Raw genomic sequence first — 57,671 nt, forward strand, 5'->3', positions numbered from 1 at the left:
TTTGAGTTCTCACTCATTTCTGTCACTGACAGATTTATTGTTTTTTCATTGTTCAGTACTACAACAATTGTTGTAGTGCCCTGCACATTGGTTCGTCTTGTTCAGTTTTCAAAGGTCTTTGTCACTTGCTTCTCTCAAGCGACAACTATATTAGTATATCACAGTCGCTTTCGCTTGTCAACACTTTTTTGAAACTTTTTTTATTTTTTTCAATCAGTATTTCTTCTGCAACATACCATAGTCCGTACGGGATTCGAACCCGTGTTACCGCCGTGAAAAGGCGGTGTCTTAACCCCTTGACCAACGGACCTGAGTTGTTTTCAACTCTTACTATTATACAGACTTTTTAAACTTTGTCAACACCTTTTTTAATCTTTTTTCAAGTTAAGTAAAAAGCGTTAAGTAAAAAGAGCCAGAATTATACTGACTCTTCTATTGATTATTAAACTTAGAAGCACGTTCTTCTCCCCACCAATAGGGCATTAGTTCTGCGATTTTCACTGTCTTTCTTCTATCGTAGTCCATCATGAATTCTGCATCCTTATTTTCAGCGTTCAACTCTAAGAGGAACTCTCTGCAAGCTCCACAGGGCATTCCTGAACTTCCACCATAAGGTGATTTGTCTCGAAAGGCTAATACTTTTTTAACCTTAGTTTGTCCTGAGAATTGATACATATTAAAGAGAGCTGCCCGTTCTGCACAGAGGTGGAAAACACCACAGGTTCCCTCCATACAGAAACCTGTAAATATTTGCCCATCTTCTGCTTCTACTGCGGCTACAACATGATTGGCATAAACAAAAGCGGATACTTCATGTGGATTGTATAGTTTCTGTGCTTCTTCGTACATCTTTTCCCAGATGTCCATTGTTGCATCCTTCTTATTTAGAGATTTCTTTTAGCATGTTTTCGATATGCTGAATTGATTTTTCACGTCCAAGCAAGAAAATTGTATCTGGCAATTCTGGTCCATGCATTTCACCTGAAACCGCGATACGAATAGGCATGAAAAGATTTTTCCCTTTAATACCTGTTTCTTTTTGAACAGCTTTTATTTGCGGGAAGATATTTTCTGTCACAAATTCATCATCTGTCATCGCTTCAAGTTTTGCTTTAAAGACTTCAAGAACTGTTGGGACTGTTTCACCCACCATGACTTCGCGCTCCGCTTCGGTCAATTCTGGGAAGTCTGAGAAGAAAAGATCTGTCAATGGAACGATTTCGTCAACTGATTTCATTTGTGGTTTATAGAGCTCAACTAGTTTTTCAGCCTTGTCTGTCAAACGGCCTGCTTTTTCAAGGAATGGTTTTGCCATTTCAAAGATAGTTTCTAGGTCTGCATTCTTGATATAATCATTGCTCATCCAGTCTAGTTTTTTCTGGTCAAAGGCTGCTGGAGACTTGCTGAGGCGGTTTTCATCGAAAAGTTTAATGAGTTCTTCACGAGAGAAAATTTCATCTTCGCCACCTGGGTTCCAACCAAGAAGAGCAATAAAGTTAAAGACTGCTTCCGGTAAATACCCTTTTTTACGGTAGTCTTCGATAAACTGAAGGGTGTTGGTGTCACGTTTAGACAATTTTTTTCCAGTTTCAGAGTTGATAATCAAGGTCATGTGACCAAACTCTGGAGCTTCCCAACCAAGTGCTTCATAAACCATAAGCTGTTTTGGTGTATTAGCAATGTGGTCGTCTCCACGGATTACGTGAGAGATTTGCATATCGTGGTCATCGATAACAACGGCAAAGTTGTATGTTGGGTAACCATCTTTCTTTTGGATAACCCAGTCACCGCCGATATTGCCACCTTCAAATTCGATATCACCTTTGACCATATCATGCCACTTGTAGATACCTGACTCATGGACAGCCAAACGAACAGTTGGGATGATCCCTGCTGCTTCACGTTCTGCGATGTAAGTTGCTTTTTCTTCTTCACTCATACCAAGGTATTCATTGATGTAGCGAGGCGTTTCACCAGCTGCTTCTTGGCGTTCGCGTTCAGCTGCCAACTCTTCTTCTGTAACGTAAGATTTGTAGGCTTTTCCTTCAGCTAATAGTTGATCGATGTATTTTTGATACAAGTCCAAACGTTCAGACTGGCGGTAGTTTTCATGTGTTTCTGGACTTTCATCCCAATCCATTCCTAACCAACGAAGGTTTTCAAGCTGTGAACGTTCACCATCTTCGACATGTCGTTTACGGTCAGTATCTTCAATACGAATGATAAAAGTTCCACCGTGATGACGGGCGTAAAGGTAGTTGAACAATGCTGTACGAGCATTTCCGATGTGTAGTAGTCCTGTTGGACTTGGTGCGTAACGTACGCGGATATCTTTTGACATAGTTTCTCCTATAAAGTCTTTATACTCAATGAAAATCAAAGAGCAAACTAGGAAACTAGTCGCAGGCTGTACTTGAGTACGGCAAGACGACGTTGACGCGGTTTGAATTTGATTTTCGAAGAGTATTAGGCGTCTGCCTTTTTTGCTCTCTATATTATATCACAAGTCTTGGCTGAGTCCAATTTCTATGGATAAAGAGAGTAAAAAGAGTGGACAAACCACTCTTTTCTTCTATTATTATAGACGTGCGTTAAGTTCTTTGCTCAATTCTTCAAATCCTGGTTTTCCAAGAAGGGCAAACATGTTACGTTTGTAAGCTTCAACACCTGGTTGGTCAAATGGGTTGATGGCATTCAAGTAACCTGAAAGGGCAATTGCCAATTCGAAGAAGTAGATAGTGTAACCAAGAGTGAAAGCATCTTGCTCTGGAAGGGTCACGTACATGTTTGGTACATCACCATCTGTGTGGGCAAGAAGAACACCGTCAGTTGCTTTTTTGTTTACAAAGTCAACGTCTTTTCCTTGAAGGTAACCAAGTCCATCAAGGTCTTCTTCCAAGCTAGGGATAATCACGTTTTTACGAGGTTTATCAACACGGACAACTGTTTCAAACATGATACGAGTTCCTTCTTGGATAAATTGACCAAGTGAGTGCAAGTCAGTTGAGAAATTGGCTGAAGTTGGGTAGATACCTTTTTGGTCTTTTCCTTCTGATTCACCAGCCAATTGTTTCCACCACTCTGAGAAGTATTGAAGTGATGGCTCATAGTTTACCAAGATTTCAGTTGCATAGCCTTTACGGTAAAGGATGTTACGAACTGCTGCGTATTGGTAAGCTTCGTTTTCAGAGATTTTATCTGAAGTGTAGTCTTTGCGAGCTGCATTCGCACCTTCCATAAGGGCTTTGATGTCAGCTCCTGATGCTGCGATTGGAAGCAAACCAACGGCTGTCAATACTGAGAAGCGTCCACCGATATCATCTGGAACAACAAATGTTTCCCAATCGTTAGCGTCTGCTTCAACCTTAACAGCACCTTTTTGGCGGTCAGTTGTTGCATAGATACGTTTGTTGGCTTCTTCTTGACCGTATTTCTTAACCAAGAGTTCTTTGAAGACACGGAAAGCGATAGCTGGTTCAGTTGTTGTACCTGATTTAGAAATTACATTTACTGAGAAGTCTTTATCAGCTACGTACTCTACCAAGTCAGCAAGATAAGTAGATGAGATTGAGTTTCCTGCGTAAAGGATTTGTGGAGCTTTGCGCTCTTCTTTTGTTTGCAAGTTTGCAAAGTGATGGTTCAAGAAGTCGATTGCTGCTTTAGCACCAAGGTAAGATCCACCGATACCGATAACAACCAAAACATCGCTGTCTGACTTGATTTGCTCAGCAGCTTTCAAGATGCGGTCAAATTCTTCGCGGTCGTAGTTTTCAGGAAGGTCCAACCATCCCAAGAAGTCGCTACCAGCACCAGTTCCTTTACGGATCAATTCATCTGCTGCTGTTACTTGTGATTGCATGTACTCCACTTCATGCGGTGCAACAAATTTGTCTAAAACTTTTGAATAATCAAATTTAATATGTGACATGTTATTCCTCCAATATTTCTTCTTTTCTATCATAACGCTTACCTTCGTTTTTTTCAAGTTTTTTTGTTGAATTTCTCCAATTTTTATCAGAATTCAAACGTTTGCGTAAAAATTCCACATTCCAAAAATTTTGAAATAATAAAAGAAAGAACGACTAGATGTTCCAGTCGTTACAGTTCATTCAATAAATACTCAAATAATTCTAAATTGCCATCTTCTTCATTGACCAGAAACTCTGGATGCCACTGCAAACCGATAATGCGGTGCTCATCGATAGACTCAATCGCTTCAATGGTCTGGTCTCTTGGATCAATAGCAGTTACACGGAAATTAGGTGCCAAATCTTTAATACTTTGACGATGGACGGAGTTGACCTGACTTTCTTTTCCAAATAGCTTGGCCACCATGCTTCCTTCTACTGTCTCAATAGAGTGAGATGTTCCGAAAGGTAGTCCTTGCCAATGACCTTCGATTTCTTGATTGAGGGTTCCTCCAAAGGCAACATTAACAAGTTGAACACCGCGACAGATTGCCATAATTGGTTTATTCTGACGGAGCGCTTCTTTCAATAGAGCTAGTTCAAACTCATCACGAACCAGATTATAATCATCGCTCTCGATGCTCTTTTTCTCTCCATAAAACTGAGGGTGGACATTTTGTCCTCCTGTCAAGATGAGTTTATCAATCATTTCTACATAATCGCGCACGACTGACTCATCACCAACAGGAATGACTAAAGGGAGACCTCCGACTTGACGAATGCTCTCTGCGAATCTACAAGATACAGATGAATGAATGTTTTTGCCTTCTGCATCTACGGGACACAGATTTGCAGCAACTCCTACAACCGTTCTAGGCATGATGTCTCTCCTTTCGAATGTTAATACTCTTCGAAAATCTCTTCAAACCACGTCAGCGTCGCCTTACCGTATATATGTTACTGACTTCGTCAGTTCTATCTACAACCTCAAAGCAGTGCTTTGAGCAACCTACGGTTAGCTTCCTAGTTTGCTCTTTGATTTTCATTGAGTATAACGATAGTCCTATCATATCACTCAAAACAACTTTCGTCTAATATGTTTTTTTAAAGGCCGTGATAAATATTTTTTATGGACAAGAAAAAGCTGCCCACATAGGACAACTTTTTTCTTATTCGAAGACAAATTGATTGTGATAGAGTTCTGAGTAGAATCCACCTAGTTTCAAGAGTTCATGATGGTTACCACGTTCAATGACTTCTCCATCTTTAAGGACAATAATCTGGTCTGCATTGAGAATGGTTTTCAAGCGATGGGCAATGACAAAACTGGTTCTGCCTGCTACAACCGCCTCCATGGCATGCTGAATCTTGCTTTCTGTCACCGTATCTACGTTTGAAGTTGCTTCATCGAGAATGAGAACTTCTGGATCTGTCATCAGAGTTCGAGCGATAGAAATCAATTGTTTTTGTCCTGTCGAGAAGATGCTCTGGTCATCATCGATAAGGGTATCATATTTATCAGGCAAACTTTCGATATAGTCGTGAATGTGGGTTGCCTTGGCTGCTGCCTCAACCATTTCCTGACTGGCATCTGGCACACCAAAACGGATATTGTCTCGAATCGTTCCGCTAAATAAAACCGAATCTTGCAAGACAATTCCCACCTTGCTTCTGAGACTATCTAAATCATAGTCACGAATGTCTTTGCCGTCAAAATAAATACCACCAGCATCAACATCATAAAAGCGATTGATAAGGTTCATAATAGTCGTTTTCCCTGACCCTGTCGGACCAACAACTGCTGTCATCTGACCTTTAGGGGCAGAAATGCTAACATCTTTCAAAATAGGTTTATCAGGCAAGTATGAAAAATCAATGTGACTGATTTCAACACCTTCTTGCAACTGAGTGAAGGTCGGAGCGTTTTCAGGTCGGATTTCTTCCTCTGCATCGAACATTTCCTGAATCCGTTCAGCCCCTGTAAAGGCCAACTGAAGACTTCCCCAACTAGCTGCAACTTGGATAATAGGCTGGTAGTACTGCTGGGAAAATTGGGCAAACATAACAATCAAACCTAGGGCTGTACTTGTTTCAATAGATTTATCATTCAATAGAAAAGCTGAACCCGCAAAGATGACGATAGCTGTGTTAACCAAACTCATCCCATTCATGACAGGGAACAGAATTCCTGAGAACATCCTTCCTTTAAAGGTTGCCTTGCGCACGCGCTCATTTTGTTCAAGAAAGCCTGTCATCATATCCTCTTGAATTCCCTGCACAATCACGGCTTTTTGACCTGAGATACTCTCATCCATATAGGCATTGAGCTTCCCGACCTCTTTTTGTTGGAGGTTGGTGTATTTGCGTGCCATTTTCACGATGAAAATCAGCATGAGGAAGGCCACTGGTGTGCTGGCAATGGTGATGAGGGCCAGCGTCACATTTCTCGAAAACATGACAAGAATCAGACCAAGGTATAAAACAATATTGCTCATGACCTGAACCAAGCTTTCGTTAAAGGCTTGGAGGATATTATCCAAATCACTAGTAAAACGAGATAGGATATCGCCATCTTGTCGGCGGTCAAAGAAAGAAACCGTCAAACGAGCAAGCTTACCAAAGAGGCCTTTGCGCATCTCATTGGTCGATTCTGCAATTACGCGCGTCATGAGACACATGTATATGACACTGGAGATAAAGAGAACCAAAACCAGCAGGCCAAGATTGACCATGATTCCTGTTAGGCTTTGCCAAACAAGTTCTGGATTGCCATCTTGATAAGCTTGAACTAAATTAGCTAGCTGCGTCACCGCTTGTCCAGAAAAGACCGGAAAGAGAGCTTGGGCAAGAGTCGCCAGAACAATCATCAGGATGACGACTACAAATGATAGCTTATAGACTTTAAAATAATTCCAAAAAAATTGAACAGTCTTCATTTTACTCCTCCTTTCCTTTCTGTGTTTCATAGATTTCACGGTAAACGGCATTGTTGGCAACCAAGTCTGCATGCGTGCCTTGACCAATCAATCGCCCTTGATCTAGAACCAAGATTTTATCTGCATGAACAACCGAGCTAATCTTTTGCGCGATGATAATGGTTGTCGTCCCCTTCAAGTCCTTATTCAAGGCTTCTTGGGCCAGGCGCTCTGACTTAGCATCCAAGGCTGAGGTCGAATCGTCAAAAATCAAGATACGGGGATTGCTGACAATCCCACGCGCAATCGACATCCTTTGCTTTTGTCCACCTGAGAAATTGGTTCCCCGTTCCTCAACTGGACTTTCAAAGGTTTTCTCCATACGATGAATGAATTCACTAGCCTGGGCAATATTAGCTGCGCGTTCCATTTCAAATAGAGTAGCATCTCCTTTACCCTGTCTCAAGTTATCTGCAATCGTTCCACTAAAGAGAATGGCACGTTGGAGAACGATAGAGACAGCTTTACGCAGGGTTCCTTCACTCACTTCTCGAATATCCTTGCCTCCAATTTTGATGGTCCCTTCCTGCGGGTCAAAGAGACGTGGAATCAATTGAGCCAAGGTTGATTTTCCTGCGCCAGTCGCTCCTACTACACCAACCATTTGACCAGGTTCAATAGTAAAGCTCACATCTTTCAGCATCGGTTCCTTGTCCATTGGATAGGTAAAGGTCACATTTTCAAAGCTAAGACTTCCGACCAACTCTTCATCTGGGACATCCTTGAAGGTCATGGCTGGCTCTGCGTCAAGAATTTCTCGAATACGACGCAGAGAAATCATGGCACGACTGACAGAATTTCCCAAAAATCCAACCATGACAATGGTAAAGATAATCTGGCTTAGGTAATTGACAAAGGAAGCAATGGAGCCAACAACCGAAGGATCCGACTGAACCATCCCAGCAACCAGCCAAATAGAAAGGAAGACCGCCCCGTAACCGACCAACATCATGAAAGGTTCCACTACTGAAAAGGCATAACCAATGTAAAGGTTTTGACCGAGAAGTTCGTCTGAAACCTCCGTAAACTTAGCAGACTGCTCTTTTTCTTGGACAAAGGACTTGACCACACGAACACCGCGCAGATTTTCCTTGGCAATGGCATTGATGCGCTCAAGTAGGGTTTGAAACTTGGCAAAACGAGGTCCCATCATTCCCATCATGACGGCAGTCAATCCAAAAATCAAGACTACCATGAGAACAATTACCCACCACAGAGAAGGTAGGGTTTGAACCGCCAGGATAAAGGAACCGATGAACAAGAGGGGAAGTCTGAAAAGAATTTGGAAGGTCATCATGACCACGTTCTGAATCTGGTTGATATCATTTGTCATGCGAACGACTAGATTTCCCGCATTAAATTGTTCAATATTGGCATAAGAAAAGGTTTGAATTTTACGGAAGGCATCCTCTCGAAGGTCGGATGAAACTCCTTGGGCAATATAGGCTGCAAGGACAACATTGAGCCCACCAGCAACCAGACCGACCAAGGCCACACCAATCAACCAGGCCCCGATACTATAAATGGCTTCATATTTCCCAGCAAGGAGGGCGTCTAACACTTCCTGCAGATAACGCGGTTGCAAAAGTGAACTAGCAACCATCAAGCCTGTCATCAGGAGCGAAGCCAAGGTCTGCCACTTGTAGGTTTTTATTTTCTGAATCAGCATACTTTCTCCTTAAAAAATAGACAAAAGGGAGCGACAATGTGTCAGCTCCTTTTCATTCTGTTTGTGTGATGTTATTCTAGCAAAAAAGTGGGGGATTGTCAAAGAAGTCTCCTTGATATAGCTAGAATGACAAGTAATTCATTCTTTATAATTTTTGTTTTAACTCGACCAAGACATTCATAGCCTGCATAGGTGTCATATTGTAAACATCCAGCTTAGACAATTCTGCTAGGATAGGATGCTCTTCTGCTGTATCAAAGAGTGAAATCTGTTCAGTGACGGCACTTGTTTGTCTCATGGGTGCAGGACTTTCTGTCCCTTGATTCTCTAACTGAGTCAAAATCTTATCCGCTCTTGCTAGGAGAGCTGCTGGCAAACCAGCAATCTTGGCAACATGGATACCGTAGGATTTGTCAGCTGGTCCTGGTTCAATCTTGTGAAGGAAGGTGACCTGCCCATCCTGCTCCAAAGTTGCCACGTGGACATTGACCAAATGTTGTAAACTAGACTCCAGACTAGTCAACTCATGGTAGTGGGTCGCAAAGAGGGTCTTGGCTCCGATATGCTCATGGATGTATTCGATGATAGACTGAGCAAGAGCCATACCGTCATAAGTTGCAGTTCCACGACCTAACTCATCAAAGAGAATCAAAGAATTCTTAGTCGCATGCGAAATGGCATTGTTGGCCTCCATCATCTCTACCATAAAGGTTGATTGACCTGAAACCAAGTCATCTGCTGCTCCAATACGAGTAAAGATAGCATCAAAAATCGGCAAATGGGCACTTTCTGCTGGCACATAAGAACCCAACTGGGCCATAACCGACGTCATGGCTAACTGACGCATATAGGTTGACTTTCCGCTCATGTTGGGCCCTGTAATCAGTTGAATACTGGTATCTTCTGCCATCTGAATCGTATTTGGAATATAGGTCTGAGCCCCCATAACCTTTTCAACGACAGCATGGCGCCCTTTCTGGATATCAATTCGCGAATCATCTCCGAATTCAGGTCGAATCAAATGCTGGGTTTCAGCCACAACTGCTAGACTCTGTAAGACATCAACTGTCGCAATGCCTTGAGCTAAAGCCTGCAAACGCTGGATATACTTGCTGACTTCCTCACGAATACGCATAAAAATTTCGTATTCGAGATTGGCTGACTTCTCACGCGCCTCAAGCATATCTCCCTCGATACGGGCCAATTCTTCGGTTCCAAAACGTTCTGAATTTTTCAGCGTCGCCTTGCGGAAAAAGTGAGCAGGCACATTTCCCAGTTGCGAATTGGTCACATGAAAATAGTAGCCATCCTTTTTATTGTAGTCAATCTTAAGCGTGCTGATACCAGAGTTTTCTCGCTCCTTAGCCTCAATCTCAGCAATCCAGCTAGTCCCTTCTCTGAGCACTCGGCGGTATTTATCCAAAGTCTCATCAAACCCCGTCCGGATAATACCCCCATCTGTAATCACATGAGGAGCTTCAGGAGCAATCGCTGCGCTAATCAAACTCTCCAACTCAGGGATTCCATCCAGTTGTGCGATAAGATAGGCTAGAGCAGGTTGCTCCATCCCCTCTAAAATCGCACGGATCCGTGGCACACTGGACAAGGTAGTCGCCAATTGCAAGAGATCCTTAGGATTGGTTTTGCCAAAAGAAACCCGACTAGCCAAGCGTTCGATATCATAAACACCCTTGAGACTGTCTGTCAAATCACTACGCTCAAAGAAGTGGTCAAGAAAGACCTGCACCACCTCTTGACGTTGGACGATTCGTTCCTTATCAATCAAGGGACGATGAATCCAAGAACGCAAGAGACGCATGCCCATAGCCGTCTTGGTTTCATCCAAAAGCCAGAAAAGACTGCCCTGCTTCTTGCCTGAACGGGCATTTTCAACCAAATCCAGACTAGCCTTGGTCGCATAATCCATCTGCAAGAAATCCTTGATTTCATATCGGATAACAGGTTTGAGGTGGTTCAATTCCCTCATCTGGGTTCGATGAACATACTGGAGCAACTTACTAGATGCCGCTTGCTCCACAGCTGCTAATCGTGAATTCAGTAAATGAAGGTCTTCAAAGCCTTTTTTTTCATAGGAAAGTACCAGATTCATCTGACGACTAAGGATTTGTTCCTCTTCCTCAGACAAGTCATAGCCCAGCACCACTTCTCGAGCCTTGAGATTGCGGATTTCCCCACAAACCAGCGTGAAATCCAAAAGACCTGTCACATAAAAATCACCCGTCACTAGGTCCATATAAGCTAGGCCAAATTGATTTCCATCACGATCTATAGCAACCAAGAAGTTGTTCTGACTGTCCGGCTTACTGCTATCGACCACTGTCCCTGGTGTAATGACCTGAACAACCTCTCGTTTCACAACCCCAACTGCTTGTTTAGGATCTTCCATCTGCTCTGCAATAGCTACTTTATAGCCCTGCTCAATCAAGACATCGATATACTGTTGGGCAGAATGATAGGGAACACCCGCCATAGGAATCGGATTGTCGGCATTCTTGTTGCGACTCGTTAAGGAAATTTCCAGAATCTGCGCAGCATTGACCGCATCCTCATAAAATAATTCATAAAAATCACCCATACGAAAGAGCAAAAAAGCATCTGGATATTGCTTTTTAATATCCACATACTGTTGCATGCCAGGTGATAGCTTTTCTGTCGCCATTGTCCGTCTCTCCTTGTCAAAAATAAGTCTTGAGAGCAACTCCCAAGACCTTACTTATCTTTCATCAAATCTAGCAAACGATCTTCCATGAGTTTGGCAACGTGCTGGTCTCGACAAATGACCAATAAGGTATTGGCACCAGCAACTGTTCCTAAAATCCATTCATCCTTGTTTGCATCTACAATATTTGCCAAAACAGAGGCTTCTCCCAATTTGGTATGAAGTACCAAGGTAAACTCTGCTCTTGCAACACCTTCTAAATGATGAGACAAAAATTCAACCAAATCAATCTTTTCCGTCTCATTTGCTAGTACATAATACACCATATCATTTTTCTTGACCTTGGTCAAGCCGATTTCGCGCAAATCACGAGACAGAGTTGTCTGCGTCACAAAGACATTGTGCGCCTCCAACCGATCTTGAATTTCTTTTTGTGTACTTAATTTCTCCTCAGTAATCATTTTTTTTATTAACTGATGACGATCTCTTTTTCTCATAAAATCCTCTTATGTGAATATTTATAACTATTTTTATAACTATATTATACCAAAAAAATAGGAGATTTCAAAAAATTTTTCTTCTTTCTTTAAAATTGTGATAAAATAGTAGAAAAGTCCAAAAAGGAGCTCTTAATGAATACAAAAGAATTGATTGCTAGCGAATTGGCTAGCGTCATTGATAGCCTGGACCAAGAGGCTATTTTAAATTTACTGGAAACCCCTAAAAACTCAGAAATGGGAGACATCGCTTTCCCTGCTTTTTCTCTTGCAAAGGTCGAACGTAAAGCACCTCAACTGATTGCGGCTGAACTGGCTGAAAAGATTAACAGCCAAGCCTTTGAAAAGGTTGTTGCAACGGGACCTTACGTTAACTTTTTCCTTGATAAATCTGCCATTTCTGCTCAAGTATTGCAAGCTGTTATCACTGAAAAAGAACACTATGCTGACCAACATATTGGCAAACAAGAAAATGTTGTGATCGACATGTCTAGTCCCAATATCGCTAAACCATTTTCTATTGGTCACCTGCGCTCAACTGTTATCGGAGATAGCTTATCACATATTTTCCAAAAAATCGGTTATCAAACAGTCAAGGTCAATCATTTGGGAGACTGGGGTAAACAGTTTGGGATGCTGATTGTTGCCTACAAAAAATGGGGTGACGAAGAAGCTGTAAAAGCTCATCCAATCGATGAACTCCTTAAACTCTATGTCCGCATCAACGCTGAAGCTGAAAATGACCCTAGCTTGGATGAAGAAGCACGCGAATGGTTCCGTAAACTTGAAAATGGCGACGAGGAAGCTCTCGCTCTTTGGCAATGGTTCCGTGATGAAAGTTTGGTGGAATTTAACCGCCTGTACAATGAATTACAAGTCGAATTTGACAGCTACAACGGAGAAGCCTTCTACAACGATAAGATGGATGCAGTTGTAGACATTCTTTCTGAAAAAGGCCTTCTTGTTGAATCAGAAGGTGCCCAAGTTGTGAATCTTGAGAAATATGGAATTGAACATCCAGCCCTTATCAAGAAGTCTGATGGAGCAACTCTCTATATCACACGTGACTTGGCTGCAGCCCTTTACCGTAAAAAGGAATACCAATTTGCCAAATCTATCTACGTCGTTGGTCAAGAACAATCTGCCCACTTTAAACAGCTCAAAGCCGTCTTGCAAGAGATGGGCTACGACTGGAGTGACGACATTACTCACGTTCCTTTTGGTTTGGTTACAAAAGAAGGGAAAAAACTCTCTACTCGTAAAGGGAATGTCATCTTGCTAGAGCCTACTGTTGCAGAAGCTGTTAGCCGTGCCAAGGCTCAAATCGAGGCTAAAAATCCTGCACTTGAAAACAAAGACCAAGTAGCACATGCTGTTGGGGTTGGTGCCATTAAATTCTATGACCTCAAAACCGACCGTACAAATGGATATGACTTCGACCTAGAGGCTATGGTGTCCTTCGAGGGGGAAACTGGACCTTACGTTCAATACGCCTACGCTCGTATCCAATCTATCTTACGCAAAGCAAACTTCAAACCAGAAACAGCTGGTAACTATAGCTTGAATGATGCTGAAAGTTGGGAAATCATTAAACTCATCCAAGATTTTCCACGTATTATCAACCGTGCGGCAGATAACTTTGAACCTTCTATCATTGCTAAATTTGCAATCAGCCTGGCTCAAGCCTTCAACAAATATTATGCACATACACGCATCTTAGATGAAAGTCCAGAACGCGACAGCCGTCTAGCCCTCAGCTACGCAACCGCAGTCGTTCTCAAAGAAGCCCTTCGCTTGCTTGGAGTAGAAGCGCCAGAGAAGATGTAAATCGTTACAAGAGACTGGAACTAAAGTTCCTAGCCTCTTGACGGCAATCGCTATATAGCGAATTGCCTAAACGCTTCACTAACTCACCAAACCAAATAATATCAATTTGGTTTGGTTCATGTCGTAATATTTTAAATTACTTGATTGCAAAACAATCTAAGTAACTAACGCCAAATCCTATCAGAGATTTGGCTAGGCGCTTCACTAGTTCTGGGACATAAATATGATTGATTTATGTCTTAAAACGTCGTAATCTTAAAGTTATTGGAACTAAAGTTCCTAATTGTTGGACGCTAGTCGCTTATATGCGGACTAGCTAACTGCTTCACTAGTATTGTAATAGAAATAATATCGATTTCTATTACAATACGTCGTAACTAGGGAGACTTGCCTAAACGCTTTACTAATTCACCTAACCAAATAGTATCGATTTGATTTAGAGGGCTATCAAAAATCTTATCAAGTTTTGCTAACTTGCTCTGCTACTTTGAATTGAATAATTCAATCTACTCACTACTACTTCTTTATCATACAGGGAGATTTCCTATGAGCCAATATGCTTATATCCTCGTTGTAATTAGCTTGGTGTTTCTTTTTCTGCTTAATAAGTACGAGAAGGAGAGACTGCAAAAACTCTACCAAGAACAACTTTTAAAGGATGAAACATTTAGGACTGATATCAAAGAGAAAATTCAAACGACTGAAAACATCAATGATGTCATTGCATATATCAATAAAACTTACCATCTGGGAATGTTGCTATCAAAAGACATTACAGATCAATTGAAATAAACCTAGCTATTCTTTAAGGAATATCAAAACCGAGACTGAGAGTTTAATACTTAGGCTCGGTTTTTATATATTTTTGAAATAACAAATCCTCCACTACCCCAGTAATGCAAGTGCAAAATCCTCTAGAATATGATAGAATAATGAAAAGGACTCTATTAAGGAGGAAAGCATGAAAAAACAAACCGTCGCCGTCTTAGGGCCTGGTTCTTGGGGAACTGCCCTTTCACAAGTCTTAAATGACAATGGACACGAGGTACGTATTTGGGGAAATATTCCCGAACAAATCAATGAAATTAATACACACCATACTAATACACACTACTTTAAAGATGTCTTTCTAGATGACAAAATCATTGCCTACACTGACTTAGCAGAGACACTGAAAGATGTGGATGCGATTTTGTTTGTTGTCCCAACAAAAGTGACACGACTTGTTGCCCAACAAGTTGCAAAAACCTTGGAACATAAGGCTATTATCATGCACGCATCAAAAGGATTAGAACCTGATAGCCATAAACGATTATCAACCATCCTTGAAGAAGAAATTCCTGAACAGCTCCGCAGTGATATTGTCGTTGTCTCAGGACCTAGCCATGCAGAAGAGACCATTGTGCGTGACCTGACTTTAATCACTGCTGCTTCTAAAGATTTACAAACAGCTCAATACGTGCAAGAACTCTTTAGCAATCACTACTTCCGACTTTATACCAATACGGATGTTATTGGAGTCGAAACTGCCGGTGCTCTCAAAAATATTATTGCTGTCGGTGCTGGAGCTTTACACGGTTTGGGATTTGGTGACAATGCCAAGGCAGCCATCATCGCTCGAGGCTTGGCAGAAATTACCCGCTTAGGAGTAGCACTCGGTGCCAGTCCATTGACCTATAGTGGCTTATCTGGTGTGGGAGATTTGATCGTAACGGGAACCTCCGTCCACTCTCGTAACTGGAGAGCTGGAGATGCTCTTGGTCGGGGAGAATCCCTAGCTGATATCGAAGCCAATATGGGCATGGTGATTGAAGGAATTTCAACGACTCGAGCAGCCTATGAACTAGCGCAAGAACTTGGAGTCTATATGCCAATTACACAGGCTATTTACCAAGTTATCTATCACGGAACTAATATTAAAGATGCCATTTATGACATCATGAACAATGAATTTAAAGCAGAAAATGAGTGGTCTTAACCCTCTAGAGAAAGGATTCTTATGACATCAAAAGTTAGAAAAGCAGTCATCCCTGCTGCTGGACTCGGGACTCGATTTTTACCAGCAACCAAGGCCCTTGCCAAAGAAATGTTGCCAATTGTAGACAAACCAACTATCCAGTTTATCGTAGAAGAAGCTCTTAAATCAGGTATTGAAGATATTCTGGTTGTCACTGGTAAGTCAAAACGTTCTATTGAGGACCACTTTGACTCAAACTTTGAGCTTGAATACAATCTTAAGGAAAAAGGCAAAACAGATTTGTTAAAATTGGTAGATGAAGCAACTGGTATGCGCCTCCATTTCATTCGCCAAACTCACCCTCGCGGTCTTGGAGACGCTGTCCTACAAGCCAAAGCTTTTGTAGGGAATGAGCCCTTCGTTGTTATGCTGGGTGATGACCTTATGGACATCACAAATGAGAATGCCGTTCCTTTGACAAAACAACTGATGAATGATTACGAAAAGACACACGCATCAACCATTGCTGTCATGCCTGTACCACACGAAGACGTTTCATCATACGGGGTTATCGCTCCTCAGGGTGAAGGAAGTAATGGACTCTATAGCGTTGAAACTTTCGTAGAAAAACCAGCTCCCGAAGATGCACCAAGTGATTTGGCAATCATCGGTCGCTATCTACTCACACCTGAGATTTTTGATATCTTAGAAAATCAAACTCCTGGTGCTGGAAATGAAATCCAACTTACTGATGCTATTGATACGCTCAATAAAACTCAACGTGTTTTCGCCCGCGAATTTACAGGATCTCGTTACGACGTTGGGGATAAGTTTGGCTTTATGAAAACATCTATTGACTATGCCCTCAAACACCCACAAGTCAAAGATGACTTGAAAGATTACATCATCCAACTGGGGAAAGAATTGGGTGAGGGAGAATAATCCATCTTGCATATGTAAAAAAGCATCTCTAAAATTTGTTCTCTAGAGATGCTTTTACTTTAAAATTGCATGCGGTTTAAAATTACTGAGGTGTCTCTGTCAATCTCCCATCGCAATCTTGGTACTTTGTCACTGACTACAGAATTTCAAACACAAATCTGATTGATGTTTTGATGATCCGAGCCGTTTCTCTAGCATCTAACTGATCTGTAAACAGCAAGTGATTTTTTTTGATATTTTTAGCTAGGAACTCATTTCTTGACTGGATTGATAAATCGCCTGTTCTCTCAATTTCTTTCCTTAAGGAATCTCGTTTTTTCAAGGTTTCTTCTTCAGCCAGCAGGACACAGTATTTTAAACTGATTTGTTTTTCTTTTAAGAAGGTTGCAATTTTCTTTAGTTGCTCTTCAAAAATGACATATTCTATCACAACGGTAATGCCTCGGTCGATGAAATTATTGATCAGACTGATGATATTATCCCAAAATAAATCCATGTAATAACCATCATCTTCCCAAGGAGCCACGAGTCCTCCTTTAATCATTAAATAAATCATGTCGCCTTCAATTACTGCACTTTTCTTAAAAGAATAGGCCAACTCCTTACTGACTGTGCTTTTCCCAACACCAGGAGGGCCTGAAATGATGTAAACACAATTTTCCAACTTTATACCTCTTTTATTCTAATAATTCTTCAATCAATTTCTAATATTATAACATTTTCTATTTTTAAAATACATATAATAAGACTAATACAACACTATATTCTAAAAACTTAATACAAAAGAAATAAAAAAGCACACCATTCTCAATTTTCTGCAAAAAACCTTATTTACAAATGACTTCTTCACGATAGAATGGGCGCTCACTTTCTCAAATCATCTACACACAACGACTTATTTTTAGAGCTGTGTTGTTTCGAATGGTTCCAAAACACATTAAAAGCTACTCATTTTTTAAGTAGCTTTTTTCTTATTCAAGTTTACATATTAGTCGTCACAATCCCATTCCCTTGTAGAAAAGCAAGACTGCAAGTCCTACAAACAACACTACCGCTCCTAACCTCTGGATGGTACTATACATCCGTCTTTCACCTCGAACTGGAAAGATAACTGCTAGAAATGCTCCGCCAACTGCACCACCGATATGACCTGCTAGGCTGATTCCTGGAATCAGAACACTTCCAATAATGTTAACCACAAAAAGTGTCAGATAAGACTGTCCTAGCTGTTGGATATAGGGGTTGCGAGTAGCATAGCGAAGAACAATAATTGCAGCAAATAGCCCATAGAGAGAGGTAGAGGCTCCTGCTGCTAAGGATTTGGGACTAAATACAAAAACAAAGAGATTACCCATCATTCCTGATAAAAGATAGAGAAAGAAAAACTTCTTGGATCCGAAAATTTCCTCTACCTGCCTACCAAGATAATAGAGCGAAAGCATATTGACAATGAAATGCTCCCACCCAATATGAACAAATATGGCAGAGAAGAGACGCCAAGTCTGCTCAGGAAAGAGGCGAATAGCAGGGCCATACATGGCTCCAAATCGAAATAGGGTGTCTGCCTTGTCGAAGTTTCCGCCTGTAGTGACCAACATTAGTAGAAACACCAAGGCCGTCACTAAGAGGAAGAAACTCGTCACAGGATAACGTCTATCAAAGATTTCCTTCATCAATTAAAACCTCCTGAACAGGAATATCATGCTTTTCAGGGATAAAGTCCTTAATTTGACAAGGATATATCGTACTCAAAGTATGACCAGAAAAATGTTTCAGATAGCGGTCATAATAACCTCCACCGTATCCAATCCGATATCCTTCCGTCGTAAAAGCCAGACCAGGAACATGAATCAAATCAATCTGAGAGGCATCCACAACTTCCAAATTTCCCTGTGGTTCCAGTAAGCCAAAGGAAGTTTTGACCAGTTGTTGCGGATTATAGACTACAAAATCCATGCGCCCCTTGGGATAGGTTTTGGGTATCAGAACCTTCTTGCCGTCCTTCAGCGCCTGCTCAATCAGTTCCTGCGTTTGAAATTCGTGAGGAAAAGAGAGATAGGTTGCGATAATTTTAGCTTCTTGGTAAAAGGGGTGTTGTAACAATCGCTCGGTTAAAGCTTGGTCTATAGCCTGTTTTTGTTCTTGAGGTAAAGACTTCATTTCTTGCAAGACTTGCTTGCGTAATTCTGCTTTCATAGACAATTCCTCTACTCTGCTGCCTTCTTTTTCAGGAAACTAGAAACCGCATCCAATCCAATGGCTAAGGCTTCTTCCTTAGGACTCATCTGAGGGTGATGAAGGGCGTAGGGACTATCGATACCTAGCCAAAACATCACGCCATCAACCTTTGAAAGGAGATAACCGAAGTCCTCACCTGTCATAGCAGGTTCTATATCAATCAGATTGATTCCGTCTTTTTCTTCAAAGAAGTTCATCAGTTCACGCGCCAAGGCTGGATTGTTCTCAACAGGCAGGTAACCACCTTGTTTGAGTTCCACTTCAACTTCCATATCAAAGGCTGCTGCAACTCCTTCTGCAACTGTTTTGACCCGCTTTTGCACCAAGAGACTCATATCCTGAGTCAAGGCCCGAATAGTTCCATGCAAAAAAGCTGTGTCTGTGATGACATTGTTGGTTGTTCCAGCTTGAAAAACGCCAAAGGTCACCACTGCTCCCTCGATTGGGTTAACATTGCGGCTGACAACTGACTGCACCTGGGTCACAAAGTAACTAGCAGCCACCAAGGCATCATTAGCTTCATGTGGAAAGGCTGCGTGTCCCCCTTTGCCTTTGAAACGAATCTTCACCTCGCAAGTCCCTGCAAAGAGTGTATGAGTATTAGTCGCAATCTGACCAACCTTCAAATCTGGTCGAACATGAAGGCCATAAAATTGATCTGGTAGCCAGTCTCCAAAAGCGCCATCTTCATACATGAGCATCCCACCAGCTTCATTTTCTTCAGCGGGCTGAAATAGGAAAAGCAAATTATTTTTCGGTTGCTCCTCAAGGGCGCGCTCAAGACAGCCCAAAGCAATAGTCATATGGAAATCATGTCCACAAGCATGCATGCGACCTTGGTGTTGAGAGGCGAAAGGAAGTCCTGTTTGTTCAACGATAGGCAGACCATCAATATCTGTCCGCCAACCAATGGTACGCTCTGGCTGACTTCCCTGCAAGTAGACCAAAATACCTGTCCGCCAAGTACGAACTTGAACAAAATCCTTGCCCGCAGTCAATTTCTCAATCACATCCAATAAATAAGACTGAGTCTTGAACTCCTCCAAGCCAATCTCTGGAATCTGGTGCAAATCTCGTCTAGTCTGAATCAAATCTAACATCTGTCTGTCCTCCTATATAGCAGAAAGAGGCTGGAAGAAGGGTTCCGCCTCTATTTTTCTTTTACCATTACAAGGTACGAAGCGCATCTTCTAGCGCTGTTTTTTGTTGGGTTTGGGCATCAATCTCTTTGATGATACGAGCTGGAACACCTGCTACTACTACGTTTTCTGGGACATCTTGAGTAACGATAGCTCCTGCTGCGACAACTGAACCACTACCGATTTGAACTCCTTCGATAACCACTGCGTTGGCCCCGATAAGAACATTGTCTCCAACACGGACTGGTTCAGCGCTCGCTGGCTCAATCACACCTGCAAGAACCGCTCCTGCACCAACGTGACTGTTTTTCCCAACTATAGCACGACCACCAAGGATAGCCCCCATGTCAATCATAGTTCCTGCACCAATTTCAGCACCGATATTGATAACAGCTCCCATCATGATAACAGCATTGTCTCCAATTTCAACCTGGTCACGGATAATCGCACCTGGCTCGATACGAGCATTGATAGCACGTTTATCTAGCAAGGGAACTGCAGAATTACGAGCATCTTGCTCAACAACATAGTCTTGATTTTCTACCAAACCATCGAGAAGCGGAGCCACGTCCTTCCAGTCTCCAAATAGGACATTCCCTAGCTTAACAACAGAGCTTGGTACAGCAGTTGCGAGTTGTCCTTCAAAGGTTACTTTAACACTGGTTTTCTTTTCAGCATTGGCGATAAATTGGATAATTTCTTGAGCGTTCATTTTTGTAGCAGTCATAGGCGCCTCCTAGTTCATTTTAATGATACCTATTCTACCAAAAAAGGCCTCAAATTTGAAGCCTTTTTGTTTGTTTTTAGGTATGATTTTTAGGGATGTGAGATAAAAGGTGCTGTCGGTAAAAGTAAGCCCCTACCGATACAACCTAAAAACACTCTTCACAACTATCTCCCCGTGTTTTATTGACTATTCTAGTATAGCACACTTTTAGAATTAAGAAAAGACTTTTTATTTACTTTCTTTCGCTTCTTCTATCGATAGGAAAATCATGGGTAAAATAATCAGGGCCATAGCTAGAAGAAGGGACCAATCCACTACCAAGCCTAAAAATAAAACACTCAGCAGAGCCGAAGAGAGGGGTTCGCTGGCACTGATAACGGAAACCACCAAAGGAGAAACCAAGGACACAGCCTTCATGGAAATAAAAAAAGCAAAAGCCGTCCCAAAGAAAGCGATAATGAGACAAATCAAAATACTCCAAATATCAGGAGTAAAGGAAATCTGATAAACCGGCGAGAGAACATTGCTAAATAAACCAGCCAAAATCATCCCCCACCCAACCGTGGGAACAAAACCATAGCGCTTAGCAAAAGGCTGAGGTAGGATAACGTTAAACATAACACCCATGGCACTCAGCAGACCTGTTATAAGGGCTAGTGGCGTCATGGATAACTGAGAGAGATCTCCCTTTGTCGCCATCAAGCAAACACCCAACATGGCAATCAAAACATAGAAAATAGCGCTTTTTGACGCTCGTTTTTGATAAACCAAGCGATTGTAAAAGAGGATAAAGACTGGACTGATAAACTGTAAAATAGTTGCTGTCGCTGCATTTGAGTATTCTACGCAGAGATAGAAAAAATACTGAACTGAAAAAATCCCCAAAATAGCATAGGCTAAAAAGGGTAGATAATTTTTCTTGTCTCGCCAAATATCTAGCACTTGCGATTTTAATTGCATTGCTGACCAAATGAGTACAAGACTCCCTGCCAGTGTCAAACGCATAGAGGTAATCCAGCCCGACGACACCTGATAATGAGTAAAGAAATACTCTCCTAGAATCCCACAGATTCCCCAGATTAAGCCAGATAAGAGCGAATAAATAGTTCCTTTAACAATCTTTTTCTGATACTGATTCATACCTTTATTGTAACACGAAAGGACAAAAGAAAAAAGTGGTAATCAATACCACTTTCTTATCTTCTACTATTTGATTGTGTAGGTGATGATGAACTTGATGTACTGCTAGAGCTAGCACTTGAACTACTACTTGAACTGTTATTCGAACTAGTGCTTGAGCTGGAAGGAGTTGGTAGTGTGCTAACGATACTTGACCAAGCATTTTGATAATCTGCTTCACTTCCTCCAATAGCAAAATGATAGCTGGTCGTAGGAGCTCCCACCTTGTTAGCCCAATAGCTCGTTACAGTAGAACCTGAAAGATCCACCGTTTTTCCATTAACGGTTACTTTGCCTGGCTTCTGCCCTGTAGATCTGAGGACCTGAGATTGAGTCACACTAGAATCAAGATTAAAGCGTTCATTGCCCCAAACACCAGGCTCAGCCTGTTGGATAGCATTGACCAAGTAAGCCATATATTTGGCATTTCGATAATGCCCAGCCCCTTTAGCCATTGGGCGGTTGTCATCATGCCCTAGCCAACCACCTAGAGTCAATCTTGGTGTTGAAAGCATGAGCCACATATTCTCATCTTCATTGGTCGTACCAGTCTTACCAATCCAGTCTGCACGAGCTAAGTTTGAGTTAATAGAAGCCAAGTCCGTTTGGAAACTTGAAGTGATTCGAGATGAAATCACTTCACGAAGCAAACTCTGCATAATCGTTGCTGTTGCCTTCGAGTAAACTTGAACTGGTTTATCTTGGAACTCGTAGATTACTCTACCATCAGATGATTCAATCTTAGAAATCACATGTTTCTGATGGTAGATACCGTTATTGGCAATTGTTTGATAACCATTGGTATGCTGAGCAACTGTGACTTCAATACCACCGCCCATAGGTAGACTTTCGATACCGTACTCTGGAATCTCATAACCCATTTTCTCCATGTATCCCTTGACATCCACGCCCTTCTCACGAAGCATACGATAGGTCCAATAGGCTGGGATATTCCACGAATAGTTCAAGGCTTCCCCCAGGGTCATCATGCCTGTACCTGGACTGTTTACATACATGATAGGATTTCCATTAGAGAATTTTGTCGGATAATTGGACAAGATACTGGCGCTTCCCATCAAACCTTGGTCAATGGCAATACCGTAGGCCAATAAAGGCTTAGTTGTAGAGGCTGGTGAACGCTTGGTATCAAAGGCGTGATTGTTTTGATTTGTCTGGTAATTACGACCACCGACGAAACCTAGAACTGCTCCTGTTTTATTGTCCATCAAAACATTCCCTACTTCAGGCTGCCCAGTCGAATCATCTACCAAACGACCGTAGTTAGCAACTGCATTTTGCATGGCATTATGGATTTTTTTATTGATCGTTGTAGTAATTTTGTAGCCACCTTTACTTAGTTCCTGCTCAGCTCGCTCATGATAAGCTTTTTGAATCGACTCGTTTTTCAACTCTTGGCTAGAAACATTGTCCTGTTGAACTAAATAATCATACATCCGATCTGTTGCTTCAGCCATAGCCGTAAAGTAAAGGTAATCTCTTGAAACAGCATTGATAGTTCCTGATGGCAAGAAATCTTGTTTGAGATTATAATCCTTGTACTGGTCGTATTCTTCCTGAGTCAGAGCACCCGTACGGTACATGTTGTAGAGAACATCCTTGGCCCGCTTCAAACCAAGCTCTAAGTCTTCATCACTCTTTAACTCTCCAGTATTTTCATAAGGGGAATAAGTAATCGGACTCTGTGGCAAACCTGCTAAGAAAGCGGCTTGAGGAATACTCAACTTGTTCGCATCGATACCGAAAATCCCTTCAGCAGCTTGCTGGGCACCTGCAATATTCTGCCCTTTATGATTTCGACCAAAGGGAGCAACATTGAGATAGGTGGTCAAGATTTCATCCTTGCTCATGCTACGTTCCAAGGCAAGGGCATCGACAATTTCTGTAGCCTTACGAGCCAAAGTCGGAGCATCTCCAACCACTTGTTGTTTGATTAACTGTTGGGTCAAGGTCGAGCCTCCGCTAGATGAGCCCAAACCTGCAAAGGTTCCCAAAGTCGCCCGAATCACAGCTTTGGGCACAACCCCATTATGTTCAAGAAAATGTTCATCCTCAGTTGCAACGATAGCCTTTTTGAGATTGTCCGATATTTCCTCAGATGAAACAGAAGTTCGCAGTAGGTCACTCTCAATAGATGCAATGACACTCCCATCTGCATAAACAATTTCTGAGATGGAAGAAATATTTTTAACCTGTTTGACCAAGTCCTCCGCTTGGGGAACCTTAGCCTTGTCAAACAAAGCAACTCCATAACCAAGAGCTACACCAGCACCAAAAAGCCCACCGATAAAGCCTAGAATAAAGAGAGTATTCAAAATTCCCTTGATAGCAACTAAAATGCTACCTAGGATAGCCAGAACTTTCCCACCTGTCCCATCCGACTGCTTCTCTTCTGAGACTTTCTCTGATTTTTTATGATTTATTTTTGATGTTACTAGCTGGAAAAATTCCAGCATTTTTCGTTTTAATTCATTTAATTGATTTTGCATGGATTTCCTCACTCTATTTATTATACCACAAAAGGGAAACTTTCAATAAAATAGCCACTTTCTTCCCTATTCTACTAGGCTATTGCCCAAGTTTGTGATACAATAGTTAGAAACAATAATTTTAAAAAGGAGAAAAGACACATGCACATTTTTGATGAGCTAAAAGAGCGTGGTTTGATTTTTCAAACGACTGATGAAGAAGCTTTGCGTAAAGCCCTAGAAGAAGGTCAAGTTTCTTATTATACTGGCTACGATCCAACTGCTGACAGCCTTCACCTAGGCCATCTTGTCGCAATCTTGACAAGTCGTCGCTTGCAGCTAGCAGGTCACAAACCTTATGCGCTCGTTGGCGGTGCTACAGGTCTCATCGGAGATCCGTCCTTCAAAGATGCTGAACGTAGTCTCCAAACAAAAGACACAGTAGATGGCTGGGTCAAGTCTATCCAAGGACAACTTTCTCGTTTTCTTGACTTTGAAAGTGGTGAAAATAAAGCTGTCATGGTCAACAACTACGACTGGTTTGGCAGCATCAGCTTCATTGACTTCCTCCGTGATATCGGAAAATACTTTACTGTCAACTACATGATGAGTAAGGAGTCTGTGAAAAAACGGATTGAAACAGGAATTTCATACACTGAGTTTGCCTACCAAATCATGCAAGGTTACGACTTCTTCGTTCTTAACCAAGACCACAACGTAACGCTTCAAATCGGTGGTTCTGACCAGTGGGGAAATATGACAGCTGGTACCGAATTGCTTCGTCGTAAGGCTGACAAAACTGGTCACGTTATCACTGTTCCATTGATTACAGATGCAACTGGTAAGAAATTTGGTAAATCAGAAGGAAATGCCGTCTGGCTCAATCCTGAAAAGACTTCTCCATACGAAATGTACCAATTTTGGATGAACGTTATGGACGCTGACGCTGTTCGCTTCTTGAAGATCTTTACTTTCTTGTCACTTGATGAGATTGAAGACATCCGTAAACAATTTGAAGCGGCTCCACATGAACGCTTGGCACAAAAAATCTTGGCTCGTGAAGTTGTTACACTTGTTCACGGCGAAGAAGCCTACAAAGAAGCCCTCAACATCACTGAACAACTCTTTGCAGGAAACATCAAAAATCTTTCTGTTAAAGAGCTCAAACAAGGACTTCGTGGTGTACCAAACTACCAAGTACAAGCAGACGAAAACCACAATATTGTGGAACTCCTCGTCTCATCTAGTGTAGTTAACTCAAAACGCCAAGCCCGTGAAGACGTCCAAAACGGTGCTATCTACGTAAACGGTGACCGCATCCAAGACCTTGAATATGTCTTGAGTGACGCTGATAAGTTAGAGAACGAACTGACTGTTATCCGTCGTGGAAAGAAAAAATATTTTGTGTTGACCTACTAAACTGTTCAACATTTACCTATAAAAAAAGGAGTTAACCTCGAGAAAGGTAACTCCTTTTTGCTGTGAATAGTCCCCACCTATCCCTTAATAGACAGGCTACGCAGGACTATACGTAAAGTTGTTAGATTATGTAAGATAGAGAGATTTGAAGGACTGAGCCAATTAAACAAGCCAAAGCCAATCAAACTACTATTTACGACAACGGTATCTTGAATATTCTTCTTGATAAGTGTTTGCAAAGATGATGATAGCCAATCCAACTCTTGGAAGAAATCCAAGCGATTATCTAACAATAAGATATCGCTCATCTGCTTAGAAATATCTGCACTCTCATTCATCACCACACCGATATCTGATAGGGTTAGAGCAGCTGAGTCATTCAACCCATCCCCAACCATCAAAATAGTGTGACCTGCTTTCTGCAGTTCCTCTACTAACTCAAATTTCCCATCAGGTTTCAAGTCTGTATAGACCTGATCAAAGGGCAAATCTTTGACTAATTCCTCTGTTCTAACCAGGGTATCCCCTGTTGCCAGAATCAATTTTTTCCCTTGTGCCTTAAGTTTCTCCAAGGCTACTTTTGCTTCTTTTCTCAAAGGAGTATGAATACAGAACATTCCAATCAATTCATTCTGATAAGCCAAGAATAAGAGATTGTAGTGACTCTTGTGCTCTTCAATTAAAGCATTTTGTTCCGAACTGATATGAATCTGCTCATCCTGCATCAAGACATAATTCCCAATCAGAACTGGTTGACCATCTATATGAGATTTGATCCCCTTGCTTGCGATATATTGGAGTTTCCCATGCATTTCCTCATGTTCAATCCCCTCTATCTCAGCTTGCTTGACGATGGCATTAGCAATAGGATGATAAATGTGTTCCTCAAGACAGGCACTGATTCTGAGAATATCTTCCTCACTATAGTCTCCAAAAGGTAACACCTTTTCAACTATAGGATAACTAGTTGTAATTGTTCCCGTCTTATCAAACAAGAAAGTATCTACTTCCAGATATTTCTCCAGAACATCCCCATCCTTAATCACCATTTCACGATTCAACCCCTCCTTGATAGCCGTTAAATAAGCTACAGGAGTAGAGATTTTCAAAGCACAGGAGAAATCGACCAATAAGAAAGAAATAGCCTTAGAAAAAGAACCTGTTAATAGGTAAGTCAGCCCAGCCCCCAAGAAATTATATTTGACGACCTTATCCGCCATCTTGATGAAATAGCGTTGTTTCGTTTTCTTGTTTTCTTCAGATTTCTTCATTAACTCAATCAGTTGTAAAATCCGGCTGTTCATCTGATTATCGGTTACACGAATGCGTAACTCTCCAGTTTCTAATACTGTATTTGCACAAACCAAATCAGACTCTCTTTTTTCAACTGGAAAACTCTCTCCCGTCAAGGAACTTTCGTTGACCATACCTAAACCTGAAACTACTTGTCCATCAAACAGAATTTCATTTCCTTGAGATAAGACCAGAACATCTCCTATTTGAACATCGGAACTCTTGATACTAACGACCATATCCCCCTGTACTAAGAATACATCGCTCTCTTTTGCAAGAAGGCTTTGTTCTAAATCTGTTGCAGTTTTTTTCAAGGACCACTGATCTAAATGATTCCCCAAATCAAGCATAAACATGATATTACTTGCCGTCTTGGATTGGTTCATAAACAAGGACAATAAAATCGCCGAACAGTCCAAGACCTCCATCGTTAGTTCCTTACGCGCTAGGGTCTGATAGGCTTCTCTAATATAGCCAAAAGCCTGATAACAAGTCCATATATAGCGAATAGGATACGGTACAAAACTACGAAAAAGTATACGCTTAATCGCTGCACCTGAAACAATAGAATAAGCACTCTCTTCTCTACGAATGGGAAGAGTCATCAACTCAGAAACTTTCCCTTTATCAATTCTTTTTAAAAAGGCTTCTGCATTATCTAATACAGAAAAGCCTTCTTTTATGCGTAGAGTAAAGTGCTGTTGATCCATGTAAAACTGGATAGACTCAATCCCCTTTTCATCTCTCGCCAAGGAACGAAGATAGTCTTGAATATCCAAGGTGAGTGAAAAAGAAGATGATAGTCGGATATGTTGGTATCCTCTATGTAGCACTTTAAAAGACATACTATTCCCCTATAAGGCTATCTAATTGCTCTTCTTTTTTCTCTTGCTCGTACAAATATTTGGCATCTTGCAAGACATCATCTCCATGTTGCTTCACAACAGAAACAGATGCATCTAGCTCGTCTTTTAACTTATAAGCCTTAGCCAAGGCTTTAGAATAACCTTTTTTAGCTTCCTTACTTGCTAAGATTTTCAAACCAAGGGTACCAAATGCAACACCACCTAAAAAGAGTGATGATTTTTTCGCAACTTTTGCGACAGTCAATACTTCTTTTAACATACTTATTTCCTCCTAGCTATTATTATATATTAATTTGTATATAAAAGCAATTTTATTCTATAAATTGGAGAATGGGTTTTATTTCTACTGAATCTCCCATCTACTTATTCCTAAAGTTGCTTTCATTTGCCTCTTTTGATACACTTAAACTATGAATACAAATCTCAAACCCAAACTTCAGCGTTTTGCTTCTGCGACTGCCTTTGCCTGTCCTATCTGCCAAGAAAAGCTGACTCTGGTTGAGAGCAGTCTCAAATGTAGCAATCGCCATTCTTTTGATTTGGCGAAATTTGGCTATGTCAATCTAGCTCCCCAAATCAAGCAATCCGCCAACTACGACAAGGAAAATTTTCAAAACCGTCAACAAATCCTAGAAGCCGGCTTTTATCAGGCTACCTTAGAGGCTGTATCTGACTTGCTAGCCAGTTCAGAAACTAGCACCACAGTCTTAGATATCGGTTGTGGCGAGGGCTTCTACTCTCGGAAACTCCAAGAAACCCACTCCGACAAAACCTTCTATGCCTTTGATATTTCCAAAGATTCCGTCCAAATCGCCGCCAAGAGCGAACCCAACTGGGCAGTCAATTGGTTCGTTGGCGACTTAGCTCGTCTCCCCATAAAAGACGACAGCATGGATATCTTACTTGATATCTTCTCACCTGCCAACTATGGAGAATTTCGTCGCGTTTTATCCAAAGACGGTATCTTGATAAAGGTTATTCCAACTAAAAATCACCTCAAGGAAATCCGTCAGAAGGTACAAGACCAGCTGACAAAGAAGGATTATTCTAATCAAGATATCAAGGAGCATTTTCAGGAACACTTTACCATCCTATCTAACCAAACGGCCTCTCTGACTAAGACTATCACAGCAGATCAGCTCCAAGCCCTACTCAGTATGACTCCTCTCCTATTTCACATCGACCAGAGCAAGATTGACTGGAGCCAACTGACAGAGATTACCATCGAAGCAGAGATTTTGGTTGGGAAAGCATTGTAAACTAGACTTCGCAAAAGTAGAAAACTTACTGAGAATCTTCAATATTACGAAAACGCATAAGAATAGGTACTCAAAAACCTTAATCTTATGCGTTTTGTTATGCAAAAATCGCTGGAGTTTCTATACACATTAAGTGGAAATATTGGAAACTAGTTCTTTTAATAACCATTGAATACCATATATTACATTTGCCCCAAATATGATATAGGCCGTATAAATCAAGTATTTCGATTTTTCTCGCCTCAAAGAATAGATCTTGTACAAGATAAACAAATTTAAAATAATAAATAATAGAGACAAAATCTTCCTCCAAAATAAATCCTAAAAGTACACAGTTAAGCATAGTTCTAATCTTTATTTTCGATTCGAAATAACAAACTTATCAATAAATAGCAAGTGAAATAAGGCAAGTGTAATTCCCGATAAGCACCCATGATAAGAGATTTCTTGATGAGTAAGCGGAAAAAGAGTATTATTACCCATCAAGAGGCATGTCAAAATAACAAATAGTATCCAAAATAAATCAGTCCATTTATATTTTGAAAAATATTTTTTAACATAATAGCACATTTTTCTTGACTACAATAACATTATATGATAAAATGTAAGCGAATACAAATAAAAAGAAATTGCCTTATTCAATTAATATTCCTATAAGAAAGCAGATGATTCCAATGTACAAACTATAATTATCAACCCTTAATATCCAACTTAGTTATGAAAGAATGGTAGGTGATCATTATCATGAAAAAAATACTAATTACTCTATTATTTAGTTGTTTAGCATTGTTTTATTTGCCTATTTCTGTAAACGCCGATACCACTAATGACCTTGTTATAAAATTCAACGAACTGCAATTTACTGTTGAGGATTACAATATCCCTAATCCAGAAGTAGTATATTCGAAATCAGGATTCAACGAAGTTGCAACTGTTATTGATAGTGATACTGGAAAGGTTGTTGAAACTATTGAATTTATTCCAGATCTCTCTCGATCTACAGTTACTTCACACACATTAAAAAGAAGTGCAACATTTGCTAGAACTACAGTTCAATTAAGTGTAAACATTGAATTATATAATGAGGGTTCTTTCCGTCAGATTAACTCAGTTCAAGGTTATTACTTAGGAATAACAAATTCTATTACAAACACATATATTGAAGGACAAAACGTTGATGTTTGGTCTCCACAAGGATACCCCACAACAAGTATAAAGTATGCTTATAATGGTACTTTAACAGCAGCTATAAACAGTAGTGGTTCAGCTCAAGTTAAAGCAGAGTTGTTAGGAGCTGGATTTACATTTGGAGGTACTATTGGAGGTACATCATATTATAGAGTTCCATTTAATCAAAACGGAACTATTAGTCTATACAACTATTAGTCTATACTAACTTAGGAGGTAGTCGATATTATGAATGAAAAAAAACGTACATATTTTATTTGTGCAAGTATTATTATTTCATCTATAATTTTAGGACTCTTTATTTATAACGGACTTGACGTTTTGGGTCAATTTATAAACGATGGCCTCAGGGTAATTAATAGTAATAGGTAGTTAATAGAATTTAAATAAAAAAACGGTAATTTAGTGAATGAACTGCACCCCAAAAGTTAGACAGAGAAAATCTAACTTTTGGGGTGTTTTATTATGAAATTAACTTATGATGATAAAGTTCAGATCTATGAACTTAGAAAACAAGGATATAGCTTAGAGAAGCTTTCAAATAAATTTGGGATAAATAATTCTAATATTAGGTACATGATTAAATTGATTGATCGTTACGGAATAGAGTTCGTCAAAAAAGGAAAAAATCGTTACTATTCTCCTGATTTAAAACGAGAAATGATTCATAAAGTCTTACATGAAGGCTGAACTAAAGATAGAGTTTCTCTTGAATACGGTCTCCCAAGTCGTACGATACTTCTTAATTGGCTAGCACAATACAAGAAAAACAGGTATACTATTGTTGAGAAAATAAGAGGGAGAGTACCTAAAATGGGACGTAAGCCAAAAAAGAGACCTGAAGAGAGAACAGAATTAGAACGTCTTCAAGCAGAAAATGAGTACCTGAGAGCGGAGAATGCCATCCTAAAAAAGTTAAGAGAACTCCGATTGAAGGAGGAAAAAGAGAAAGAAGAAAGACAGAAATTGTTCAAGAATTAATGACTGAGTTTTCGTTAGATATTCTTCTAAAAGCTATTAAACTAGCTCGTTCGACCTACTACTATCACTTGAAACAGCTAGACAAACCAGATAAGGATCAAGAGCTTAAAGCTGAAATTCAATCCATTTTTATCGAACACAAGGGAAATTATGGTTATCGTCGGGTTCATTTAGAACTAAGAAATCGTGGTTATCTGGTAAATCATAAAAGAGTTCAACGCTTGATGAAAGTACTCAATGTACAAGCTAAAATGCGACAGAAACGAAAATATTCTTCTCATAAAGGAGACGTTGGCAAAAAGGCAGAGAATCTCATTCAACGTCAATTTGAAGGCTCTAAAACAATGGAAAAGTGTTACACAGATGTGACAGAATTTGCTATTCCAGCAAGCGCTCAAAAGCTTTACTTATCACCAGTTTTAGATGGCTTTAATAGCGAAATTATCGCCTATAATCTTTCAACTTCACCCAACTTAGAACAAGTAAAAACAATGTTGGAACAGGCATTCACAGAGAAACGCTACGAGAATACGATTCTCCATAGTGACCAAGGCTGGCAATATCAACACGATTCTTATCATCAGTTTCTTGAGGGTAAGGGAATTCAAGCATCCATGTCACGTAAGGGTAACAGCCCAGACAATGGTATGATGGAGTCCTTCTTTGGGATTCTGAAATCGGAAATGTTTTACGGTTATGAGAAGTCGTTTCAGTCGCTTAAGCAATTGGAACAAGCTATTGTAGACTATATTGACTACTACAACAATAAACGAATTAAGGTAAAACTAAAAGGACTTAGTCCTGTGCAGTACAGAACTAAATCCTTAATCTTATGCGTTTGTTATGCAAAAATCGCTGGAGTTTCTATACACATTAAGTGGAAATCTTTGAAACTAGTTCTTTTAATAACCATTGAATACCATATAGTACATTTACCCCAAATATGATATAGGCCGTATAAATCAAGTATTTCGATTTCTCCCGCCTCAAAGAATAGATCTTGTACAAGATAAACAAATTTAAAATAATAAATAACAGAGACAAAATCTTCCTCCAAAATCAATCATAAAAGTAGGCAGTCAAGCATAGTTCTAATCTTTATTTTCGATTCGAAATAACAAACTTATCAATAAATAGCAAGTGAAATAATGCAAGTGTAATTCCCGATAAGCACCCATGATAAGAGATTTCTTGATGGGTAAGGGGGTAAAGATTACTATTACCCGCCAAGAGGCATGTTAAAATAACAAATAGAATCCAAAATAAATCCGTCCATTTATATTTTGAAAAATATTTTTTCCACATAAGAACACCTTCTTTCCTATAATCATATTATAATACTTTATGTAAGCGAATACAAGAAATATGAGGTAATCAACTAAGAAGAAATATAAGGCTGAAGACAGTAAAAACCAGCATTTCTAAACCTTCACTGTATCTAGGATTTATCTGTTTATAGACAAGATTGACCCAAATCCACGGCATTCAAATAAACAGTAAGTGATATAAGGCCAGTACCGAACCCCAGAAACTACCACGAAGAGAGAGTTCTTGATGATTGAGAGGAAACAAATCGTGGTTACCTATATAGAGGCAGGTCAAAATTATAAATAAAATCCAAAATAAACCCTACATTCTTAAAATAACTTAGTACATAAATGACAATGCTGCCACCGCCGTCAATATTGCAAGAACTATTTTCCAAATTTTTTTATTTTTTCCAAAAATCTTATCAGGTAACAAGCTTATTACAAGAAAGGTAATAAACAACACCAATTTTGTATATATCATAAAAACACCTTCTTTCTTATAATTATATTATAACACTTTATGTAAGCGAATACAATAAATATGAGGTGTTCAACTACGAAGAAACATAAGGATGAAAGACAGTAAAAACCAGCATTTTAAGCATTCACTGTATCTAGGATTTCCCTATTTTTAGACAAGATTGACCCAAATCCACAGCATTCAAAAAAAGCGAATTTCAATCGAAATTCGCTTTTTTACAAGATATATTAGTATAAATTTGTACCTTAGTTCAAGTGCCAGATATCTTCGTTATACTGAGCGATTGTACGGTCAGATGAGAAGAATCCTGCTTTAGAAATGTTAACGATGACTTTATCCAACCATGCATCACGGTCTTCGTAGTCAGCAAGCATTTGTTCTTTAACCTTGATGTAGTCTTCTAAGTCAAGAAGAGTCATAAACCAGTCTTTGTTGATCAATTCATTGTAAAGACGTTCCAAGCGCTCTTTGTTTCCAGCTGCAAGAACTGCATCGCTAACGATGAAGTCAACCAATGGTTTGATAGCTTCACGAGCGTAGAATTCGCTTGATTTGTAAGCTGCTTTTTCGTAAAGGTCGATAACAGTTTCTGAATCTTCACCAAAGATGTAGATATTTTCGTCGCCAACCAACTCAGCGATTTCCACGTTAGCACCATCCATAGTACCAAGAGTCAAAGCTCCGTTCAACATGAATTTCATGTTACCAGTACCTGAAGCCTCTTTAGAAGCAAGTGAGATTTGTTCTGAGATATCACATGCTGGGATAAGGAAGCTTGCTGCAGTAACGTTGTAGTTTTCAACCATAACTACTTGCAAGTGTGGAGCTACTGCTGGATCGTTAGCAATCACTTCTGACATGCAAAGGATCAAGTGGATGATGTCTTGAGCGATTGTGTAGGCTGGAGCTGCTTTACCACCAAAGAAGATTGTGATTGGGCGAGCAGGGATGTTACCAGCTTTGATGTCAAGGTATTTGTGGATCACGTACAAAGCGTTCATTTGTTGGCGTTTGTACTCGTGAAGACGTTTGATTTGAATATCAAAGATAGAGTTTGGATTGATTTCCACACCTTGGTGTTCTTTCAAGTGACGAGCCAATTTACGTTTGTTGTGAGCCTTGATGCTTTCCAATTTTTCTTTGACAGCTGCTTTGTCTTCGTAAGACAAGAGTTTTTCAAGCTCATCAGCTTCATGGTGCCAACCTTCTCCAAGAATCTCGTCCAAGTAGTGAGACAATCTTGGGTTAGCATGCATGAGCCAACGACGGAAAGTAATACCGTTTGTTTTGTTGTTGAATTTTTCTGGGTAAAGGTCGTAGAAAGCTTTTAACTCAGAATTTTTCAAGATTTCAGTGTGAAGTGCTGCTACCCCGTTAACGCTGTATCCGTAATGAATATCCATGTGAGCCATGTGAACACGTCCGCTCTCGTCGATAATTTGAACAGCTGGATCTTTCACTTCTGCTTTCACGCGACGGTCCAATTCTTCGATGATTGGTACCAAGTGAGGAACCACTTCTTGCAAGAATTCAAGAGGCCATTTTTCAAGGGCTTCAGCAAGGATTGTGTGGTTAGTGTAGGCAGTCATGCTACGAACGATTGAAATTGCTTCGTCAAGCTCGATACCACGTGCAGTCAAAAGACGGATCAACTCAGGAATAACCATTGATGGGTGAGTATCGTTGATTTGGACAACTGCGTAGTCAGCAAGGTCATGCAAGTTGCTTCCTTTTTCGATTGCTTCTTCGATGATCAATTGCGCACCGTTTGAAACCATGAAGTATTGTTGGAAAATACGGAGCAATTCACCTTGACGGTCACTATCATCTGGGTAAAGGAAAAGAGTCAAGTTGCGAGCGATGTCTGTTTTATCAAAGTTGATACCATCTTTAATGATTGAAGAATCAACTGAATCCAAGTCAAACAAACGCAAGCGGTTTTTAGTTGCTGTCTCATAACCAGTAACATCAATATCATAAAGAGTTGATGTCAAAGTAAAGTCTGCAAATGGTACTTGGTAGCTACGGCTTGAGCGAACCAACCAGTTTTGCTCTGTCAACCATGCATTTGGAATTGTTTCTTGTTGGTTGTTTTTAAGAACTTGTTGGAAAAGACCAAAGTGGTAGTTAAGACCAACACCGTCACCGTTCAAACCAAGAGTAGCAATTGAGTCGATAAAGCAGGCAGCCAAACGTCCCAAACCACCATTACCAAGAGATGGTTCCAATTCAACTTCTTCAACTTCAATCAAGTCTTTACCTGCAGCTGCAAGTTCTTTTTTAACATCGTCGTAAAGACCAAGGTTGATCAAGTTGTTTGACAAAAGTTTACCAATCAAGAACTCAGCTGAGATGTAGTAAACTTTTTTCTTACCAGTGTTAACTGGTTTTTTGCTACTTGCAAGCTTGCTGTAGTTAAGAAGAGCAAGGTAAAGCTCTTCATTACTACATTCTGCAATGGTTTTATTGTAACGATTTTGTACAAATTCTTGTAGTGATAACATGTTTAAGGTGTCTCCTGATATTGTATTATTTCTTTAATTCTACCAAATTTTCATTGATTCGGCGATAGATTGTTGTCAAGTCAAGCAAGCCTTTCTCGACAGCTGGTGTCAATTGTTCCTCAGTCATACGCCAAGACCAGTTTCCACCAAGGGTAGATGGGAAGTTCATACGAGCTACCTCATCCAATTCTAGCAAATCTTGCATGGTTGCAATTGCCATGAAGCTGACTGATGAAAAGACTGTACGAAGCATAGCGTGTGGCACGGTTTCGTATTCTTTACGGTTCGTGTAGCGAGCCATGTACTCACGAGTTGCATCATCGATCTCGTTACGGTACCAACCAAGGACCGTATTGTTATCGTGAGTTCCTGTGTACATAACTGAGTTAGCAGGTGCCAAGTGTGGGCTATCGATACTTTCGTCTTCTGGGTTGAAGGCAAATTGAAGAATCTTCATTCCTGGGAAGCCAGTACGTTCACGCAACTCGATAACTTCGTCTGTCATGAAGCCAAGGTCTTCAGCAATGATGTTTAGCTCACCAAGTTCTTCCTTAACGGCTGCAAAGAGCTTGTAGCCAGGACCTTTCACCCACTCACCAGGTGCTGCTGTATCGGAACCAGCAGGGATTTCCCAGTAAGATTCGAAACCACGGAAGTGGTCGATACGAACGATATCGTAGATTTTGAAGCTTTCACGCAAGCGTTCAATCCACCATTTGTAGCCGTCTTTGTCCATTGCTTCCCAGTCATAGATTGGGTTACCCCAAAGCTGACCAGTTGCAGAAAACTCATCTGGTGGGCATCCTGCGATGCAAGTCGCCTTACCGTTGACATCTGTCTTGAAAAGGTGTGGATTTGCCCACATATCGCTTGAATCTTCCGCTACGTAGATTGGCATGTCCCCAACGATTTCGATGTGGTTGTCGTTAGCGTATGCTTTCAATTTCAACCATTGTTGGAAGAAGAAGTATTGAGTCACACGGTGGTAAATCAACTTGTCTGCTAATTGCTCACGGTAGCTTTCAAGTGCTGAAGCTTTACGAGCACGAGCATCAGCATCTGGCCATTCAGTCCAAGCAAGATTGTCAAAATGCTCCTTGATAGCCATATACTCTGCAAAGAGCTCGAGCCATGATTGGTTGTCTTGAGCAAATTTCTCAAAATCTTTAACATCTCCTACTTCCAAGAAACGTTTTACCGCTTTTTCTAAAAGAGGACGACGTGCATAGTAGATTTTAGCATAGTCAACTTCAGACGCATCGCTACCAAAGTCAACTCCTTCAAGGTCACTTGTTTCCAACAAACCTTGCTCCACCAAGATATCTAAATCGATAAAATGAGTGTTCCCTGCGAAGGCTGAGAAAGATTGGTAAGGAGAATCTCCGTAACTAGTTGTTCCTAATGGAAGGATTTGCCAGTAACGTTGTTTTGTGCGAACCAAGAAATCAACGAAGTCGTAAGCACTTTGACCAAATGATCCGATTCCGTAGGCTCCTGGGAGAGAAGAGATGTGCATCAACACACCACTTTGACGTTTTTTCATAATAAGCACCTCATGTGTTTATAGTTAGATATTACATTTTTACGAACGCAAACGTTTGCGCTAATATCAGTATATCGCATTTTCTTGATAAATGCAAGCGGTTTTAAATAACTTTTTTGATTATTTTTTAAAAAGTTTTTCTTCTTACCCGTATATATATTCTTTCAGAAAGTTAACAAAATAAGAATAAGGGTTTCACTTATCTTATGAACTGGAAATAAAGTAACAAATCTCTTTAGTTTCCATTTGTAAATTAGGCAATCGTTTTCTCAACTTTTTTAAAAATTTAAAATAAAAGCAATTTTTGGATTTTCTTCTATTATAAACAAATAAAACGCTTCCCATTTTCGTGAATTTTTTTAAAGTTTTTACAAAAAATACTTGCAACCGTTTTCTGTTTGTGATATACTAGTCCCATAAAGGAAAACGTTTGCGTTTCCTCATTATAAAATTTGTTATTCTTTAGGAGGAATACACTATGTCATCTAAATTCATGAAAAGCGCTGCTGTGCTTGGAACTGCTACACTTGCTAGCTTGCTTTTGGTAGCTTGCGGAAGCAAACCTGCTGAAAAAGCTGCTGATGCTGGTTCATCTGCAGGGAAAGAAATCACTCTTTACGTTGAAGACCAATACAAAGCTTTCGCTGAAACAGTTGCTAAAGCTTACGAAAAAGAGTCAGGAACAAAAGTTAACATCAAATCTGGTGACCAACTTGGTGGCCTTGACAAACTTTCTCTTGATAACCAATCAGGTCAAGCTGCTGACGTTATGATGGCTCCATACGACCGTGTAGGTAGCCTTGGTACTGACGGACAACTTTCAGAAGTGAAATTGAGCGACGGCGCTAAAACAGATGATAAAACTAAATCTCTTGTAACAGCTGCTGACGGTAAAGTTTACGGTGCTCCTGCCGTTATCGAGTCACTTGTTATGTACTACAACAAAGACTTGGTAAAAGAAGCTCCAAAAACTTTTGCTGACTTAGAAAACCTTGCTAAAGATAGCAAATACGCATTCGCTGGAGAAGATGGAAAAACTTCTGCTTTCCTAGCTGACTGGACAAACTTCTACTATGCATACGGACTTCTTGCTGGTAACGGAGCTTATGTATTTGGCGATAACGGTAAAAATCCTAAAGACATCGGTCTTGCAAACGACGGTTCTATTGCAGGTATCAACTACGCTAAATCTTGGTATGAAAAATGGCCTAAAGGTATGCAAGATGGTACAGCTGCTGGAAACTTAATCCAAACTCAATTCCAAGAAGGTAAAACAGCTGCTATCATTGATGGACCTTGGAAAGCTCAAGCATTCAAAGATGCTAAAGTAAACTACGGTGTTGCGACTATCCCAACTCTTCCAAACGGAAAAGACTACGCAGCATTCGGTGGTGGTAAAGCTTGGATTATCCCATCAAGCACTAAGAACCTTGAAGGAGCACAAAAATTTGTAGACTTCCTTGTTTCAACTGAACAACAAAAAGCCTTCTACGATGCAACTAACGAAATCCCAGCTAACACTGAAGCTCGTTCATACGCTGAAGGTAAAAACGATGAGTTGACAACAGCTGTTATCAAACAGTTCAAGAACGCTCAACCAATGCCAAACATCTCTCAAATGTCTGCAGTTTGGGAACCAGCTGCTAACATGCTCTTTGACTCTGTAAGCGGTAAGAAAGATGCTAAAACAGCTGCTAACGATGCTGTAACATTGATCAAAGAAACAATCAAACAAAAATTTGGTGAATAAAAAATTTGTTCAAGGGGGGTGGAATTCAAATCCCCCTTTGAATTTATCAATAGAAACATAAATAGTTTAGGTTTTATCTAAAAACCAGTATTCTATGAAAGGAGTTATTATGGAAAAGCAACAACCTAGTAAAGCAGCCCTGCTGTCTATCATTCCTGGGTTAGGACAGATTTACAATAAACAAAAAGCCAAAGGTTTTATCTTCCTTGGTGTAACCCTTGTATTCGTCCTTTACTTCCTAGCACTTGCAGCCCCTGAATTGAGCAATCTCATCACTCTTGGTGACAAGCCAGGTCGTGATAATTCCCTATTCATGCTGATTCGTGGTGCCTTCCATTTAATCTTTGTAGTCGTTTATGTACTCTTTTATTTCTCAAATATTAAAGATGCACATACTATCGCAAAACGTATTAACAATGGAATCCCAGTTCCACATACCCTCAAAGATATGATCAAAGGGATTTATGAAAATGGCTTCCCTTACCTCTTGATCATTCCATCTTATGTTGCCATGACCTTCGCGATTATCTTCCCAGTTATCGTAACCTTGATGATTGCCTTTACTAACTATGACTTCCAACACTTACCACCAAACAAATTGTTGGACTGGGTTGGTTTGACAAACTTTACGAACATCTGGAGCTTGAGTACCTTCCGTTCTGCCTTCGGTGCCGTTCTTTCTTGGACTATCATCTGGGCTTTGGCTGCCTCAACTTTACAGATCGTCATCGGTATCTTCACAGCTATCATTGCTAACCAACCATTTATCAAAGGAAAACGTATCTTTGGTGTTATTTTCCTTCTTCCTTGGGCTGTCCCAGCCTTCATCACTATCTTGACATTCTCAAACATGTTTAACGATAGTGTCGGAGCTATTAACACTCAAGTATTGCCAATCTTGGCTAAATTCCTTCCTTTCCTTGATGGTGCTCTTATTCCTTGGAAAACAGACCCAACTTGGACTAAGATTGCCTTGATTATGATGCAAGGTTGGCTTGGATTCCCATACATCTACGTTTTGACTTTGGGTATCTTGCAATCTATTCCTAATGACCTTTACGAAGCAGCTTATATTGACGGTGCCAATGCTTGGCAAAAATTCCGCAACATCACTTTCCCAATGATCTTGGCTGTTGCGGCACCTACTTTAATCAGTCAATACACCTTCAACTTTAACAACTTCTCTATCATGTACCTCTTCAACGCTGGAGGACCTGGTAGTGTCGGTGGTGGAGCTGGTTCAACCGATATCTTGATCTCATGGATCTACCGTTTGACAACAGGTACATCTCCTCAATACTCTATGGCGGCAGCTGTTACCTTGATTATCTCTATCATTGTCATCTCAATCTCTATGATCGCATTCAAGAAACTACACGCATTTGATATGGAGGACGTCTAAGATGAATAATTCAATCAAACTCAAACGTAGACTGACTCAAACCCTTACTTACCTCTACTTGGTGGGCCTTTCAATCGTGATTATCTATCCACTGTTGATTACCATTATGTCAGCCTTCAAAACTGGTAACGTAGTAGCCTTTAAACTAGACAGTAACGTCGACTTTAGTTTTGCTAACTTCCAAGGACTCTTCTCTGAAACCTTGTACGGTACTTGGTACCTCAACACTTTGATTATCGCCTTGATTACTATGGCTGTTCAAACAAGTATCATCGTACTTGCTGGTTATGCCTACAGCCGTTACAACTTCTTGGCTCGTAAACAAAGTTTGGTCTTCTTCTTGATCATCCAAATGGTGCCAACTATGGCCGCTTTGACAGCCTTCTTCGTTATGGCGCTTATGTTGAACGCCCTTAACCACAGCTGGTTCCTCATCTTCCTTTATGTTGGTGGAGGTATCCCGATGAATGCTTGGCTCATGAAAGGCTACTTCGATACAGTGCCAATGTCTCTGGACGAATCTGCAAAACTAGACGGTGCAGGACACTTCCGCCGCTTCTGGCAAATTGTTCTTCCACTTGTTCGCCCAATGATCGCTGTACAAGCTCTCTGGGCCTTCATGGGACCTTTCGGGGACTACATCCTCTCTAGTTTCTTGCTTCGTGAGAAAGAATACTTTACTGTTGCCGTTGGTCTTCAAACCTTCGTTAACAATGCGAAAAACATGAAGATTGCCTACTTCTCAGCAGGTGCTATCCTCATCGCTCTTCCAATCTGTATTCTCTTCTTCTTCCTACAAAAAAACTTTGTTTCAGGACTTACAAGTGGTGGCGACAAGGGATAATTTATCCCCGCCACCCTTTTTCATTTTGGAGCTTGTGACTGTAAAACTATCCTTGTAGCAAGCAATTTCCCTCCTAGACTTGAAATAAAGCACATTTCTCTATATAATAATACTCATATAGAAAACACCTTTTAGAAAGATACAAATGCTTCCATATCCATTTTCATATTTTTCAAGTATTTGGGGATTTCGTAAGCCCCTGTCCAAACGTTTTGGGCTCAACTGGTTTCAACTGCTCTTTACCAGTATCTTCCTGATCAGCTTGTCTATGGTACCCATTGCCATCCAAAATAGCTCACAGGAGACTTATCCGCTAGAAACCTTTATCGATAATGTCTATGAACCATTGACAGGTGATGTTGTTCAGGATCTCTCTGAGCATGCTAGAATTGTTGATGGCACATTAACTTATACAGGAACAGCTAATCAAGCACCTTCTCTTGTGATCGGTCCAAGTCAAAACAAGGAATTACCTAAAGACTTGCAGCTGCATTTCGATACGAAAGAACTAGTCATCAGCAAGGAAAGTAAAGAACTGACTCGTGTCTCTTACCGAGCCATTCAGACTGAGAGTTTCAAAAGCAAGGACAGCTTGACCCAAGCCATTTCTAAAGACTGGTACCAGCAGAATCGTGTCTATATCAGTCTCTTCCTAGTTCTCGGTGCTAGCTTCCTCTTTGGTTTGAATTTCTTTATCGTCTCTCTAGGAGCCAGTCTTCTCCTTTATATCACTAAGAAATCACGCCTCTTTTCATTTAGAACCTTTAAAGAGTGCTATCATTTTATCTTGAACTGTTTAGGATTACCAACTCTGATTACGCTTATTTTGGGATTATTTGGCCAAAATATGACAACTCTCATCACTGTACAAAACATTCTTTTTGTTCTATATCTGGTCACTATCTTTTATAAAACGCATTTCCGTGATCCAGATTACCATAAATAGGAGATTTTTATGCCCGTTACGATTAAAGATGTGGCCAAGGCTGCTGGTGTTTCACCTTCAACCGTAACCCGTGTTATTCAAAATAAATCAACCATTAGCGACGAAACTAAAAAACGCGTTCGCAAGGCTATGAAGGATCTCAATTACCACCCCAACCTCAATGCTCGTAGCTTGGTAAGTAGCTATACTCAAGTTATCGGCTTGGTGCTTCCTGACGACTCAGATGCCTTCTATCAAAATCCTTTCTTCCCATCTGTCCTCCGTGGTATTGCTCAGGTCGCTTCTGAAAACCACTATGCTATTCAGATTGCGACAGGTAAAGACGCCAAAGAGCGACTCAAAGCTATTTCCCAGATGGTCTATGGCAAACGTGTGGATGGTTTAATCTTCCTTTATGCCGAAGAGGAAGATCCCTTGGTCAAGCTAGTCGCAGACGAACAGTTCCCCTTCCTCATCCTAGGAAAATCCATTTCACCCTTTATCCCTCTTGTCGATAATGACAATGTCCAAGCTGGTTTTGATGCGACCGAATATTTCATCAAAAAAGGATGTAAACGAATTGCCTTTATCGGAGGTGCTAAGAAACTCTTCGTTACACAAGACCGTCTAACTGGTTACGAATCCGCACTCAAGCAATACCAACTGCCTATTGATGGAAATTTAACCTATTTTGCAACGGAGTTCCTAGAAGAAAAAGGGTATCAATTTAGTAAACTCCTCTTTCAGCATGATCCGCAGATTGATGCTATCATCACAACCGATAGCCTCCTAGCTGAAGGGGTCTGTGACTATATCGCTAAGCACCAACTGGATGTCCCTGTTCTCAGCTTCGACTCGGTCAATCCCAAACTCAACTTGGCGGCCTATGTTGATATTAATAGCCTAGAACTTGGTCGTGTTTCTCTTGAAACTATCCTCCAGATTATCAACGATGCTAAAAGCAATAAGCAAATTTGTTACCGTCAGTTGATTGCCCACAAAATTATTGAAAAATAAAAACCAGCTCGCGCTGGTTTTTTAGTCATTATACTCAATGAAAATCAAAGAGCAAACTAGGAAGCTAGCCGCAGGTTGCTCAAAGCACAGCTTGGAGGTTGGAGATAAAGCTGACGTGGTTTGAAGAAATTTTCGAAGAGTATTAATTATCTGTTTCTACAAATCGTCCCAGAATATGAACATTCTCCGATACAGAGACAAAGGCACCTGAATCCACCTGTTTCATAATCTGTTTAAATTCATTAAACTCTGCACGTGTAATGACAGTGATTAAAACTGCCTTTCTCTCGTGATTATAGGTTCCTTCTGCATCGTGGATCATAGTTGCTCCGCGGTGCAATTTTTTATGGATTTTTTCAATTACCTTGTCTGGATGATTGGTCACAATCATGGCCTGCATGCGTTTTTGCTTGGTAAAGACTGCGTCTGTCACACGGCTAGAGACAAAGATGGTAATCATAGAGTAGAGGGCGTATTTCCAACCAAAGGTCAAACCTGCTATCAGCATGATGGTACCATTTACCAAGAAAGAAATACTGCCAACATTCTTACCTGTTTTCTTGCGAATGGTCAGACTGACGATATCCGTCCCACCACTGGAGATATTGTTTCGAAGAGCAAAACCGATCCCCAAGCCCATGACAACACCCCCAAAAAGAGCATTGATAATGGGATCCTCCGTCAAGGTTGCCACAGGGACAAACTGGATAAAGAAAGAACTCATAGACACCGTGATAAAGGTAAAGACGGTGAACTTATGGCCAATCTGATACCAAGCCAAGACCATCAAAGGGAAGTTAATGGCGTAGAAGGTTAGCGAAATCGGAATGTGAAAACCAAACCAGTGATTACTCAAGGCAGAGATAATCTGTGCCAGACCTGTCGCACCACTCGAATACACATGTCCTGGTTGGAAAAAGAAATTGACCGCTACTGCTGATAAAAAGCCATATACCAGAGAAGCCGAAATCTTCTCATCATATTTTTCTCGAGAGATGCTTTGTAAGACACGTAAAATTTTTATCTGATAAGCAAAGCGACGCAGATAATAACGCCACCGCTTAATTCGTTTTGCTTGTTTCATCTTCTTCTACTTGTAAGCTGAGTTCCTCTAGTTGTTTGAGCGCTACTGTTGAAGGAGCTTGTGTCATTGGATCAGTTGCCTTGTTGTTCTTAGGGAAGGCAATGACTTCACGGATATTTTCTTCTCCAGCAAGCAACATAACAAAACGGTCAAGTCCGATAGCCAAGCCACCGTGTGGTGGGAAACCATAGTCCATGGCTTCAAGCAGGAAGCCAAACTGGTCATTTGCTTCTTCGGCTGAGAAACCAAGAGCCTTGAACATACGTTCTTGAAGGTCTTTTTGGTTGATACGAAGGCTACCACCACCAAGCTCATAACCGTTCAAGACGATATCGTAAGCAATGGCACGAACCTTAGCCAAATCACCTTCTAATTCGTGAGCAGTTTCTTCCTGTGGAAGTGTGAATGGATGATGGGCGCTCATGTAGCGGCCTTCTTCTTCAGACCATTCAAACATTGGCCAGTCAATTACCCAAAGGAAGTTAAATTTATCGCTATCAATCAAGTCAAGCTCTTTGGCAATACGTCCACGAAGGGCACCAAGTGTTGCATTGGCCACTTCAAGCGTATCTGCCACAAAGAGAATCAAGTCCTTATCTTCAAGCGCAAGTGCTGCTGTCAATTCTGCTTGGATGCTAGTCAAGAACTTAGCAACTGGTCCGTTTAATTCTCCGTCAACTACCTTGACCCAAGCAAGACCTTTGGCACCGTACTGTTTGGCTACTTCCGTCATCTTGTCGATGTCTTTACGTGAATAGTTGTCCGCAGCGCCTTTGACTACAATGGCTTTTACAGCAGGTGCCTCTGAAAAGACTTTAAAGTCTACACCTTTGACCACTTCTGTCAAGTCTTGAAGCAACATGTCAAAACGAGTATCTGGCTTGTCAGAACCGTAAAGAGCCATAGCGTCATCATACTTCATACGAGGGAATGGAAGCGTCACTTCGATGCCTTTGGTTTCCTTCATCACGCGCGCAATCAAGCCTTCTGTGATATCTTGGATTTCTTGCTCAGTAAGGAAAGACGTTTCCAAGTCGACCTGAGTGAACTCAGGCTGGCGGTCACCACGCAAGTCCTCGTCACGGAAACATTTAACGATTTGGTAGTAACGATCAAAACCAGCATTCATCAAGAGCTGCTTAGTAATCTGTGGACTTTGAGGAAGAGCATAGAAATGCCCTTTATTAACACGAGATGGCACCAAATAGTCACGCGCCCCTTCTGGCGTTGACTTAGAAAGGAATGGTGTCTCCACATCGATAAACTCCAGCTCATCCAAGTAGTTGCGGATAGAGTGAGTCACCTTGGCACGGAGTTTAAGATTTTCCAACATTTCTGGACGACGAAGGTCAAGGTAACGGTAACGCAAACGCGTATCGTCATTTGCCTCAATCCCATCCTTAATCTCAAATGGTGTTGTCTTAGCTGTATTAAGCACTGTCAGAGCTGTCACGTTTAACTCAACTGCACCAGTTGGCAACTTATCATTGGCTTGCTCACGCGCAGCGACCTGTCCAGTCACCTCGATAACAAATTCGCTACGAAGGCTTTCAGCTGTTGCCATAACCTCTGCAGATACTTTTTCAGGATTGATAACCAACTGCATGATTCCTTCACGGTCACGAAGATCGATAAAGATCAAACCACCAAGGTCACGACGACGGCCAACCCATCCTTTCAAGGTCATTTCTTGTCCGATGTGTTCCTCACGAACACGACCAGCATACATACTACGTTTCATTGTTTCTCTCCTCTTTTATTCTGTTACTATTTTACCATAAAAGCGCAGGCTCTTCATGAAAATCAGCAGAAAAGTTTGTCAGTCTTTAAAAATCAGGTAAAGTCCCTAAAAATTAGCGCCCATACAAAAATCCGATGAAGTTCACCGGACTCTTTTATTTTGAATTTTTGCCTGCTTTACGCTTTTCAGCAATTTCGGCTGCCTTTCGAGGCAAGACAATCTCCGTTGTGTAGGCTGTCCCAAAACGCCAGACACCTGCAATAGGGGCAAAGACAACTGCTAGATAGTTGTAGAAGAAATCGCCCTTAAAGGCATAAGCTAGCGCTCCAATAATGAAAAATAGAACGACTGCTTGAATCACTGCTAATAAAATTACTCGTTTCATGTGACCTCCTGACTCTATTATAGCATGAGAATCATCAAAAAGCTGACTAAATTATTCAAAGCGTGGAGAGAAATACTGTAAACCAGACCTTTTTCGCTAATATAAGCCAAGACCAAGCTAAAACCAAGACTAGCATAAACTAAAAATTGTTGCACATCTCCTGGGAAATGAATCAAGGCAAACAAGACACTTGATACCAGAAGAAAAATCAGAGTTTGTTTGCTATTGTCCTGCTTAGGAAAGAGATAGCGTGCCAACATCCCTCTAAAGATAAGTTCTTCCGTCAAAGGAGCAAAAATAACGACCGCAAAGAAGGAGAAGAGTGGTTGAGACAAGGTCAAGTCTGTCGCTATTTGCTGATTTACTGAAGGATCATTTGGCAAGAAAAACTGGACAACTAGAGATAAGAACCAAACCAAGGCAGGGAGCCAAATAAATCGGTTGAAGCCACTCTTCTCAATACGAACAGAACCTTTCTGATACCATTTGTAAATGCCGTACACATAAACTCCAGCCAAGGCCACATAGAGCAAGGTAACAGCATAGGGTGAAGCGCCTAAGGCAAGCGACGTAGTCGCGAGCACCTGAATGAAGCCATAGATGAATAAAAAGGATAGAATGGCTAGAAGAAACCAGCCAAGGTTTTTAAGTAGTTTCATATAGGTCTCCTATTTGAAATAGCGTTTTACCATAGGCAACTGCATCACATTGATATAAACATGGATTGCTCCTACAAGCAATAAGGACAGTATTTGAATCTTTCCTGTCAAGAAAGAAATGATAAAAAGAAAAATATATAAGATTGGTAAGACATACTGATTTAATTGGAATAAGATCCGAAAACTCTGTTCCAAATTAGCCTTGCGCTCCCCTTCATCGTAAGAATCGAAATGCTCTAAGATATCCTTTGGTGTAGAGAAAAATGTCAAATCAAGCCGACGAACAAGCGCAATTGTTTTAAAAAGATATTTTTGGTTGTGTAAATACAGTACTAATTCCAAAAAGGAAAGGGAAAATGTTATACGACTTACATCGAGTACAATTACTTCGCTTCCTGAAATGAAGAGAGCCAATACAATCGCTACGGCTGTAATATTAAAAGTAATGTTTCCAAACTCAAGATTACGATACATTTGCACATAATAGGTTTCATTCAGATCATCATCCATTTCCTCTTGATACAAGGAGTGAAATTTTCTGCTTTTCTTTAAGAAATTGAACGTCAAAACAATGCCAACGAAACCTAATAGTAAACAAATAGCTGATATCCATGGTATCAAGATTTTTACATCTAACATAATTCCGTGGAATTCGGCACCAGCCTTCAACATATCTACAAACATGTACAAAAAAACTCCCAAGATAAAAGGAATTAAAAATAACAGGCCACGTTTCTTTTTCATATTCATTCTCCTTTTTCACTTGCTAAATTGTTTGCTTTCTTTTCAATCCAGTCAACGACTGGGATAAGAGCAAAGTAGGCCCAAATAAATTGGCCGCTGTAATAGAGATCAAACCATCCTAGATTTGTTCCAATTAGTAGACACACGCTGACTAATAAAGCTATGGCAACTACATAATAGATCACTTTATACTTGTTCATCACTCGTCCTCCTCCAAGCGAAATACCGATTCGACTGTTTCGTTGAAAATTTGAGATATTTTCAGGGCAATGATAATGGACGGGGTGTACTCATCCCGTTCTAGTAGACTAATGGTCTGTCTGGAGACCCCTGCCAATTTGGCTAGGTCGGTTTGATTGAGGCCATCGCGAGCCCGAAGCTCTTTTAAACGATTTTTAAGCATTCCTTTCTCCTTTTCTCTTAACTTGCTTACATTGTAACACATCTTTTTCTTTTTGACAAATATATTTGTCAAAAAGTTTATGATTTTTGTTATTTTGCAAAAGAAAAAGGTCAGAGTAGTTTTCTGACCAGTTTTTCTACTATTTAAAAGCCTAGTTTTTCAAAGATTTCTGAGAAGTTTTGGCTGATAGCCTCAAGTGACACTTGCACTTCTTCTCGGGTTTGGTTGTTCTTGACCGTCACTTGTCCGCTTTCGACTTCACTCTCTCCTAGGGTGATGAGGGTCTTAGCCGCAAAGACATCAGCTGACTTGAACTGAGCTTTGAGCTTACGGTTGAGGTAATCACGCTCTGCTTTGAATCCTTGTTGGCGAAGGACTTGCACCAACTCCAAGGCCTTGACATTTGCTCCTTGACCCAAGACTGCGATATAGATATCTAGGGCGTTCTCGATAGGGAGGGCCACACCTTGCTTTTCAAGGATAAGAAGCAGGCGCTCTACACCAAGTCCAAAACCAAATCCAGCAGTTTCAGGGCCTCCAAAATAAGAAACCAAACCATCGTAACGGCCACCCGCACAGACTGTCAGGTCATTGCCCTCAATCTCAGTGATAAACTCGAAAATAGTGTGATTGTAGTAGTCCAGACCACGTACCATATTGGTATCGATGATATAGTCTACTCCAAGATTTTCCAACATCTGACGCACAGCATCAAAATGAGCTTGGCTTTCTTCATCAAGGAAGTCCAAGATAGAAGGCGCATTCTCTACTGCTACCTTGTCTTCTTTTTCCTTAGAGTCCAAGACACGGAGAGGATTTTCCTCCAAGCGACGTTGGCTATCCTTAGACAAGGTTTCCTTGAGCGGTGTCAAATAGTCAATTAAGGCTTGACGGTAGGCCGCACGGCTCTCAGGATTTCCAAGAGTGTTAAGATGTAATTTGACACCTTGGATACCGATTTCTTTCAAGAAATGGGCCGCCATCGCGATTGTTTCCACATCGGTAGCTGGATTGCTAGAGCCAAAACACTCAACACCAATCTGGTGGAATTGGCGCAAACGCCCTGCCTGTGGACGCTCATAGCGGAACATTGGGCCCATGTAGTAGAATTTACTTGGCTTTTGCACTTCTGGGGCGAAGAGTTTATTTTCCACATAGGAACGGACAACGGGCGCAGTTCCTTCTGGACGGAGGGTAATATGACGGTCACCCTTGTCATAGAAATCGTACATTTCCTTAGTTACGATATCCGTTGTATCTCCGACAGAGCGACTGATAACCTCGTAATGCTCAAAAATGGGCGTGCGCACTTCTGCATAGTTGTAGCGCTTGAAAATCTCACGGGCAAAGCCCTCAACGTACTGCCATTTGGCAGATTCAGCAGGTAAAATATCCTGCGTTCCTTTTGGTTTTTGTAATTTCATAGGGAATCCTCTTTAAACTTAATAGTCTTATTTTACCATAAATAGAGGGATTAAAACAGTAAGAAAAAAATCAGGATTTAGAGATCATTTTTGAGATTAATAACTGTCAAAAGAATAGCTAGCAAGGAAAGACCAACAAATAGCATCCAAGTCAACTGTATATTCCATACAGCTATAAGTGAAAAACAAGCTGTTCCCACGGGTATGGATAAGGTGAACAATAAACCTAAAAAATTACTGGTACGAGCTAGAACCTCTGGAGCTAGATTTTTCAGGAGCATGGCACTAATCTTTGGTTGAACTTTACCAGACACATACAGAGTTGAACAGAGAAATAGTAAACCAAGTACGACTTGATTGAATAAATTAGCTAGAGCAACTAGACTGAGTCCTACGGTCGCCCACATCATCAATCTAGGCAGGGACTGCTGCCCAAAATAATCATTGCCCGTAAGGCTACTGATGATGATTGCTAACAAAGCACAGAATTGACTGATAAATAATGCCTCTGTGTAAGAAAAATTCAAGAGAGAATGGCTCAAAAAGAAGATATTGTAGATGCCTCCTAAGGAACCACCCAAGGCATTGATAAGCAAGACAGCAAAGATCATGAATCCAAAGTTTTTCTGTCCACCTTTAAGAAAAACAAGGCGTAAATTTCGGTAAATTGTTAGGAACTGATCTTTGATAGAAAGCTTCTCATTTTTTAGTGATTCACCATCAGCAGATGACATTGACAGGCTCAATTTGCTTTTTCCTAAAAAGAGAACAGAGGCTGATACGAGGAAAAAGCAGGCATTGATTCCCGCAACGAGGGAAAAATTGTTGACTGATAGACCTAAGAGCCAGACTCCAAAAGCTTGACCACCAATAGCTGAAATATAGGTGATGAACTGGGAAAAAGAGTAAGCCTCCATCAGATCATCTTCAGCTACTTTTTCCTTAATAAGAGGCATGCGCAAACCACCTGCAAAATCACTGATCACATCACTAATGACATTGATTAAACACAGGCTAGAAAAGGCAAATAAACTAGCTTGCTGAACAACTAAAGCTGCTAGAAAAAATAAAATCGCCTGAAACAAACCACTATAGACCATCCATTTGACCTTGGCCCTCGTATAATCTGCCCGAATCCCTACAAAAACTGTAAAGAGAGTCGGAAGAAGCATGACAATATTCGCCATAGCAACAGCAAAGGAGGCTTGTGGCAAGGTCGATGCATAGACGATAAAGACCAGGTTGAAAATCGAAGCACCAAAAGCATTGAAGAAGCGTGACAAAGTCAAGAGACGATAAGCTTGATTTCTAAACAATAATTTCATAGGTAATCCCCCTTCTTGTTAGAAGTTTTATGTGAAGTATGACTATAGTATAGCACTTAGAAATTTTAGAGGAAAAACTTTTGAATATATGCAACAAATGAAATGAGCAAAAAGAAACGATAGAATTTCTCCAGTGACACGAGAGAGCCCAACAGTTCTATCGCTTCAAATTTCAAATTATTTTCTTAGTTTGCAAATATTCAACAATCGGTCGTATTTCTATAGTATTCAGCAGATTTATTACAGCCAAGCATCTCAAAAATATGGACAGCATCTTCCATCTTTTTCTGGCCTTCCTTGACTCTACCTTGCTTGCTATCAAGGAGACCGTCAGCCCACAAATAGACAATTCGAAAATAGGTTTCATTTTCATTGTAGAAATGCTCTTCGATAACACGTTTAAAATAAGAGGCATTGGTAAATTCTTCACACTCAATGCTGGCTAAAAAGCCATTCAATAGTATAGTGTGAAAAAGGTTTCGATTGCCAGACATTTCCATTAGAAAATCAGATTTTCGTACCATCTCTCTAACATACCTAGTGAAAAGAGAAACAGATAGAAATGGTGAACTGACTGAAAATAAATTGAGTTCATAGATTCCCCAGATTTCGGTAGAAAACAAATAATCATGAAGGACTTTCCCCTCCTCTGCCGTTAACTCTACCCTTTCGTCCATGCTCTTCATATAAGACTTTATAAGAATGGCATTTAGAATATGTTTCTGTTTGTTTTGAGAATGGGCATGCTTTTGATACTCCCTACGATACAAGTCCTCAAGAGGTGCTATATTCTTTGGATCCAAGACATCTATGATTTCTTTTCTCAACTTAGAATCCGTATCATACTGAAAACCTCTCGCCAGAAAGAGGATTTCCTCCACACTGGCAGATATATTTCCCAGAGCAAATAGAAACTTTTCCACCGAAAGTTCACTCTGACCAGTTTCAAAGCGGGATAACATGGACGGCGAAAATTGTCCCCCAGTTGCTTGTCTCAGCGAGATATGTCTTGACTCTCGTAGTTGTCTAAAGACTTTTCCAATCTGCTCCATAGGCTTCCCCTTGATTCAGTGTTTTCTTTATATTATCATATTTTTCCAGAAAATTCATCAAAAACTTGCCAAATTGTCAGAATTATGAGAAAATAGAGGATATTTATCATGTGGAGGGACTGCTATGAGAGAGGATATCAAAATCAATGACCGTGCTTTGGCCTTAAAAGACCAAATTATCGAAAAACTAGAGAAGGTTTTTGATACAGATGTGGAATTGGATGTGTACAATCTAGGATTGATTTATGAAATTAATCTGGACGAAACAGGCCTCTGCAAAATTGTCATGACCTTCACCGATACTGCCTGTGATTGCGCAGAAAGTTTGCCTATCGAAATCGTGGCAGGTCTGAAACAAATCGAGGGTATCGAAGATGTCAAGGTTGAAGTTACCTGGTCGCCTGCTTGGAAGATTACACGAATCAGTCGCTACGGTCGTATTGCCCTTGGACTGCCACCTCGTTAATCAGGTAAATCACTTTTGAAGATAAAAATAAGCAAGCCGAAGTTGGCTTGCTTTTTGAGACTCAATGAAAATTAAAGAGCAAACTAGGAAACTAGCCGCAGGTTGCTCAAAGCACTGCTTTGAGGTTGTAAATAGAACTGACGAAGTCAGCTCAAAACACTGTTTTGAGGTTGCAGATAGAACTGACGAAGTCAGTAACATATATACGGCAAGGCGACGTTGACGTGGTTTGAAGAGATTTTCGAAGAGTATGAGTTTATTTTTTACCTGACTTGTCCATATTCCAGAAGTCTGTCACGGCTCCGCGTGAAGCAGATGATACGATATGAGCGTATTTACCGAGGACACCACGGCTGTAAAGTGGTGGCAAGGTTGTTTCTGCCTTACGTTTTTCAAGTTCTTCTTCGGATACTGCCATGGAAATTTCTTTGGTATCTTGGTCAACTGTAACGATATCGCCTGTACGAAGGTAGGCAATTGGTCCACCATCCTGAGCTTCAGGAGCGATATGTCCAACAACCAGACCATAAGTACCACCAGAGAAACGTCCGTCTGTCAAGAGGGCAACCTTGTCTCCTTGACCTTTACCGACGATCATTGATGAAAGTGACAGCATCTCAGGCATACCAGGACCACCCTTAGGTCCAACAAAACGAACAACGACTACATCGCCATCAACGATTTCATCTGTCAGAACGGCCTGAATAGCATCTTCTTCTGAGTCAAAGACCTTAGCTGGTCCAACGTGACGACGCACTTTAACACCTGATACCTTGGCAACCGCACCGTCAGGAGCAAGGTTCCCGTTCAAGATGATAAGCGGACCGTCTGCACGTTTTGGATTTTCAAGTGGCATGATGACTTTTTGACCTGGTGTGAGGTCTGCAAAGTCAGCCAAGTTTTCAGCAACAGTCTTACCAGTACATGTGATGCGGTCTCCGTGAAGGAACCCATTTGCTAACAAGTACTTCATAACCGCAGGGACACCACCAACTTCGTAGAGGTCTTGGAAGACATACTGACCAGATGGTTTCAAGTCGGCCAAGTGAGGCACACGCTCTTGGATCGTATTGAAGTCCTCAAGTGACAAGTCAACATTGGCAGCATGAGCAATGGCAAGCAAGTGAAGAGTGGCATTTGTAGAACCACCGAGAGCCATGGTTACAGTGATAGCATCTTCAAAGGCTTCACGAGTCAAAATATCTGATGGTTTGAGACCAAGTTCCAACATCTTAACAACAGCACGTCCTGCTGCTTCGATATCTTCTTTCTTATCAGCTGATTCAGCTGGGTGAGAGGATGACCCTGGCAAACTCATCCCTAGAACTTCGATAGCTGTCGCCATGGTATTAGCTGTGTACATACCACCACAGCCACCAGGGCCAGGGCAGGCATTACATTCAAGACGCTTCACATCCTCAGCGGTCATATCACCGTGGTTCCATTTCCCAATCCCCTCAAAAACAGAAACCAAGTCGATGTCTTTGCCATCAAGATTTCCCGGTGCAATAGTTCCACCATAGGCGAAAATAGCCGGAATATCCATATTGGCAATAGCAATCATGGATCCAGGCATGTTCTTATCACAGCCACCGATAGCGACGAAGGCATCCACGTTGTGGCCACCCATAGCTGCCTCGATTGAGTCCGCAATGATGTCACGAGATGTCAAAGAGAAACGCATACCAGGCGTTCCCATGGCAATCCCGTCCGCTACAGTGATAGTCCCAAACTGCACAGGCCAAGCACCTGCAGATTTGACACCTTCTTTAGCCAATTTCCCAAAATCATGCAAGTGGATGTTACATGGTGTATTTTCCGCCCAAGTCGAAATAACCCCAACAATCGGTGTTTCAAAGTCCTTATCTGTCATACCAGTCGCACGAAGCATGGCACGGTTTGGTGATTTAACCATACTGTCATAAATGCTACTGCGGTGACGTGTATCTAATTCAGTCATTTATTCCCTCCCATTTCAGTTCTTACTATTATAGCACATTTTAAAAGCAATGAACAGAAGAAAATTCTTGAATTTTCAGAAAATTTCGATTAATTAGTTTAACGACCTTCTAATTTTTTCATCTTTTTTTGTCAAGTAACTTTACTTTACAAAAAAAATGTGTTATCCTAGTATGGTTGATGAAAATCAGTAGATTGAATCGAATATAAATACCTAAAGGAGAAATCAAAATGGCAGTACCTGCACGTCGCACTTCAAAAGCGAAGAAAAACAAACGTCGTACACACTACAAAGTAACAGCTCCATCTGTAAACTTTGACGAAACTACTGGAGATTACTCACGTTCTCACCGTGTATCACTTAAAGGATACTACAAAGGACGTAAAATCGCTAAAGCTGCATCAGCTGAATAATAGAAGGGAGATACCATGCGCGTAAATATTACACTTGAACACAAAGAATCTGGTGAACGCTTGTACCTTACTTCTAAAAACAAACGTAACACTCCAGACCGTCTTCAATTGAAGAAATACTCACCAAAACTTCGCAAACACGTTGTGTTTACAGAAGTTAAGTAAGCATTCAATAAGAATTAATACAGAAGAAAAACGCTTGAACAGCGTTTTTTCTTTTGTTAATTTCAGTATATTGCAATAAACATCAACCGAATCACCACATTTTTTGAAATAAGAATAATGATTCGGATATTTAAAATAAGAGGAACTTTAGTGTAAAGCTCCTCTTTTTGTTATTTTTTCTTTTACTTACAAATCATAAGACCTGGTTTGATAGAGAGAAATTTCAGCATATAACAAAATCATACTATAACAGCTTTAAACACACTTCTTATTTTTGTTTTGTATTATACTCTTTGATAGACCTGAACTTTCGACAACTAACATCTGCTAAACCACATTTTTTCTTATTTTCTTAATATTTTTATAATCAATATTAACTTGATTTTGGTCACACCTATTTGATGATTTCAAAATAAATGGTTAGTTTGAGAGGTAAGTCAATATAATTTCTATCCACATTGTTGTAACTAACTCAAGGCTCTACAACTTTATCTCGTTCAGTATTTATAACATATAACTTAATGTATTGGGCTCCCCATGTTTCTAGAGTCTGTTTGAATTTATCAATTTCATCTTGATGATAACTATCAAAATAGACATTAAAGCCTTTTAATTCTTTAAATAGTTTTTTAAAATACAGGGAGTCAACTGAATGTTCATCACTGAGATTAAAACCTATGAAATAAATATTTTCAATATCTTTCAGATTTTCAAAAAATGTTAAATTCTCAACATAATGTTTACTGGTATCCTTTTTCATTACATTTACTATCTCAATTATAAAATCATTAACTGAAAAAGGATTTTGTTCGTAATTCTTTAATTTTTCATCTTTACCATGCCCAACAATAAACTTATTCTCATTAATACTTCCATGAATATGACAAACTTGATAATTTTCAACATTATAAACATCTTCTAGTACATTAGTATAATTGAAAGTTAAGAAATAACTGTCTCTAATATGCTTTTGAATGGTTTTTTTAGTAGCAACTATACGTGAAGTGTCCAACGATCGAATCCACTCTGAAAAAAGTTTGAATGTTGCGATTTGATATGCTGATTTGAGATTATGAACTATTTCTTCAACAGCACTAGCTATACGAAATGGTTCTATATCTCCATGTTTATCTACAAACTCGGTTGATGTAAAAGATAAGATATTGAGTTCACCCCAATTTTTTTCAAAATCTTTCCACTCAGGATCGTAATTTTTAAAAGAAATAGTATTAATAACACTATGATAAAAAGCTGCAAGTTCTGCCGTATTATATATTTCTTCACCATCATGGTTTAATACTGAACTGGGAATTTCAAATGCTTCTATTTCATCTTCTATAATCTTATTTCTATCTAATTCATCGAGATTGGATAATTTAAATACAAAGTCCCTAAACTTAGAATACTGAGACTCAATATTATGAGCTATATCAAATCCATTACCTATAACAAAGAGATTCTTCTTATCTAAATTACGAATCTGATAACTTTTAAGAAATCTTTGGTCTTCTTTAGGATTCCCCCTGCTAGAATTTTCTTCTTCGATTAACTTTTTTACTACCTCATATACTTTATTAAATGTATTTTCTTTATTTTCAGTGATTAATCTTGGTGAGGTGCTTTTAGCAACGTAATACATATCATTATCTGTTACTTTTATTAATTCTAATAGATTTTTAGATACCGATTCATTAAATCTAAACGGAATAAATATATCTCCATCTTTTTTCATTGGTAGAAAAGAGCCATCTGAATCACCTACACAAGTATATAAATTTTTGTTATTATGTTCAGATATTCCACCTCCCTCTAAAAATTTAGGTAGATGATGGGCTATTACTTTATCATTAAAAATTTTACTACAAAGACTCTCTTTGAAACGTTCATTTTTGTTCGGCCACTCATATATTTCTTCTGCTTTTATGATTGTATCTATTTCAACTATTTTTGAGTTTCTTCCCGTTTTTGAAACAAATACTAAATAAACTTCTTCTTTTTTTATCTTTTGACGAATATCCGCTGATAATGCATGATTGGCGTGACAAAAAGAATATAAAAAGTTATTGTTCCAAATAAAAGGATCCTCATTATACTTTGTATCTTTAAATCCATCAAAACTAATATTGTATACTTCATTTCCAATTTTTAATTTTTGTTTCACACGAATCGGATGTCCGATAAATACAATGTTAATACCTTCGCAACTTTTCTTTTCTTCCTCGTTATCTCTAATAGTTTCCATGTATCTCCTATCTTGCTAATTACATTTTAGAATTTCAATTTCTAATAGATATCTTTACATCTATTTTATCATATTCATAAAAAGGGCGCTCCATTCAGAAAAGTAATTGCTATTATAATAGACATTTTCGGAATTTTCTATTATAACCGACATTTATTGTATCAATTCTGTAATGATATTTTGGTATACTATATTGAAAAAGGAGGTATATCTATGAAAAAATTTATTTGTGTGTTGTTTGTGTCGTTCCTAGCTATTTTCCTTATTTCATGCTCCAGTCAAAATAACCAAACTTTAGATGGAGAATATTATTGGATAAACGAAAATCGAAATGAACGAGTATTTACGATTTCTGGAAATAAGGGAACAATTGGTAATGGTGAAGCTGATAACTTTGACCTTGATCAAAAGAATAAAAAATTGAATTGAGTGGTTCACAAATTATAAATCGAACTGAAAGCTATACATTTAAAGATGGAGTATTTACTGTTGATATTAGTGGAACAAAACATGATTACTATTTAAAAGGTAGTGACGCTTACAATAAAGCATTAAAAAAATATGGATACGACTAGAAAGGATTGGCTATGAATAACTTAGAC

Annotated in this window: 51 protein-coding genes, 1 tRNA gene and 1 pseudogene (1 of these 53 running past the window's edge); 19 read left to right on the forward strand and 34 right to left on the reverse strand. The window is 40.1% G+C overall.

Annotation, left to right across the window (positions count from 1 at the left end; translation table 11 throughout):
- Positions 1–238 precede the first annotated feature (238 nt).
- The 9 genes from GEZ84_RS08465 to argR form a co-directional block, all read right to left on the reverse strand.
- A tRNA-Glu gene (locus tag GEZ84_RS08465) sits at positions 239–310 on the reverse strand.
- Between the two features lie 122 nt (positions 311–432).
- Positions 433–867, reverse strand: a complete 435-nt coding sequence (locus GEZ84_RS08470; RefSeq protein WP_153224209.1) for a cytidine deaminase family protein — start codon at positions 865–867, stop codon at positions 433–435.
- 13 nt (positions 868–880) lie between these two features.
- Complete coding sequence (gltX, locus tag GEZ84_RS08475; RefSeq protein WP_153224210.1) at positions 881–2,341, reverse strand: glutamate--tRNA ligase; 1,461 nt, start codon at positions 2,339–2,341, stop codon at positions 881–883.
- A 237-nt stretch (positions 2,342–2,578) separates the two neighbouring features.
- Entirely contained in the window at positions 2,579–3,928 is a 1,350-nt protein-coding gene (locus GEZ84_RS08480; RefSeq protein WP_000018266.1) for a glucose-6-phosphate isomerase, read from the reverse strand.
- Between the two features lie 170 nt (positions 3,929–4,098).
- The gene (locus GEZ84_RS08490; RefSeq protein WP_153224211.1) at positions 4,099–4,788 is read right to left on the reverse strand and encodes a gamma-glutamyl-gamma-aminobutyrate hydrolase family protein; all 690 of its coding nucleotides are present in this window, start codon (positions 4,786–4,788) and stop codon (positions 4,099–4,101) included.
- Positions 4,789–5,077: 289 nt separating this feature from the next.
- On the reverse strand, positions 5,078–6,844 hold the full coding sequence (gene patB / locus GEZ84_RS08500) for a multidrug efflux ABC transporter subunit PatB (protein ID WP_153224213.1): 1,767 nt from the start codon (positions 6,842–6,844) through the stop codon (positions 5,078–5,080).
- Position 6,845: 1 nt separating this feature from the next.
- Positions 6,846–8,552, reverse strand: coding sequence for a multidrug efflux ABC transporter subunit PatA (patA, locus tag GEZ84_RS08505; protein ID WP_153224214.1), 1,707 nt, complete (start codon positions 8,550–8,552; stop codon positions 6,846–6,848).
- 145 nt (positions 8,553–8,697) lie between these two features.
- Positions 8,698–11,232, reverse strand: coding sequence for a DNA mismatch repair protein MutS (gene mutS, locus GEZ84_RS08510; RefSeq protein WP_153224215.1), 2,535 nt, complete (start codon positions 11,230–11,232; stop codon positions 8,698–8,700).
- 50 nt (positions 11,233–11,282) lie between these two features.
- Entirely contained in the window at positions 11,283–11,729 is a 447-nt protein-coding gene (argR, locus tag GEZ84_RS08515) for an arginine repressor (RefSeq protein WP_001231476.1), read from the reverse strand.
- Positions 11,730–11,864: 135 nt separating this feature from the next.
- Here argR and argS point away from each other — a divergent pair, with 135 nt between their 5' ends.
- From argS to galU, 4 genes are all read left to right on the forward strand, one after another.
- Positions 11,865–13,556, forward strand: coding sequence for an arginine--tRNA ligase (argS, locus tag GEZ84_RS08520; protein WP_153224216.1), 1,692 nt, complete (start codon positions 11,865–11,867; stop codon positions 13,554–13,556).
- 546 nt (positions 13,557–14,102) lie between these two features.
- A complete protein-coding gene (locus GEZ84_RS08525; RefSeq protein WP_049544515.1) occupies positions 14,103–14,348 on the forward strand; it encodes a hypothetical protein in 246 nt (81 codons plus the stop codon).
- 169 nt (positions 14,349–14,517) lie between these two features.
- Positions 14,518–15,534, forward strand: coding sequence for an NAD(P)H-dependent glycerol-3-phosphate dehydrogenase (locus GEZ84_RS08530; protein ID WP_153224217.1), 1,017 nt, complete (start codon positions 14,518–14,520; stop codon positions 15,532–15,534).
- Between the two features lie 21 nt (positions 15,535–15,555).
- Positions 15,556–16,455 (forward strand): UTP--glucose-1-phosphate uridylyltransferase GalU, encoded by a 900-nt coding sequence (gene galU / locus GEZ84_RS08535; protein ID WP_153224218.1) that lies wholly within the window; start codon positions 15,556–15,558, stop codon positions 16,453–16,455.
- 136 nt (positions 16,456–16,591) lie between these two features.
- On the opposite strand, the gene GEZ84_RS08540 is transcribed toward galU, so the two are convergent.
- From GEZ84_RS08540 to pbp1b, 7 genes are all read right to left on the reverse strand, one after another.
- Positions 16,592–17,119: an AAA family ATPase gene (locus tag GEZ84_RS08540; protein ID WP_000426562.1), complete on the reverse strand. Its 528-nt coding sequence runs from the start codon at positions 17,117–17,119 to the stop codon at positions 16,592–16,594.
- Positions 17,120–17,450: 331 nt separating this feature from the next.
- A complete protein-coding gene (locus GEZ84_RS08545) occupies positions 17,451–18,128 on the reverse strand; it encodes a rhomboid family intramembrane serine protease (protein WP_153224219.1) in 678 nt (225 codons plus the stop codon).
- Positions 18,112–18,651 carry a 5-formyltetrahydrofolate cyclo-ligase gene (locus GEZ84_RS08550; protein ID WP_153224220.1) on the reverse strand — a complete coding sequence of 180 codons (540 nt, stop codon included), beginning with the start codon at positions 18,649–18,651 and terminating at the stop codon, positions 18,112–18,114. The genes GEZ84_RS08545 and GEZ84_RS08550 overlap by 17 nt, the downstream gene beginning before the upstream one ends.
- 11 nt (positions 18,652–18,662) lie before the next feature.
- Positions 18,663–19,793 (reverse strand): N-acetyldiaminopimelate deacetylase, encoded by a 1,131-nt coding sequence (locus GEZ84_RS08555; protein WP_153224221.1) that lies wholly within the window; start codon positions 19,791–19,793, stop codon positions 18,663–18,665.
- Between the two features lie 67 nt (positions 19,794–19,860).
- The gene (gene dapD, locus GEZ84_RS08560) at positions 19,861–20,559 is read right to left on the reverse strand and encodes a 2,3,4,5-tetrahydropyridine-2,6-dicarboxylate N-acetyltransferase (protein WP_000127460.1); all 699 of its coding nucleotides are present in this window, start codon (positions 20,557–20,559) and stop codon (positions 19,861–19,863) included.
- 228 nt (positions 20,560–20,787) lie between these two features.
- Positions 20,788–21,699 (reverse strand): DMT family transporter, encoded by a 912-nt coding sequence (locus tag GEZ84_RS08565; RefSeq protein WP_153224222.1) that lies wholly within the window; start codon positions 21,697–21,699, stop codon positions 20,788–20,790.
- Between the two features lie 56 nt (positions 21,700–21,755).
- Positions 21,756–24,245, reverse strand: a complete 2,490-nt coding sequence (gene pbp1b / locus GEZ84_RS08570) for a penicillin-binding protein PBP1B (RefSeq protein ID WP_153224223.1) — start codon at positions 24,243–24,245, stop codon at positions 21,756–21,758.
- Between the two features lie 141 nt (positions 24,246–24,386).
- Here pbp1b and tyrS point away from each other — a divergent pair, with 141 nt between their 5' ends.
- Positions 24,387–25,643, forward strand: coding sequence for a tyrosine--tRNA ligase (tyrS, locus tag GEZ84_RS08575; RefSeq protein WP_153224224.1), 1,257 nt, complete (start codon positions 24,387–24,389; stop codon positions 25,641–25,643).
- A 77-nt stretch (positions 25,644–25,720) separates the two neighbouring features.
- Here the strand turns inward: tyrS and GEZ84_RS08580 are convergent, their stop codons facing one another.
- Positions 25,721–27,781: a heavy metal translocating P-type ATPase gene (locus GEZ84_RS08580; RefSeq protein WP_153224225.1), complete on the reverse strand. Its 2,061-nt coding sequence runs from the start codon at positions 27,779–27,781 to the stop codon at positions 25,721–25,723.
- 1 nt (position 27,782) lies between these two features.
- Positions 27,783–28,061, reverse strand: coding sequence for a DUF6110 family protein (locus GEZ84_RS08585; protein ID WP_000910909.1), 279 nt, complete (start codon positions 28,059–28,061; stop codon positions 27,783–27,785).
- Between the two features lie 151 nt (positions 28,062–28,212).
- Between GEZ84_RS08585 and GEZ84_RS08590 the strand changes: the two genes are divergently transcribed.
- Positions 28,213–29,061: a putative RNA methyltransferase gene (locus GEZ84_RS08590; RefSeq protein ID WP_153224226.1), complete on the forward strand. Its 849-nt coding sequence runs from the start codon at positions 28,213–28,215 to the stop codon at positions 29,059–29,061.
- A gap of 354 nt (positions 29,062–29,415) precedes the next feature.
- Here GEZ84_RS08590 and GEZ84_RS10945 read toward each other — a convergent pair whose 3' ends face one another.
- Positions 29,416–29,631, reverse strand: a complete 216-nt coding sequence (locus GEZ84_RS10945) for a hypothetical protein (RefSeq protein ID WP_153224227.1) — start codon at positions 29,629–29,631, stop codon at positions 29,416–29,418.
- A gap of 174 nt (positions 29,632–29,805) precedes the next feature.
- Here GEZ84_RS10945 and GEZ84_RS08600 point away from each other — a divergent pair, with 174 nt between their 5' ends.
- The gene (locus tag GEZ84_RS08600) at positions 29,806–30,447 is read left to right on the forward strand and encodes a hypothetical protein (protein ID WP_153224228.1); all 642 of its coding nucleotides are present in this window, start codon (positions 29,806–29,808) and stop codon (positions 30,445–30,447) included.
- A gap of 267 nt (positions 30,448–30,714) precedes the next feature.
- Positions 30,715–32,054: pseudogene (locus GEZ84_RS08605) on the forward strand (IS3 family transposase); the annotation flags it as partial.
- 274 nt (positions 32,055–32,328) lie between these two features.
- Here the strand turns inward: GEZ84_RS08605 and GEZ84_RS10950 are convergent.
- The 3 genes from GEZ84_RS10950 to malQ form a co-directional block, all read right to left on the reverse strand.
- Positions 32,329–32,535 (reverse strand): membrane protein, encoded by a 207-nt coding sequence (locus tag GEZ84_RS10950; protein WP_045606609.1) that lies wholly within the window; start codon positions 32,533–32,535, stop codon positions 32,329–32,331.
- A 731-nt stretch (positions 32,536–33,266) separates the two neighbouring features.
- Positions 33,267–35,525 (reverse strand): glycogen/starch/alpha-glucan family phosphorylase, encoded by a 2,259-nt coding sequence (glgP, locus tag GEZ84_RS08615; RefSeq protein WP_153224229.1) that lies wholly within the window; start codon positions 35,523–35,525, stop codon positions 33,267–33,269.
- 25 nt (positions 35,526–35,550) lie between these two features.
- Entirely contained in the window at positions 35,551–37,068 is a 1,518-nt protein-coding gene (gene malQ / locus GEZ84_RS08620; RefSeq protein WP_153224230.1) for a 4-alpha-glucanotransferase, read from the reverse strand.
- Positions 37,069–37,546: 478 nt separating this feature from the next.
- On the opposite strand from malQ, the gene GEZ84_RS08625 reads away from it, so the two are divergent.
- The 5 genes from GEZ84_RS08625 to GEZ84_RS08645 all read left to right on the forward strand — a co-directional run bounded on the left by GEZ84_RS08625 (position 37,547) and on the right by GEZ84_RS08645 (position 43,006).
- The gene (locus tag GEZ84_RS08625; protein WP_153224231.1) at positions 37,547–38,818 is read left to right on the forward strand and encodes an extracellular solute-binding protein; all 1,272 of its coding nucleotides are present in this window, start codon (positions 37,547–37,549) and stop codon (positions 38,816–38,818) included.
- Positions 38,819–38,927: 109 nt separating this feature from the next.
- Positions 38,928–40,220, forward strand: a complete 1,293-nt coding sequence (locus GEZ84_RS08630; protein WP_194252052.1) for a carbohydrate ABC transporter permease — start codon at positions 38,928–38,930, stop codon at positions 40,218–40,220.
- A 1-nt stretch (position 40,221) separates the two neighbouring features.
- Complete coding sequence (locus GEZ84_RS08635; RefSeq protein WP_001065658.1) at positions 40,222–41,064, forward strand: sugar ABC transporter permease; 843 nt, start codon at positions 40,222–40,224, stop codon at positions 41,062–41,064.
- 145 nt (positions 41,065–41,209) lie between these two features.
- Positions 41,210–42,010: a DUF1189 domain-containing protein gene (locus GEZ84_RS08640; RefSeq protein WP_153224233.1), complete on the forward strand. Its 801-nt coding sequence runs from the start codon at positions 41,210–41,212 to the stop codon at positions 42,008–42,010.
- Positions 42,011–42,019: 9 nt separating this feature from the next.
- Complete coding sequence (locus tag GEZ84_RS08645; protein ID WP_153224234.1) at positions 42,020–43,006, forward strand: LacI family DNA-binding transcriptional regulator; 987 nt, start codon at positions 42,020–42,022, stop codon at positions 43,004–43,006.
- A gap of 142 nt (positions 43,007–43,148) precedes the next feature.
- Here the strand turns inward: GEZ84_RS08645 and GEZ84_RS08650 are convergent, their stop codons facing one another.
- The 10 genes from GEZ84_RS08650 to GEZ84_RS08700 form a co-directional block, all read right to left on the reverse strand.
- Positions 43,149–44,090 carry a YitT family protein gene (locus tag GEZ84_RS08650; RefSeq protein ID WP_153224235.1) on the reverse strand — a complete coding sequence of 314 codons (942 nt, stop codon included), beginning with the start codon at positions 44,088–44,090 and terminating at the stop codon, positions 43,149–43,151.
- Positions 44,068–45,831, reverse strand: a complete 1,764-nt coding sequence (aspS, locus tag GEZ84_RS08655) for an aspartate--tRNA ligase (protein WP_153224236.1) — start codon at positions 45,829–45,831, stop codon at positions 44,068–44,070. Before aspS ends, GEZ84_RS08650 begins: the two co-directional genes overlap by 23 nt.
- Positions 45,832–45,985: 154 nt before the next feature.
- Positions 45,986–46,216 carry a hypothetical protein gene (locus GEZ84_RS08660; RefSeq protein WP_153224237.1) on the reverse strand — a complete coding sequence of 77 codons (231 nt, stop codon included), beginning with the start codon at positions 46,214–46,216 and terminating at the stop codon, positions 45,986–45,988.
- A gap of 17 nt (positions 46,217–46,233) precedes the next feature.
- Complete coding sequence (locus GEZ84_RS08665) at positions 46,234–46,875, reverse strand: CPBP family intramembrane glutamic endopeptidase (protein ID WP_153224238.1); 642 nt, start codon at positions 46,873–46,875, stop codon at positions 46,234–46,236.
- A gap of 9 nt (positions 46,876–46,884) precedes the next feature.
- The gene (locus tag GEZ84_RS08670; RefSeq protein WP_319946440.1) at positions 46,885–47,619 is read right to left on the reverse strand and encodes a DUF3169 family protein; all 735 of its coding nucleotides are present in this window, start codon (positions 47,617–47,619) and stop codon (positions 46,885–46,887) included.
- A 2-nt stretch (positions 47,620–47,621) separates the two neighbouring features.
- Positions 47,622–47,819: a hypothetical protein gene (locus GEZ84_RS08675; protein ID WP_153224240.1), complete on the reverse strand. Its 198-nt coding sequence runs from the start codon at positions 47,817–47,819 to the stop codon at positions 47,622–47,624.
- The gene (locus tag GEZ84_RS08680; protein ID WP_031237122.1) at positions 47,819–48,022 is read right to left on the reverse strand and encodes a helix-turn-helix transcriptional regulator; all 204 of its coding nucleotides are present in this window, start codon (positions 48,020–48,022) and stop codon (positions 47,819–47,821) included. The genes GEZ84_RS08675 and GEZ84_RS08680 overlap by 1 nt, the downstream gene beginning before the upstream one ends.
- Before the next feature lie 143 nt (positions 48,023–48,165).
- Positions 48,166–49,446: a histidine--tRNA ligase gene (gene hisS, locus GEZ84_RS08690; RefSeq protein WP_153224241.1), complete on the reverse strand. Its 1,281-nt coding sequence runs from the start codon at positions 49,444–49,446 to the stop codon at positions 48,166–48,168.
- Between the two features lie 77 nt (positions 49,447–49,523).
- A complete protein-coding gene (locus GEZ84_RS08695) occupies positions 49,524–50,771 on the reverse strand; it encodes a transporter (protein ID WP_153224242.1) in 1,248 nt (415 codons plus the stop codon).
- A gap of 200 nt (positions 50,772–50,971) precedes the next feature.
- Complete coding sequence (locus GEZ84_RS08700) at positions 50,972–51,823, reverse strand: helix-turn-helix domain-containing protein (protein ID WP_153224243.1); 852 nt, start codon at positions 51,821–51,823, stop codon at positions 50,972–50,974.
- Between the two features lie 124 nt (positions 51,824–51,947).
- Between GEZ84_RS08700 and GEZ84_RS08710 the strand changes: the two genes are divergently transcribed.
- Positions 51,948–52,289, forward strand: coding sequence for a metal-sulfur cluster assembly factor (locus tag GEZ84_RS08710; RefSeq protein WP_153224244.1), 342 nt, complete (start codon positions 51,948–51,950; stop codon positions 52,287–52,289).
- Positions 52,290–52,353: 64 nt separating this feature from the next.
- Entirely contained in the window at positions 52,354–52,512 is a 159-nt protein-coding gene (locus tag GEZ84_RS10955) for a hypothetical protein (protein ID WP_228113033.1), read from the forward strand.
- A 33-nt stretch (positions 52,513–52,545) separates the two neighbouring features.
- Here the strand turns inward: GEZ84_RS10955 and ilvD are convergent, their stop codons facing one another.
- Positions 52,546–54,249, reverse strand: a complete 1,704-nt coding sequence (ilvD, locus tag GEZ84_RS08720; RefSeq protein ID WP_049534874.1) for a dihydroxy-acid dehydratase — start codon at positions 54,247–54,249, stop codon at positions 52,546–52,548.
- 230 nt (positions 54,250–54,479) lie between these two features.
- Between ilvD and rpmF the strand changes: the two genes are divergently transcribed.
- Positions 54,480–54,662: a 50S ribosomal protein L32 gene (gene rpmF / locus GEZ84_RS08725; RefSeq protein WP_000290417.1), complete on the forward strand. Its 183-nt coding sequence runs from the start codon at positions 54,480–54,482 to the stop codon at positions 54,660–54,662.
- A gap of 15 nt (positions 54,663–54,677) precedes the next feature.
- Entirely contained in the window at positions 54,678–54,827 is a 150-nt protein-coding gene (rpmG, locus tag GEZ84_RS08730; protein ID WP_001265622.1) for a 50S ribosomal protein L33, read from the forward strand.
- A 472-nt stretch (positions 54,828–55,299) separates the two neighbouring features.
- On the opposite strand, the gene GEZ84_RS08735 is transcribed toward rpmG, so the two are convergent.
- On the reverse strand, positions 55,300–57,069 hold the full coding sequence (locus GEZ84_RS08735; protein WP_153224245.1) for an AbiH family protein: 1,770 nt from the start codon (positions 57,067–57,069) through the stop codon (positions 55,300–55,302).
- A 213-nt stretch (positions 57,070–57,282) separates the two neighbouring features.
- On the opposite strand from GEZ84_RS08735, the gene GEZ84_RS11085 reads away from it, so the two are divergent.
- Both GEZ84_RS11085 and GEZ84_RS08745 read left to right on the forward strand, forming a co-directional pair.
- Complete coding sequence (locus GEZ84_RS11085; RefSeq protein ID WP_265491480.1) at positions 57,283–57,498, forward strand: hypothetical protein; 216 nt, start codon at positions 57,283–57,285, stop codon at positions 57,496–57,498.
- A 158-nt stretch (positions 57,499–57,656) separates the two neighbouring features.
- On the forward strand, positions 57,657–57,671 hold the start of the coding sequence (locus GEZ84_RS08745) for a hypothetical protein (protein ID WP_153224246.1). 285 nt of this gene lie beyond the right edge of the window; 15 of the gene's 300 nt are visible here — the first part of the coding sequence; it begins with the start codon at positions 57,657–57,659; its stop codon lies off the right edge, out of view.

The sequence above is a fragment of the Streptococcus mitis genome, assembly GCF_009496155.1.
GTDB lineage: Bacteria > Bacillota > Bacilli > Lactobacillales > Streptococcaceae > Streptococcus > Streptococcus mitis_BQ.

Bases quoted from the DNA above. Each gene is read 5' to 3' on its own strand.
- GEZ84_RS08470 (WP_153224209.1), bottom strand. From the start codon at position 867: ATGGACATCTGGGAAAAGATGTACGAAGAAGCACAGAAACTATACAAT.
- gltX (WP_153224210.1), bottom strand. From the start codon at position 2,341: ATGTCAAAAGATATCCGCGTACGTTACGCACCAAGTCCAACAGGACTA.
- GEZ84_RS08480 (WP_000018266.1), bottom strand. From the start codon at position 3,928: ATGTCACATATTAAATTTGATTATTCAAAAGTTTTAGACAAATTTGTT.
- GEZ84_RS08490 (WP_153224211.1), bottom strand. From the start codon at position 4,788: ATGCCTAGAACGGTTGTAGGAGTTGCTGCAAATCTGTGTCCCGTAGAT.
- patB (WP_153224213.1), bottom strand. From the start codon at position 6,844: ATGAAGACTGTTCAATTTTTTTGGAATTATTTTAAAGTCTATAAGCTA.
- patA (WP_153224214.1), bottom strand. From the start codon at position 8,552: ATGCTGATTCAGAAAATAAAAACCTACAAGTGGCAGACCTTGGCTTCG.
- mutS (WP_153224215.1), bottom strand. From the start codon at position 11,232: ATGGCGACAGAAAAGCTATCACCTGGCATGCAACAGTATGTGGATATT.
- argR (WP_001231476.1), bottom strand. From the start codon at position 11,729: ATGAGAAAAAGAGATCGTCATCAGTTAATAAAAAAAATGATTACTGAG.
- argS (WP_153224216.1), top strand. From the start codon at position 11,865: ATGAATACAAAAGAATTGATTGCTAGCGAATTGGCTAGCGTCATTGAT.
- GEZ84_RS08525 (WP_049544515.1), top strand. From the start codon at position 14,103: ATGAGCCAATATGCTTATATCCTCGTTGTAATTAGCTTGGTGTTTCTT.
- GEZ84_RS08530 (WP_153224217.1), top strand. From the start codon at position 14,518: ATGAAAAAACAAACCGTCGCCGTCTTAGGGCCTGGTTCTTGGGGAACT.
- galU (WP_153224218.1), top strand. From the start codon at position 15,556: ATGACATCAAAAGTTAGAAAAGCAGTCATCCCTGCTGCTGGACTCGGG.
- GEZ84_RS08545 (WP_153224219.1), bottom strand. From the start codon at position 18,128: ATGAAGGAAATCTTTGATAGACGTTATCCTGTGACGAGTTTCTTCCTC.
- GEZ84_RS08550 (WP_153224220.1), bottom strand. From the start codon at position 18,651: ATGAAAGCAGAATTACGCAAGCAAGTCTTGCAAGAAATGAAGTCTTTA.
- GEZ84_RS08555 (WP_153224221.1), bottom strand. From the start codon at position 19,793: ATGTTAGATTTGATTCAGACTAGACGAGATTTGCACCAGATTCCAGAG.
- dapD (WP_000127460.1), bottom strand. From the start codon at position 20,559: ATGACTGCTACAAAAATGAACGCTCAAGAAATTATCCAATTTATCGCC.
- GEZ84_RS08565 (WP_153224222.1), bottom strand. From the start codon at position 21,699: ATGAATCAGTATCAGAAAAAGATTGTTAAAGGAACTATTTATTCGCTC.
- pbp1b (WP_153224223.1), bottom strand. From the start codon at position 24,245: ATGCAAAATCAATTAAATGAATTAAAACGAAAAATGCTGGAATTTTTC.
- tyrS (WP_153224224.1), top strand. From the start codon at position 24,387: ATGCACATTTTTGATGAGCTAAAAGAGCGTGGTTTGATTTTTCAAACG.
- GEZ84_RS08580 (WP_153224225.1), bottom strand. From the start codon at position 27,781: ATGTCTTTTAAAGTGCTACATAGAGGATACCAACATATCCGACTATCA.
- GEZ84_RS08585 (WP_000910909.1), bottom strand. From the start codon at position 28,061: ATGTTAAAAGAAGTATTGACTGTCGCAAAAGTTGCGAAAAAATCATCA.
- GEZ84_RS08590 (WP_153224226.1), top strand. From the start codon at position 28,213: ATGAATACAAATCTCAAACCCAAACTTCAGCGTTTTGCTTCTGCGACT.
- GEZ84_RS10945 (WP_153224227.1), bottom strand. From the start codon at position 29,631: ATGTGCTATTATGTTAAAAAATATTTTTCAAAATATAAATGGACTGAT.
- GEZ84_RS08600 (WP_153224228.1), top strand. From the start codon at position 29,806: ATGAAAAAAATACTAATTACTCTATTATTTAGTTGTTTAGCATTGTTT.
- GEZ84_RS10950 (WP_045606609.1), bottom strand. From the start codon at position 32,535: ATGTGGAAAAAATATTTTTCAAAATATAAATGGACGGATTTATTTTGG.
- glgP (WP_153224229.1), bottom strand. From the start codon at position 35,525: ATGTTATCACTACAAGAATTTGTACAAAATCGTTACAATAAAACCATT.
- malQ (WP_153224230.1), bottom strand. From the start codon at position 37,068: ATGAAAAAACGTCAAAGTGGTGTGTTGATGCACATCTCTTCTCTCCCA.
- GEZ84_RS08625 (WP_153224231.1), top strand. From the start codon at position 37,547: ATGTCATCTAAATTCATGAAAAGCGCTGCTGTGCTTGGAACTGCTACA.
- GEZ84_RS08630 (WP_194252052.1), top strand. From the start codon at position 38,928: ATGGAAAAGCAACAACCTAGTAAAGCAGCCCTGCTGTCTATCATTCCT.
- GEZ84_RS08635 (WP_001065658.1), top strand. From the start codon at position 40,222: ATGAATAATTCAATCAAACTCAAACGTAGACTGACTCAAACCCTTACT.
- GEZ84_RS08640 (WP_153224233.1), top strand. From the start codon at position 41,210: ATGCTTCCATATCCATTTTCATATTTTTCAAGTATTTGGGGATTTCGT.
- GEZ84_RS08645 (WP_153224234.1), top strand. From the start codon at position 42,020: ATGCCCGTTACGATTAAAGATGTGGCCAAGGCTGCTGGTGTTTCACCT.
- GEZ84_RS08650 (WP_153224235.1), bottom strand. From the start codon at position 44,090: ATGAAACAAGCAAAACGAATTAAGCGGTGGCGTTATTATCTGCGTCGC.
- aspS (WP_153224236.1), bottom strand. From the start codon at position 45,831: ATGAAACGTAGTATGTATGCTGGTCGTGTTCGTGAGGAACACATCGGA.
- GEZ84_RS08660 (WP_153224237.1), bottom strand. From the start codon at position 46,216: ATGAAACGAGTAATTTTATTAGCAGTGATTCAAGCAGTCGTTCTATTT.
- GEZ84_RS08665 (WP_153224238.1), bottom strand. From the start codon at position 46,875: ATGAAACTACTTAAAAACCTTGGCTGGTTTCTTCTAGCCATTCTATCC.
- GEZ84_RS08670 (WP_319946440.1), bottom strand. From the start codon at position 47,619: ATGAAAAAGAAACGTGGCCTGTTATTTTTAATTCCTTTTATCTTGGGA.
- GEZ84_RS08675 (WP_153224240.1), bottom strand. From the start codon at position 47,819: ATGAACAAGTATAAAGTGATCTATTATGTAGTTGCCATAGCTTTATTA.
- GEZ84_RS08680 (WP_031237122.1), bottom strand. From the start codon at position 48,022: ATGCTTAAAAATCGTTTAAAAGAGCTTCGGGCTCGCGATGGCCTCAAT.
- hisS (WP_153224241.1), bottom strand. From the start codon at position 49,446: ATGAAATTACAAAAACCAAAAGGAACGCAGGATATTTTACCTGCTGAA.
- GEZ84_RS08695 (WP_153224242.1), bottom strand. From the start codon at position 50,771: ATGAAATTATTGTTTAGAAATCAAGCTTATCGTCTCTTGACTTTGTCA.
- GEZ84_RS08700 (WP_153224243.1), bottom strand. From the start codon at position 51,823: ATGGAGCAGATTGGAAAAGTCTTTAGACAACTACGAGAGTCAAGACAT.
- GEZ84_RS08710 (WP_153224244.1), top strand. From the start codon at position 51,948: ATGAGAGAGGATATCAAAATCAATGACCGTGCTTTGGCCTTAAAAGAC.
- GEZ84_RS10955 (WP_228113033.1), top strand. From the start codon at position 52,354: ATGAAAATTAAAGAGCAAACTAGGAAACTAGCCGCAGGTTGCTCAAAG.
- ilvD (WP_049534874.1), bottom strand. From the start codon at position 54,249: ATGACTGAATTAGATACACGTCACCGCAGTAGCATTTATGACAGTATG.
- rpmF (WP_000290417.1), top strand. From the start codon at position 54,480: ATGGCAGTACCTGCACGTCGCACTTCAAAAGCGAAGAAAAACAAACGT.
- rpmG (WP_001265622.1), top strand. From the start codon at position 54,678: ATGCGCGTAAATATTACACTTGAACACAAAGAATCTGGTGAACGCTTG.
- GEZ84_RS08735 (WP_153224245.1), bottom strand. From the start codon at position 57,069: ATGGAAACTATTAGAGATAACGAGGAAGAAAAGAAAAGTTGCGAAGGT.
- GEZ84_RS11085 (WP_265491480.1), top strand. From the start codon at position 57,283: ATGAAAAAATTTATTTGTGTGTTGTTTGTGTCGTTCCTAGCTATTTTC.